We start from the raw sequence: 57,671 nt of genomic DNA, 5'->3' as shown, positions 1-57,671 counted from the left end.
TTGTGCGCCTGCTGCAATCTCTATTTCACGGACATTTATAGTAAAACCTTCTGGCCTTCCTATCAATTTATCGTCGTCAGAAAAAGATTTTTGTGTTTTTGCCATACAAACGGCAAAATCATTAAACCCTAATCTATCAATCCTTCTTAAATTCAATGCTGCTTTTTTCTCATAAGTAACAGCATCGGCGCCATAAATTTCTTTTGCAATCTTTTCTATTTTATCTTTTACAGGACTTTTCCAATCATACAAAGGTTTGAATTGTGTTGCTTTATTTTCAACTACATTAACCACTGCTTTCGCTAAATTTTTTGTTCCTTCTCCACCTTTTGCCCAACCTTCTGAAACAACTGCTTCAACACCTAGTTTTTTACAAGCATCAATTACAAAACTTACTTCTTCGTCAGAGTCAGAAATAAATGAGTTGATTGCAACTACTGGTTCTATATTAAATTTTCGAATATTCTCGATGTGCTTTTCTAGATTTCTGAATCCGTCTTTAACTTTTTCTAAACTAGGCGTATTGTATTCTTGTTTCTCTGCTCCACCATGGTGACGCAAAGCTCTAATAGTTGCAACCAACACTACACACTTGGGATTTAATCCTGCGTATGCAGATTTAATATTTAAAAACTTCTCTGCTCCTAAATCTGCTCCAAAACCTGCTTCTGTAACCACATAATTAGATAATGACAAGCCCATTTTAGTAGCAATAATCGTATTGGTTCCTTGTGCGATGTTTGCAAAAGGACCTCCATGAATAATTGCAGGGTTTTCTTCTAGCGTTTGTACTAAATTTGGCTTAATGGCATCTTTTAGTAAAATTGCCATCGCATCTTGCGCATTTAAATCAGCCGCAAAAACAGGCTTTTTATCAAAAGTGAATCCGATAAATATGCTTCCTAATCGTTTTTTTAAATCATCAAAATTCATTGCCATACAAAGTATTGCCATTACTTCGGATGCTGGCGTAATATTAAAACCATCTTCACGAGGAATACCGTTTCCTGTACCACCTAAACCTATCGTAATTTGACGCAATGCACGATCGTTCATATCGATAACACGTTTCCATAAAATAGTACGCGGATCTATATTTAGGTTGTTCGTTTGACTTTGTAAGTTATTATCTATCAAAGCTGCTAATAAATTATTTGCTTTTTCAATAGCGTTGAAATCACCTGTAAAATGCAAATTGATATCCTCCATTGGTACTACCTGAGAATATCCCCCTCCGGCAGCACCTCCTTTAATTCCGAATACCGGCCCCAAAGAAGGCTCCCTTAAAACCACGGTAGCTTGCTTACCTACTTTATTTAAACCTTCGGTTAAACCAATAGAAACGGTTGTTTTACCTTCTCCGGCAGGAGTTGGAGTTAAGGCGGTTACTAAAACTAAATTATTTTCTTTTACTTTATCTTCATCAATTAAGTGCAAAGGTAATTTAGCTTTGTATTTTCCATACATTTCCAAGTCGTCTTCTTGTACATTTAGTTTATTTGCTATATGCTTAATATGTTGTAAATCTTTTGCTTGTGCTATCTCTATATCTGTTAAATGCGCCATCGCGAATTGTATAATTTTAAGTGAATAGTTGTATTAAAAAAACAAGTAAATATACATAATATAATTCCTATTAAAACTGATAATTGTTAGCATAATTTAACTAAACATAGCGTAAACAGATAAATATGGTAAAAGAATTGGCAAATCTTTTTTGAAATACTATATTTGCACGTTTTAAAAAAGAACTCGAATTAAACTATTATAGATGCAGAACAAAGGTCTTATTAAATTATTTGCTGTCCTTTTCGGATTAGTAAGCTTATACCAACTGTCGTTTACATTTTTTGCTAATAAAGTAGAAGATAGCGCTAAGGTATATGCAAAAGAAAACGTTAAAGATAACAACGGTAGAGAGTTAGCTAGATTTGAAAGAAAATATCTTGATAGTGTTGCTAATGATAAAGTAGTAAATTTAGGCGTTGCTGAATACACTTATAACGACATCAAGGAGCGTGAAATGAACCTTGGATTAGACTTAAAAGGTGGTATAAATGCAATTTTACAAGTATCTGTAAAAGATATTTTAGTTGCTTTAGCTAATAACTCAAACAATACTGTTTTTAGAGAAGCTTTAGCAAAAGCTAGCGAAGCTCAAAAAGCAAGTCAAGATAATTACTTAGATTTATTTTTTAGCGAATTCGAAACTTTAAGTAACGGAACCGTTAAATTAAGTGATCCTGCAATATTCGGAACAAAATCTTTACGTGAAAAAATAGACTTTAATAAAACGAATACTGAAGTAAAAGAAGTTCTTCAAGAAGAAATCAATACTTCTATTAATACTTCTTTTGAAGTATTACGTAGCCGTATTGATAAATTTGGTGTAACTCAACCAAGTATTCAACGTATTGGTAACTCTGGTAGAATTCAAATTGAATTAGCAGGAGCTAAAGATATTGAGCGTGTTACTAAATTAATTACAAGTACTGCTGAATTACAGTTTTGGGAAGTATATACAAATGCTGAAATTCAAAACTTTTTCTTTGCTGCAAATGCAAAGGTTGCTGAATTGTTAAAAGACGACTCAACTACTGAGAAAGTTAAAGATTCTACAAAAACTGATGACATCGATGATTTATTAGGTGCATCTGCTGATTCAACTAAGGTTGAAAATCAAAAAAACTTATTTACTTACTTGTTTCCTAATGTAGCTCAAAACCAGCAACAAATGAGCTCTTTAGTAGCACAAGCTAGAGTACAAGACACAGCTAAAGTAAACAGTTTACTTGCTGATAAAAGCGTAAGAGCTTTATTACCTACTAATTTAAAGTACGTTAAATTCTTATGGGATTACAAAGCACAACCTAGTGCTGATGGAGCTGCAGAAATTATTGGTTTATATGCGATAAAATCTAACAGAAATGACCAAGCTACTATTGATGGTGATGTAATTGCTGATGCAAATCAGGATTTCGATCAATTAAGCAAGCCAGTTGTTTCAATGTTAATGAATGGTACAGGAACTAAGAAATGGGCGAAAATGACTAGCGAAAACGTTGGTAAATTTGTTGCTGTTGTTTTAGATGATTATGTATATACTGCTCCTGTTGTAAACGGAGCAATTACTGGAGGAAGCACTCAGATTTCTGGAGGAACGATGACAGTTGAAGAGGCGCAAGATATATCTACAGTATTAAAAGCTGGTAAATTACCTGCTCCTGCAAGAATTATTCAAATGGAAGTTGTAGGGCCGTCATTAGGTCAAGAATCTATTGATGCAAGTATCTGGTCATTCGGATTAGCTATCTTATTAATCTTAATATGGATGGTTTTATATTACGGTAAAGCTGGTTTATATGCAAATATTGCTTTATTAGTAAACATCTTATTTATCTTCGGATGGTTAGTATCGTTTAATGCAGTATTAACATTACCTGGTATTGCTGGTATTATCTTAACCATAGGTATGTCGGTAGATGCGAACGTAATTATTTTCGAAAGAATTAAAGAAGCCTTAAGTGGTGGTAAAGATTTAAATACAGCCGTTAGTGAAGGATTTAGTTTTAAAGGAGCTTTATCTGCAATTATTGATGCAAACATTACAACGTTCTTAACAGGTCTTATCTTATTTGTTTTTGGTACTGGACCAATTAAAGGTTTTGCTTATACCTTAATGCTAGGTATTGCAACTTCTTTATTTACTGCGATCTTTATTACTCGTTTATTTATAGACGGATCGGTTAATAAAGGTGCAAACTTAACTTTTAACACAAATATTTCTAAAAACTGGTTTAACAGTATTAGCATCGAATTTTTAAAGAAACGTAAGTTAGCTTACATCATTTCTGGATTCATTATTCTTACTGGTTTAGTTTCTATCTTTACTTTAGGATTAAAACAAGGAGTTGACTTTAAAGGAGGTCGTTCTTATGTTGTTCGTTTCGATCAACCAATGAACGCTACTGAAGTTGCTTCCTCTTTACAAGGTGCTTTTGAAGCTGCTCCTGAGGTTAAAACTTACGGTTCAGATAATCAATTAAAAATAACTACCGCTTTTAAAATTGATGAAGAAGGTACTGAAGTTGATGAACAAGTTCAGAATGCTTTATATACCGGATTAAAATCTCATTTAGGTACAACTTCTTACGAAGACTTTAAACCTGGATTTGAAAAAGCTGGTAGCGGAATTATGAGCTACATGAAAGTAGAGCCAACCATTGCTGATGATATTAAAAAATCTGCATTATGGGCGGTAATCGGTTCATTACTTGTAGTATTCTTATACATCTTATTACGTTTTAGAAAAATGTCTTATTCTATTGGTGCAGTAGCAGCAGTATTCCACGATGTATTAGTGGTATTAGGAGTATTTTCTATCTGTTACAAATTTATGCCTTTTGATATGGAAATCGGACAATCATTTATCGCAGCTATCTTAACAGTAGTTGGATACTCATTAAATGATACCGTGGTAATTTTCGATAGAATTAGAGAATATGCAGGAGAAAGCAAAACATTTACTGCTGGTTTAGTAGACAAAGCATTAAGTAGCACTTTAGGAAGAACAATAAATACCTCTTTAACTACATTATTAGTAATGTTAGCTATCTTCTTCTTTGGAGGGGATTCTATTAAAGGATTTATGTTCGCATTAATCGTAGGTGTAGTTGTAGGTACGTATTCATCATTATTCGTAGCAACACCAATTATGTTTGATGCTTCTAAAAAAGAAGACAAAGAATAATATTCTTATATAGATTACAAAAACCGTTTTGAATAATATTCAAAACGGTTTTTTCATTTACAATCAAGCAACTATCTTTGCAGTCTGATGAAAATTACAAAACTCCACGATTTATACTTTAAAGAATTCATTTCTTCAAATGAAATAGCTACTGTTGTTAAAAAATTAGCACAGCAAGTAAAAGCCGATTTACCTAAAAATGAAGTTCCTTTATTTATCGGTATTTTAAACGGATGCTTTGTTTTTACAGCCGATTTTTTACGCGCGTATAAAAGCGATTGTGAAATTAGTTTTGTAAAATTAGCATCTTATGAAGGTACAGCTTCAACAGAAAATGTAAAGAAATTAATTGGTATCAACGAAGATCTAACCAACCGAACGGTAATTATCTTAGAAGACGTTATTGACACAGGTACCACTTTACAGGAAATTTACGAAATTTTCGAAACCAAAAAAATAAAAGAACTAAAAATAGTCACTCTTTTTTACAAGCCTGATGTATATCGAAAAGAACTGCCAATAAACTATATCGGAAAGAATATTGAAGATAAATTTATTGTAGGATACGGTTTAGATTACAAAGGCTATGGTAGAAATTTACCTGCTATTTATCAATTAACAACACAACCTAAAATGAAAAACATCGTATTATTTGGCCCTCCAGGTGCCGGAAAAGGAACACAAGCCGATTTATTAAAAGAGAAGTATAATTTAGTTCATATTTCTACCGGAGATGTTTTCCGTTTCAATATCAAAAATAAAACGGAATTAGGCTTACTTGCTAAAACGTATATGGATGACGGAAATTTAGTTCCGGATGAAGTAACCATTAATATGTTAAAAGCAGAAGTAGAAAGGAATGCAGATGCAAACGGATTTATTTTTGATGGTTTTCCAAGAACAGAATCGCAAGCAAAAGCTTTAGATGCTTTTTTAGGTGAAAAAAACGAACGTATTAACGGAATGGTTGCTTTAGAAGTTTCTGAAGACTTATTAGTTGATCGTTTGTTGGAAAGAGGAAAAACGAGTGGAAGAACTGATGATACTGACGAAAGTAAAATCAGAAATCGTTTTAACGAATACAATACCAAAACAGCAATTTTAAAAGACTTTTACCAAGAACAAGGTAATTATTACGGCGTAAACGGTGTAGGATCTATAGCAGATATTACAAAACGTTTATCAGACGTATTTGATACATTATAATTTACATAAAGAAAAAGAAACTTCTTTTTCTTTAAATATTTGAAACAATGACTGAAGGAAATTTTGTTGACTATATAAAAATCTACGCATCTTCTGGTAAAGGAGGTCGAGGATCAGTACACTTACATCGTGAAAAATTTATTACCAAAGGAGGTCCTGATGGAGGAGATGGTGGTCGAGGTGGTCATATTATTTTACGTGGTGATAAAAGTATGTGGACACTTTTTCATTTAAAATTTAAACGTCATTTTAGAGCAGAACCAGGTGGTGATGGTAGTGCAAGTCGTAGTACTGGCCACGATGCTAAAGATATTATTGTTCCTGTACCATTAGGAACAATTATCCGTAATGCCGATACTGACGAAATTTTACACGAAGTTACCCACCACGAACAAGACATTGTTTTATTACCAGGTGGTAAAGGTGGCCTTGGAAACTGGCACTTTAAATCGTCAACAAATCAAGCGCCACGTTATGCACAACCAGGTATTGATGGTACTGATGGCTGGTTTCGTATTGAACTTAAATTGTTAGCCGATGTTGGTTTAGTTGGTTTCCCTAATGCAGGTAAATCTACTTTACTCTCTGTATTAACAGCTGCAAAACCAAAGATTGCTGATTATGCATTTACTACTCTAAAACCAAATTTAGGTATTGTAGAACACCGTAATCACAAGAGTTTTGTAATGGCAGATATTCCTGGTATTATAGAAGGTGCTGCTGAAGGAAAAGGATTAGGGCATTATTTTTTACGTCATATTGAGCGTAACTCAACCCTATTATTTTTAATTCCTGCGGATAGTGATGATATTAAAAAAGAGTACGAAATTTTATTAAACGAATTACGTAAGCACAATCCTGAATTGTTAGATAAAGATCGTTTATTAGCTATTTCTAAATCAGATATGCTAGACGATGAATTAAAAGAAGAAATTAAACAAGACTTACCAGAAGGTATCGATGCCTTATTTATCTCGTCTGTAGCCCAATTAGGTTTACAAGAATTGAAAGATAAATTATGGGATGTATTAAATTAATATTCTTTCTACAATAAACTTTATGAAAAGCAACCTCAAATGAGGTTGCTTTTTATTCTTATTTTTTTATTATTAAATAATAAACGTATATCTTTAAGTACTTTACACGAAAGTAGGTTATTTTACTAATTTAAACACTCAAGTAAATGATCGAAAAAATCAGAAAGAATTCGGATTATATTTTGCTTTGTCTATCTCTAATAATTATTACATCAGTAATATTTTACTTATTTTTTAATTGTAAAATTATTGACGGAACAGATAAAATACTTGCTGCTCTGATTCCATTACTTCCCTTAATAGTAGGTATTTTTCAAATCTTATTAAATCAAATTAATTAAAAAAGAAATAAACTTTTTGAGCTTAGATACCAAGAACTTCAAAACCAAATAACATTATTACAAAAAATCACTAATTTGATTAGCGAGAATATAATAAATTATTCAATTACCAATATTCATGAGTTAGTAAGTCAACTAATGAATCTTCTTAATGAGTTTATAAATTTCAATCGATTTCAAAAGGAGTTCTTATTCAAAGGGATTACTGAGAAAGAATCCGCAAAAAAACTAAAAGACATTTTACAGAAAATTCTAGAAAGAACTGATGAATTCAGAAAACAAATTGACGATAATAACAAAAATGAGTCTCCAAATATTAAATTACATAAAATTAAATGGCACAATGATATTAAAGGCTATTTAAAAGAACTAGATGAAAAGAACATCACTTATGACTATCTCAATGAATTAAAAGGTTTTCTAGAAGTACCATAATAATCTCTTATAAAAAACAAAAGCGCCCTCTGGGACGCTTTTGTTTTAATCCATATTCCATATCTTTTCAAAAATTTCTTCAAAAGCTATGTTTGGATCTTCATTAAAGCTTTTTTCAATATACAAATTCATTAGCTCTACTCTATCTACAGCACTTGGATGTGTAAATATTTCTGGTCCTAATAAAGATTGAACTACTTCTAAATTCTGTTTTAATTCTTCTCCTAAAGTTTTCTCTTTGGTTAGCATTAAATGTATCGCAATTAAATCTGCTAAATACTCTGCTTTTTTATAATCATTTGTTTTAATTCCAGAAGGTATTTGCGAACCTAATTCAAACTTTTGTGCTTGATTAAGTGTTACGATATGACCTATTTCATGAGATAACACATAAACTTTTATATACTCTTTATCATAGTCTACTAATCCTTGACTTACTTCAATATAACCGTCTGCTGCTCCAGCATTAATAGAACTATCTTCTTTATCTATTCTAAAATCATTAGGTATCATTATATCTTTATATGCACTAAATAGAGGTTTTATTCTTTCTTGATACAATTTATTTAGTTGCTCTTCATTTGTCAACTCTATAGTTATATCTTCGTTTTTTGTAGCACTTGTTTTACAGCCGGTTAGTAAAATAGTTATTAATAATATGGTTAATCTTTTCATAATAATAAATTTGCATAAAAAAAACACCCCTAAAATAAATTTTAAGAGTGCTTAACTAGGGGAAACATCAATTAATTCAAATATGTATATGTTACATTAGTATTAATGAACCCAAATACTACATATGAAGCAGTTAAAGGATACCCGTCTGTATTATATGTATAAACTACAGGTGTATCAGTTGAAAAACTACCTTGTACAGGGTTATTTACATTAACCTCTGATAGGCCAACTCCTACATTAATTTTAGCATAAGATGAAGGATATAAACCTTTAAATGGGTTATTTTTGTTGTCGTAGTTATTCTCTAATGTTTCTGCTCCAATTGTTGTTGTTTTAACATTTCCTGAAGCATCATAAGTATAACTTGTATTTGTTACTCTATCATTCTCTTTGTTTATTCTTTCTTTTTTTTCTAATCTTTTATCATCATTATAAGTGTAAGAAAATGTGTAAGACTCAGTACCTTCATCGGTCTGTTTAGCACTTATTATTAAACCTTCATCATTATATGTATATATAACACTTTGTGTATCTGATTCTCTTTTTATTATTTGATTTTTATCATTGTAAACATAGGTATAAGTTGTGGTAGATCCTCCTGCTTCTTCTGAATAAGATTTCATAAAATTAGAAACATCATCATAAGTATAAGTCGTTTTGCTTTCGCTAAAATCGTCTTTAAAATGATAAGTTGCTATCTGTGAACCACTACCCACTTCTCCACGAATATTTATGGTTACGTTATATACTTTATCTGTACCATTTTCGGCAGTAACAACAAAAGGCATTTCTTGTCCATCTACAAAACTTACAGCTTGCCCTGACGCAGGAACAATTGTAGCATTTTCAGATATCGTTATATTCGTAACCAAATCTGAAATGTTCGTTTTATAAGGAACACTAATAGTAATATTATTTCCTAAGTTATAAATAACATCATCTTCATTTAAGCCTTCAAAATTAATTTTGAAACTTGTAATACTATTTAACGATGATTGAGATACGCTATCTTTATCATCACTAGAACAACCTATTATTATAAGTGCTATAATTAAAGATAAAAAAGGGAAAACTTTTTTCATAATGTATATATTTAATTTGTTAATTTTTGAGTGTCAATTATTTTAATCCGTTTGACACTTACCGGAGTTATATTTTAAAAATTGGGATTATTTATTTTAGCATCATTAGGAAATTGTATTACGTACCGATCATCATTTTGTTGTAATGTATAATTTGTACCTTCATACCATTTAATTATTTTTGGCTGCAAGGTTCTTTTTAAATCATTCCAACGATGTCCTTCAATTGCCAACTCACGCGCTCTTTCTTCTAATAATTCTTTGTAAAAATCTTCTTTATTTAAAGAGTTTATGAATGTTATATATGTAGCCACCTTAGACGGGGTATATCTATTTTCAGCTACTTTTAACAACTCTAATTTTGCTAAAGCTAATTCATTGTTTTGTAGATAAGCTTCTGATAAATTAAAATATAATTCAGCAACTCTAAAAGTTGACTTATACTTTAAATTTGCTGTTTTGGCTGGTCTATAAACGCTTCCGTCTTTCTTAAAGTACAAATTAAACCTTAAGTCATTTGTTCGATCATATTTATTTAATAGTTGATCTGAAACTGCAGCATTACTTGCTATATCAAACGATGATACTTGATCTAATGCTAAAATAGATTCTACAGAACTAAACTCTGATGGCATGATTGAATCATCTATATTTAAATCTTGTATTGTATTTTTTATAGCAAGTGCCTCTTTACTTGCGATGATAGCTTTTTGCCATTCTTTTTTATATAAATACACTTTCGATTCTAAACTTTTTAATGCAATCTTTGAAAATCTATAGTTTAAACCAGTAGCTTGTTGTTCAATATTTAAACGTGCTTCAGCATTAGAAAGATCATTTAAAATCTGTACATAAACTTCCTCAATTGATTGAATATCATATTTTTGATCTAAGTTATATTCAGTCACTATAGGAATACCGTTATCACTGTTAGCTGAAGTAGTGCTATATGCTTTTGCATATAAATTAACTAACTGAAAATATTGTAGTGCTCGTAATGCATAAGCCTCTCCTACCAGCTGGTTAACAGCTGTTACGTCACCAGTAATTTCAGTTTCTTTTTCAATTACATGATTTGCATGAAAAATTATTTTATAGAAACTAGCGTATGAAAAAGGAGTTGTTAATGGTGAGGTGTTTGTATCATTCCATAAGTAAATATCTTCATATTGCGATGATCCTGGAGAGCTTTTACTCAACTGTAATTCATCAGCTCTATATGTTGTTAAAATATGATTATTTTTTTTGGTTCCGTAAGCTGTAGTTAAAAAACTTCTATAATCTTCTACTGATTTAGGTATTACTTGACCAACTGGCTCAATATCTAAATAATCATTGCATGAAACTAGCGTAATTATTGTTACAAATAATATGTATATGTATTTTTTCATCTTTATATGTATTTTTTAAAAAGAAAGATTAAATCCGAAAGAAATAATTTTTGGTATTGGTTGTGAATATGAACTACCAAAAGTTTCTGGGTCAAAATATCCGTCATAATCTGTTCCAAAAACAAATAGATTTCTCCCTTCAAGGTTAAAACTTAACCTTGAAACATTCATACTTTCTAAATATTTACTTGGCACACTATATCCAAACTTTATACTATTAACTCTTATGTATGAAATTTTATCTATCCATATATCTAAGTCTCTGAATGTATTACCTGTATCATATGTGTGATACCAATTATACACTAAGTCTGTTTCAAACCCAGGAGTTGTACTACCAATCAATGCAGGGTAATTTCCTGTACCTGCTTTTAAAATTTCTTTATTATAATTATAAGTAGGACTTACTTGTGTAGGATGGTATGTTGGTGTTCTTTTTACAGTTTGATTTATATTAAAATTAGTTGCTATGCTTAGACTAAAATCTTTGTATTGAAACTTATTAATAAAACCTCCACTAAATTCAGGATCTGCATTACCTACATAAGTATATAAATTTCTATGCTCTTCTCTTGTTAATTGATTTCCATCAACCCCTTCTGATAAGTTATAAAAATCTACCGCTGTTACTTTATTACCATCTTTCCAAAACAATGGCAACCCATTGCTATCTAAACCTGCTGTTTTTATAGCGAAAACTCCGTTAACTCCATATCCTAATAAAGAAGGTTTAAAATCGTTCTCTTTTATTTGAATTTTCTCTACTCTATTCTTATTGTGTGATATATTAAAACTTGTACTCCACTTAAAATCATCATTTACTATATTTTTAGTATTAATAGCCAACTCAACACCTTTATTACTTAATGTTGCCCAATTTGTGTTAATAAAATTGAAACCAGATTCTAGAGGTATTGCTTGTAATCCAATTAAATCAGAACTTTTACGATAATAATAATCTGCTGATACGTATACTCTATTATTAAACAAACCTAAGTCAAACCCTACATTTGATGAGATTGTTTTTTCCCAACGTAAATCTTTGTTAGGAGCAGATATTACATTAATTCCTTGTTCAGAATTTCCTGGTAAAATAGTAACATCTTTATACTCTCCAACCACAAAAGGAGATGTTGATTTATCTATATTTCCTTGCACTCCATATGAACCTCTTATTTTAAACTCTCTTATTGCCTCTATATCAAAAAAGCTTTCTTTAGCGACATTCCAAGAACCTGCAACTGACCATAAAGGTAAGTATCTAAACTCTGGGTTTACTCCAAATAAGTTTGAACCATCATATCGTAAGCTTCCAAATATTGTATATTTTCTATCGTAAGTATACGAAGCTGTTCCAAAGAAAGATGCATATGCATTTTCGTTAATTGTTTTTTTGTAAGGATTAAACAATTCATTTTCTAAAGCTCTTTCATCTGTTATTGGTATGGTTCTTAAAGTATTGCTGTTAAAACCAAACCCTTTTGTATGAATTTCTGTACGCTTGTCTTCTCTAAACTCGGTACCTAGCATCACATCAACTTCATGAATATTATTTATAGAAGTGTTGTAATTTAAAGTAGTTTTCCAATTGTATTGAAAAGCATCACTATTCCAATTTTGATTTATACCTCCTTGTGGCATAAAAAAAGCGTCGTTCCCATCTTCATCTTGATATCTAGACCCAAATCTGTATTTTCTAGTATAGTAACTGTTTTTACCTCCAAACTTTTCAGTTTGATCAAAATCGAACTGCATACCTAACTGCGTGTACAATCTTAAAGTCTTATCAAATTTATATGTAAGGTCAATTATTGGTTTAATAGAATACGATGTAAGCTCTTGATTTGTATTCTGTCTTTCTTCTAAAGGATTATAATTTAAATTTAAATCTGACCTTTCAATTAAATCTGGATCATAATTATAACTACCATCAGTATTATATGGTGTAAAATAAGGGTTTACTCTTCTTGAATAATTTGCTGGGTTTGTGTATGCATCAATCCCTGTAATATATGATGTGCTTTTATTTCTACTTGCAAAAACTGATACTCCAATATTTAGCTTATCATTTACATCATAGTCATTTTTAAAAGTAAGGTTATACCTATTTAATCCAGTTCCTTTTGTTGTTCCTTCTTCATCAAAATACCCTAAAGAAAAATAATACCTTGATTTTTCACTTCCTCCTGAAAGTGTTAACCCATACTGTTGATTTATTGCTGCTTGATACAATTCATTACCCCAATTAGTATTTTTATTTCTTAAATTATTAATAGCATTTTGGGCTAATGGGTTTATACTTGAAAAACCATTGTTTTGAAAGTTATCATATTCTCCGAAAGCTTGTAAAATACGAGATACTCCACCTCTTTCGCTTTGATATACTAAATCTGACCTACTTGCTAAACCTAATTCAAAATCTACTTTTTCAGAAGCATTCATTAGATTTAATTTATCAAAATTAGGTCTTAAAGTTAAAAAAGAACTTGCGTTAAAATTAATTCTCATTTCGCCTTTTTTACCTTTTTTTGTAGTAATTACAATTACTCCATTAGCTGCTCTAGCTCCATAAATGGATGTTGCTGAAGCATCTTTTAAAACTGTAATTTCTTCTATATCATCAGGATTTATACCTGCTATAGGGTACGATCTTAAATTATCAATATTATCTTTATCTGTAAAATCTTTAGGTATATCATTTCCTTGTAAAGGAATTCCATCTAAAACCCACAAAGGATCTGAAGAGCCATTTAAGGTTGAAGTACCTCTAATTTGAATTTTTGCTGGAGCTCCAGGTGCGCCACTAGTTGGTTGAACAAGTACTCCTGAAATTTCTCCAGAAAGCATTTGATCAATATTAGCCGTACCAGCACGTTTAACATCATCTGTTTTTATTTTAACATAAGAGGAAGTCACTTTTCTTTCTTCAATCTTTTGATATCCTGTTACAATTACTTCTCCTAAAATTTCTTCCTTTTCTTCTAAAGAAATTATGAGGTTTTTACTCTTATTCTCAACATTAATTTTTTGAGTTTCAAAACCCATATATGATATTATAATGTATTTTATATCTTTTGATCCCTTAAAAGAAAAGTTTCCATCAAAATCAGTTGTCGAACCTATCATTGAAGCTCGAATAATACCATCTATATTGGTTTTACTACCAATCATTTTTGTTGATGCATAAACCGAAACACCCGGTAAAGGATCCATTCTTGACGCATCTATAATTGTACCACTAATTGTTTTCGTTTTTTGTGCAAAAACAGAAAGTGAGATAAAAAATAGTATGTAAAATATTTTTTTGTTCATAATTATTAGTTATTCAGGTTATATTCAATTCTAGCTATCATATCATTATAATGGTTTTTTGTAGCTACATTTCCTTTCTTTCTTTTCTTTTTTAATAATTTTAAGATTCTTTCTAATTCTGCTCTTTTATTTGAACCCGCATCTGACACTCTGGGTATGTAAGTAAAGTGTACATTTTTAAAGTTCTTATGTTCGTTTGTTAATGTTGTTTGTTTTGTTTTCTTTAATAATATGTTTCTATCAACAGTTAATACGTCTACATAATTTTTTTGAGTCATACGATCAAACATGTCTAAAATTTCATTCTTAATTGTTTTTTTAAAAACAGCTTTAAAAAGTTTATTAAATAAATATTCTTCTGTAAAAACTTTTTTATTGTCAGGCGTTAACACTTTGTTTTCAGCAATTCTCATTAATCTATCTGTTTCAATAAGACGATAAATCATGTTTGTTTGATAGGCTCGATGCATTGAGACCGGAGAGTAAAATCGTTCACCATCTGGTGCATCTCTAACAGGGTATACTTTATGAATTAAATCTGGGGTAAACAGCCATTTTTGTGGTAAAATCGCTTTATTTATTATATACTCTAATGATTTTTTTTGAACCTGTACAGGAACTGGCACAAAGGTGTTTTTATTATCACCATAAATAGTATTGTTGATATAAATTCCTCCGATATTTGCCATAACGTGATTATTGTATAATACCCACTGATCTATTACTGCTTTATATAACTTAGATGCTCTATAATAATCTTCTCCTTCCTCCTTTGTCCATGTTAAAATATTAGGAACAATTCTTTGTAAGTTTTTTAATCCGTACTCACTTGCTTTTACTGCATCATCACCTAAATCTTCACTTTGCGACCTTGGGTCTATAACCTTTCTTTGTTGTGGGCCATAAAAATATAATGGATCATTTTCATGTTTTCTTATCCATTGGTTTAGTATTGGTAATTCTTCATGAGCTGTTTTTCCTTCTAACCAACGGTACCCCCAATTAATAGCATACTTATCATACACTCCAATTTTCGGACTAATTTCGGTTACATTATCACCTGGTTGAGCTACATAATTATAACGAGCATAATCCATTATAGATGGTGCAGTCCCTCCCATTTTCTTAGTAAAACTAGCTGATCTTAATGAATCTACGGGGTAACTAAATGATGCTCCCATGTTATGTTTTAATCCAAAAGTGTGCCCTACTTCATGAGACGATACAAATTTAATAGACTCCCCCATTATTTCATCTGAAAAAACATTAGCTCTTGCTTCTGGGTTTATAGGCCCTGTTTGAACACGAATCCATTGGTGTAGACCTTTCATTAAATTATGCCACCAAATGATATCTGACTCTAAAATTTCTCCACTTCTAGGATCTACTATTGAAGGTCCCATTGCATTTTGTCTTTCTGATGCCACGTAAGTAATTACAGAATAACGAACATCGTCAATGTCAAAATCTTTATCCTGTTTCGTAACTTGTTTAACAACTACTGCGTTTTTAAAACCAGCCTGTTCAAAAGCTTTATTCCAATCATAAACTCCATTTTCAATATATGATATCCATTTTTTTGGCGTTGCAGGATCTATATAATATACTATTTGTTTTTTAGGAATTACTAATTCTCCTTTTTTATATCTTTCGATATCTTCTTTTTTGGGTTCAAGCCTCCAGCGTGTAATTAATTCACGATGTTCTACTTCATGCTGATTATCAGAATAATAATCCATTGGTTTACTAAAGTAACCTATTCGTTTATCACCAAAACGCGGCTTCATTATATTAGTTGGCAACAAAACTATATTGGTAGTCACACCGTAAACGTATAACATTAGTAAAGGATTAATTAAAACAAAAGTTAAATGAAAAGAGTAATATTAGAAAGCCCATACGCTGGGGATATACAGCGAAACATAAAATACGCTCGTGAATGCTTAAAAGACAGCCTAAAACGTGGGGAAGCACCAATAGCAAGCCATTTACTTTATACACAAAAAGACGTTTTAGATGATAACATACCAGAAGACCGAAAACTTGGCATTGATGCTGGGCTTGCGTGGAAGAAAGTAGCTGACCTTCATGTATTTTATGTTGACTTTGGAATGAGTGACGGAATGAAGTATGCAAGCGAATACGCAAAAGAACAAAACATTGATATAGAGTACAGAACCCTTTATTAATGTTATACATTGTTGTGTGCCGAAAGGCTTGTAGTAGGTGGTGCAAAGATAGAGAGGCTCTTTGCTAAGTGAGGCGTGCGTTAAATATGCTGGTAGTAAAAATGAGGAACTAACAGCCACCTATTACACACAACTACTGATAAAGATAACGCTGCACTTTTCCCTTCAGATACAGAAGTTGTTAAAAGAGATTTTACTACTATATTTTTAGAAAAAGTTTTTACGCCCTCAATCTTTGATAGTTTTGTTTTAACACTACCACCTAAACCTATATTTGACAATAAATCATTAAAACTTTTGTCGTTCCCGTCAAAAACTCTGTTTACTTTAATTAAAGCCGATGTTTTCTTTTCGTTTTCTGACTCAATTTTAAACCCCTCTATAATAGATTCTCCAAAATTATCATGTACTGAAAGTGTAATTGTATTATTTTTTGGAGAAGTTACTCTTGGGTTAATTGTTTTTACCCAAACCTTATTTAATACTGTATCTTTATAAAACCTAATTAATTTAGTTTCATAAGCCATCCCTTTATTTAATCCGTGTCCGTTTAGTGCATAAGGAACTTGAGAAACTTTATTGACAATTAAAAAGTCTTTTGATAATAACGAATCTGGAATCTCAAAATAGATATCTTCTTTTAATCTATAAACGTTAAACAATCCTTCTTTCTTACTTCCTTCTTTTTGTAATTTCTTGTACGAAACCTTGCTAGTACTTTTAATAGTATCTTTTTTCTCTTCTTTATTTTGTGCTGTTACTACTGTAGTAAAAAACACAAAGAATAAACCAAGTACTTTTAAATTATTAATGTTCTTCATTTGAGAATACCTCTTCATAAATTATTTTGATTAACCAGAAACCAAATGTAGAACTGAAGATGCTTTTTAAAAACTAAATGAGAGTGAAATAACTTTTTTAAGGAGTGAGTTTTATTATTTTGACAATAAAGGAAGATAACATTTAAATTTACCCCAAACAATCTCTGTTTTAAATGAATTTACATTATAAAATGCATAAAAATTATTCAAATAACTTAAACCGACACTGTAGCTTGCTTCTTTCTCGCCTTTTCTTGGATTATAATTGTTACTCACTATAATTATATCGTTTTCTATTAAAACTTCAACAAAAAGAGGGTTCTTTTTTGTTATCTCATTATGTTTAATAGCATTTTCTACTAATGTTTCTAATGCTAGAAATGGAATTTTATTGAATAATGCTTTATCTTCTTCGCTATTATCTACAATACTTAAGTTTATACTATTATTAAATCTGATTTTTTGCAAAAAGAAATACTGTTTTAAAAAATCTAGCTCTTCTTTAACAGTAGTAAAATTAGCCTCTCTTTCTTTTAATAAGTACCTATAAACTTCAGATAATTTTAGTACAAACTGCTGAGAGGTTGTTTTATCTAAACCTATTAGAGCATGTAAAGAATTTAACGTGTTGAATAAAAAATGGGGATTTAACTTTTTTCGCAACTGACTTAACTGTAATCGAGCATTTTTTTGTTGATACTGTTCATTACTGATAGCCAATCGTTTTCTTTCTTGCTCGTACTGAAGCGTTTTTAAATACTGACTTCTTAGTTGACTTCGGGAAAAAGCGAGTATTAACAAAAAGGTTAGTAATGCTAATAAACTCATCCATAGTAAATATTGCTTTATATTGTTTACAGACTCTTTAATAAAAATATTTAAAGGAAAACTTGTTATTAAAATCAATTCCGAGTTACCCACCTGTATAACATCATAATAACGCATTACTTCTAAATTCAAATATTCAGAAGTTACAGCTACTTTAACTTGATTTTTCTTTTTAAAATCCTGCTGTTCAAAATTTTCAACAATCTCATTCAACGAAACTTTATCAAAAAAAGAAGCTTCATACTTTCCTATATATCCTATTTCAGGATGCAGCATACAAACCCCCTCTTTATTCGTTAAAGTAACATACCCTCCTTTACCACTATATTTTTGTGAAAAATAATCCCAATACTTCAACAGGTTAATATCATAACCAAAAACAACGAAAGTGCCATCTTGCAATTTATGTTTGATAACCTTTCGGTAGTATATTTTACCTCTTAAATTTAAAATTGTATCAAAAACTTGGTTTTTATCTTCAAGAGATTTCGCCTTTTCTAATACACTTTTATTAGCATCCATACTACCAAAAAAGTAAGAATCTAAAACTTCATTATCGTCTAGAAAGTAAACAAAACTAATATCTATATTTTCTTCAGAGAAAGCTAATTCACTATTAAAAAGTAATCTATTTTTTAGCTCACTTCTACCTAAGTCATCACTACTTTCTATAATTTTTTGAGTATCGATAATGAATTTATTAAATTCATTAAAGTCAAATTGCAAAATACTTTCCTTTTCTTTTGCATATTGTTTTATAACAACCTCTATCAAGCTCTCAGCTTCTAAAGCTATTTTATTAGTTATTAATCTATATCCAATAAAAAACAATACGATTAACGATACACTTACTAAGAGATAATATTGATGCTTTCTTTTTTTTAACGGAAACTTCATAAAAACTAGTTATCCAACCACTTTTTAAATTCTTTTATTCTTTGAGCGCTCACTAAAAGCATTTCCTCTACATTTAAGTTTGGTTGTAATTCTATTTTTATACGATTGTTACTGTATTTTGATATGTTATTAATCGCTGAATGCTGTAAAATATATTTCCTATTAATTTTAAAAAAGTATTTTTCAGATAGTTCTTCTTCTAAGCTAGAAATTGTCCCGTCATAAAGATAACTTTCATTATCAAAAGTAAATAAGAATAAATACTTTCCTTGTGCCATAAAATAAGCAACGTCTTCTCTTTTTATAGAAATAGATAAACTTCCTTTGGATACTAAAAAACGTTCTTTTTCTTTTTGATGCTGTATTTTGCTATTCATTTGCAATAGTAATTGCTCTAGCTTATCAGTATACCCTTTATTTTCATTAAGGTTTATGTATTTTTCTATCGCTTTGTTAAGTAATTCTTCACTATATGGTTTTAATAAATAATCTATAGCAAAAAACTGAAAAGACTTGATTGCATACTCGTCAAAAGCTGTTGTAAAAATAATAGGTGTTGAGATTTTTAAATTCTCAAAAATTTCAAAACTATAACCATCACCAAGGTGAATGTCGCTTAAAATTAAATCACAAGTGTTTTCTTTAAGCCAAAGAATTGAATCTTCAACACTTTCCAATCGCTTTTTTACAGAAATTGAATGTGAACTTTTAAGCAATAAACTTTCTAAAGAAGAGGCAGCTAAATCTTCATCTTCAATAATAACTACATTCAATGTGTTCATTTTTAAATAAGGTTTTAAGGGATATGTTCAAAAGTATTAAATTATTTTAATACTATTAACGTCACTAATTATTTTATGAATAGATTAAAATATTCGCTTCGCTAGTACAAACTCCTTTTCCCAATACGACTCATTCATTGAAGATATAATAACCCCTTTTAAAGTTGTTGAATGGATAAAAAATATTTCACCACTCTCTATTGAAGTTATTAATCCAACATGATTTATTCGGCCTTTTAAACGAGCAATATCAAAAAAAAGCAAATCTCCTAATCTCACATCAACTAGCGAAATTTCTTTTCCTTTAGTACTTATTGCTTTTGATGAACGCGGTAATTTAATACCTATTTGTCTAAACGATGTGTTTACAAGCCCAGAACAATCCATTCCGTTTTTTGTTGTTCCTCCAGCCTTATAAGAAACATCTTTATATGAATTTGCTATCGCTAACAACTTCTTAATCTTTGTTTTTTTTGTAGCTACCTGCCCCTCTTTTTTACCTAATTCTTGATCATCTTGACTGATAAATTGAAAAGCGATAAACCCAATAATAATTAACAGTAAAATTTTGTTTTTATACATCTATCACAAAACTCTTTTCGCTTTTATAAACGCCCTACTCCAATAATTTTCATGTAGTGACGTAACAATAACTCCACGAGAACTTGTAGAGTGAATAAAACGAATATCTCCATTTTTAATAGAAGTAACCAAACCTACATGATTAACGCCTCGGCCTTTTCTAGATGTTTTAAAAAATAATAAATCACCACGTTGTACCTGTCGTAAAGAAATTACATAGCCTTTAGTGTACATATCACGTGATGTTCTAGGCAATTGAACTTTACGCTGCTTAAAAGAAGTATGAATTAAGCCAGAACAATCCATTCCTCTGTTTGTTATCCCTCCATATTTATAAGGCACACCTTTATATGTTACCGCCGTCCAAACAATTTTATCTGCTATGGTTGGTTTTCCTTTTGAAGGGGTTCTTTTTACTATAACTTTTTTTGGTTTTTTATATACTGTTACATTTTTTGATGCTCCACACGAAACCATTAAAAAAGAAAGAAGTACAATGAAAAGTGATTTTTTTATCATGTTATTGTTAAATCGAACGTAGTCGATATTTAATTCTACTCATTTTTGATGTCTCCCAACTACGCACGAGAAGACATACATTATTGCAATCCACTTACAATTAATTTTGCTGTTTTTTCAGAGGCTCCTTTACCTCCTAATTTTTGTTCTAAATCGAAATAAGATAAAAACAATTCTTCTCGATGTTTAGTGTCTAGAATATGCTTTAGTTCTTTTGCTAGATTCTTTTTTGTAAAATCATTCTGAATCAATTCAGTCACCACCTCTTTATCCATAATTAAATTCACCAACGAAATATACTTTAAAGTAATAATTCGTTTTGCTATTTGATATGAAATATTACTTCCTTTATAACAAACCACTTGCGGCACTTTAAACAGTGCTGTTTCTAAAGTTGCCGTTCCTGATGCTACTAATGCGGCATGAGAAATACTTAATAAGTCGTATGTTTTATTGTTAATAAACTTAACGTTAGAATCTCCAATAAATTCTTTATAAAACTCATAAGGCTGACTCGGAGCTCCGGCAACAACAAATTGGTAACTAGAAAAATCGTTAACTAAAGAAAGCATTACTGATAACATTTTTGTAATTTCTTGTTTTCTACTCCCAGGTAACAAAACAATAATTTCTTTACCTCCTAAATCATGCTGTTTCCTAAACGCTATTTCATCTACTTGTTTCCTACCCGCAATTCCGTCTATCAACGGATGCCCTACAAAATGCACATCGTAGTTATATTTTTGATAAAAATCTTTTTCAAACGGAAGGATTACAAACATTGCATCAACATCACGTTTTATATCTTTTACCCTACCTGCTCTACTTGCCCAAACCTGTGGCGATATATAATAATTGGTTTTAAAATTATGTTCTTTAGCCCATTTAGCTATCCGAAGATTAAAACCAGAATTATCAATTAAAATTAACACGTCTGGCTTAAAACTGGCGATGTCTTTTTTACAAAAAGATAGCATTCCAACTATCTTTCGCAAATTCATTAACACCTCTATAAAGCCCATAAAAGCACGTTCTTTATAATGCTTTACAAGCCTACCTCCTACTTCTTGCATTAAATCACCACCCCAAAAACGAATTTCTGCGGATGGATCTTCTTTTAATAAAGCTTTCATCAAATTAGCACCATGCAAATCACCTGAAGCCTCTCCTACAAGAATATAATATTTCATTATAATTTACTTAAATAAATTTTAAAATTAGTGTTACCAGCGCTACAGTTACCGTAGTTATTAAAACACCTCTTGCTCTATAATCTTGATTCTTTTTTAAAAATACCCAAAAAACAAATAAATTAGGAATCGCTGCCAATGCTAAAACCGGTCCTAAAACACCACCTTCTATTACTTTTTTAAATGTTTCTGAAATGGTATCCGCAGATATAAATTCTAAATAAATAAAAAGTCCACATGATGTTGCTACTATAGATGCTAAAATGCCTATTACAACTTCTTTATTTATATGTCCCATGAGTTTAATTTTTGAATTGCATGATGCGCTGTCATATCAAAATGAACAGGAACCATTGAAATGAATCCATTTTCTAACGCCCAAATATCGGTATCTTGTCCTTTATCTTTATTTACAAACTCACCTGATAACCAATAATATTCTTTACCGTACGGACTCTTACGTTTGTCGAAATTCTCTTTCCAATAACCATTTGCTTGACGGCAAACACGTACGCCTTTTATTTCATCTTCTTTTAACTTCGGTATATTTACATTTAACACTACGCCATCTGGTAAACCGTTTAATAAAACATTCAATACTATTTTTTCAATGTATTTTTTAGCTGCTCTAAAATCGGCATGCCAATCAAAATCTAATAAAGAAAAACCAATAGCAGGAATCCCTTCAATACCTGCTTCAACAGCTGCACTCATCGTTCCTGAATATAGAACATTTATTGATGAATTTGCACCATGATTAATTCCTGAAACACATAAATCTGGAATTCTATTTAAAATTTCATTCTTTGCCATCTTCACACAATCGGCAGGTGTACCAGAACAACTGTATTCAATTTGCGGCCCTTCATCAATTGTAATTGGATTACAACGCAACACATTGTCTACCGTAATTGCATGTCCCATTCCGCTTTGCGGACTATCAGGAGCAACAACAACAACGTCACCTATTTTATTCATTATTTCAATAAGCATACGAATACCTGGCGCGGTAATTCCGTCATCATTCGTTACCAAGATTAAGGGTCTTTCTTGCATAGTGTATTAGTTTTACAACAAATGTAACACAAAAAAAGCATTATTATTTTAACATTTTGTAAAGACATACTCCTTTATTTTATACGTAAAATTGTAGTAATCAAACACAAACAACATGTTACGATTTATTGTTTATTTATCTATTTTTATTGTGAGTACTTTTTTATCAGTAATAACTACTTAAGAAAACGTAAATACCTCCTATAACTCTTAGTGAATGTTCTTTTTTTACTTTTGAATTAAGGTTAAAAAACTCATTAAATTTAAAAAATAAATTTACGACTTGTAACTACTTACTTATTTAAACGACAAAAAAAATACTACTATTAAAAATTGGCATTATTTTAGTAGCTTAGCAATGTTAGAACACAATTAAAGACAGAAGATACATGAAGACGAAATTTATCATTCCTTTTTTAGCAATAACGCTATTATTTTCAAACACAACTTATTCGAATACTATTTCAAAAGCAGATCCTGAGAAGGATAGGGTTATTATATATGTTTTAAAAAATATTTTAAGTAGATATCATTATGTTCAGAAAGATTTAAATGATGATTTCTCTGAACATGTATACACAACATTTATTAACGACTTAGATCCTAGTAAAAGATATTTTACGCAAGAAGATTTAAAAGAATTTTCTCAATTTAAATATCAAATTGATGATCAATTAAAAAATAGTAAACTTGATTTTTATAAATTAGTTTACAATCGATTTTTAACAAAATTAGGAGTTGCCAAAAATAACTACCGTAGCCTATTAACCGAATCTTTTAATTACAAAAAAGAGGAAGTTATTGATATGGATTATGACAAAGTACCTTTTGCTAAAAACGAAAGTGAATTGGTAGATTATTGGAGAAAACAATTAAAATTATCTATTTTAAGTAGAGTTGAAGACTCGGAAGATTTACAAAAAGAAAAAGTTAAAAAGGATAAAAATTTTAAAAAGAAAACATTTTCTGAATTTGAAGCAGAAGCTAGAAAAGAAGTCTTAAAAAGTATGAACGAATTATACCAACGTATTGATGAACTTGAAAATTCTGATTGGTATTCTACTTTCTTAAATAGTGTCGTTGGTGGTTTCGACCCACATACAACTTATATGTCTCCTCGTTTAAAATCTCGTTTCGATCAAGAAATGTCAGGTAAATTAGAAGGAATTGGCGCTCGTTTACAAAAAAAAGGGATGTACACCCATATTATTGAGCTTATTTCTGGAGGTCCAGCTTGGAAACAAGGTGATTTAGAGCCAGATGATATTATTTTAAAAGTAGCACAAGGTGATGCAAAACCTTTGGATATTGTTGGAATGCGTTTAGACGATGCTATTAAATTTATCAAAGGAAAAAAAGGAACAGAAGTTCGATTAACTGTTAAGAAAAAATTTGATGGTTCAACTAAAGTTATTTCTATTATTAGAGATGTTGTTGAACTAGAGGAAACGTTTGTGAAATCGAGTATTGTTGAAAAAAATGGTGAAAAATACGGAATTATAGATTTACCAAGATTCTATATCGATTTTAATGACCTAAGCCGTAGAGATGCTGCTAAGGATATGGAAAAAGAAATTGAGCGTTTAAAAAAAGAAAACGTAAAAGGATTAATTGTTGATTTACGTGATAATGGTGGTGGTTCTTTAAAAACAGCTATTGAAATTGGTGGCTTATTTATTGAAAAAGGGCCGATTGTACAAGTAAAATACAGAGATGAAGAACCGTTAGTAAAAAATGATACTGATGCTAAAATTCAATGGAACGGACCTTTAGTAGTGATGGTAAATGAATTTTCTGCTTCGGCTTCCGAAATTTTTGCTGCCGCAATGCAAGATTATAAACGTGGGGTAATTATAGGTAGTAAACAAACCTACGGAAAAGGAACCGTGCAAAATGTGTTACCTATCAATCGTTTTTACGAAAAGTATCCGAGTGATTTAGGAGCTTTAAAAATGACTATCCAAAAATTCTACAGAATAAACGGAGGCTCTACTCAAATTGAAGGTGTATATTCTGATATATCATTACCAAGTAGGTATAGTTATATGAAATTTGGAGAACGCGATTTAGATGGTGCATTACCTTGGGATAAGGTGCAACAAGCTAAATATAATGCTACAAATTCATACAGTAACTTTGGCGATGCTGTTTACAATAGTCAGCAACGTATTTTAAACAATCAAAAATTTAAGAAGATTAATGAATACGCTAAATGGTTAAAGAAAAGCCAAGAAGAAAGAGTCTATTCTTTAAACTATACTACTTTTAAAAAAGAAAGTCATACTAAAATAGAAGAAGCCAAACAATTTAAAGACATTTATAAGTTTGACTCTAACTTAACTTTCAATTCACCAAAATACGAGCTAAACCTATTTACAAAAGATACTGTTTTAAAAGAAAAACGTGTGGTATGGCACAAGAACTTAAAAAAAGACATTTATTTAAACGAAGCGCTAAATGTACTAAGCGAGCTTAAAATGAATAAAAACTATACCATCGTAAAACAATAAAAAAAGCAGCCAGTTGGCTGCTTTTTTTATATCTCTTTAAATTATATTTTTACGCCATTCTGAACTTGATTCAGAATGACGGAAATTTCGCTTTTTAAACGACTTTTTATATAATACCACCTATCCCACTTCTATTTTCACCACCAAACCTTCATTTGCTCTAACATTAAAAACGGTTTCGTCTTCAAAAATTAAATACTGCCCTTTTACCCCAACTAAAACACCCGTATAAGTTTGTTCTTTTACAAGATTTAAACTTTTAGGTTTTAATGGATATTTTTCAACCGGAAAATTAATAACAGTCTCTTTATTATTTTCTATAATATACTCTTGCGCTTCTGCAGGTATAAATTCGCGTAATTTTTCTTGCCAAGATACTAAGCTTTCATCTACAACATCATTCTTAAGCATTTTTCGCCAATTAGTTTTATCAGCTACATGCTCTTTTAAAGCAACTTCAGTAATTCCTGCTAAATAACGATTCGGAACCTCAACAATTTCAATTGCCTCATGCGCTCCTTGATCTATCCAACGTGTTGGCACTTGCTGTTTTCTGGTAACACCAACTTTTACATTACTAGAGTTTGCTAAATACACAATATGCGGTTTTAATTGTACTTTTTTCTCATACTCTAAATCGCGATCTTCAATTCCTAAATGCGCTTTACTTAATTCAGGTCGCATAATCCAATCTCCAGCATTTGGTGTATCAAAAAAACAACTTTTACAAAATCCTTGACGGTATACCTCTTTTTCTAAATGACAGTTTAAACATTCATATTTAACGAAACTTAATGTTATATTCTTATTTAGCAACTGATTCATATTTATAAAATCGGTTTTCATATCTAAATAATATTGAACCGTCTCTAAGTTTTCAGTTATCATTTTTTTTAAAACTCCTTGGTATTGCATGTCTTAAATTTTATTACTTTTAGCTTCACAAACTTACAGTAAAAAAATTAAATTAAGAGGTAATATATGTCGTTTCCATTTATAAATTCTATCATTTCTTGGTTTTTAAAAAAGCGTAAACATCAAGTAGAATTGTTTTTAAAATATCCTGTTGATGTGCAAAATGAGCTGTTACAAAAATTACTAAATACCGCTAAGAATACCGAGTTCGGAAAACAACATTCTTTTGCATCAATACATAATTACACTGATTTCTCATCCAGTGTTCCTATTCAAAAATACGAAAGCATAGAACCTCTTATTGAGCGTTGTAGAAAAGGGGAACAAAATTTATTTTGGCCCACACCAATTCATTGGTTTGCAAAAAGTAGCGGAACCACCAATGCTAAAAGTAAGTTTATACCCGTTAGTGATGAAGCTTTAGAAGACTGTCATTTAAAAGCAGGAAAAGACATGCTGTGTTTATACATTAATAATAATGAAGACACGCAGATGTTTAAAGGTAAAGGACTAAAACTAGGTGGTAGTACGGCTATTTACGAAGATAATAATTCTTATTTTGGGGATTTATCCGCAATTATAACGGAAAACTTGCCTTTTTGGGCAGACTTTAGCTCTGCTCCTAGTCAGGAAGTTTCTTTAATGGCCGAATGGGAAACTAAAATGGAAGCTATTATTGATGAAACTATCAACGAAGACATTACAAGTTTAGTTGGTGTTCCTAGCTGGATGTTGGTTTTATTAAATCGTGTTTTAGAAAAAACAGGAAAAGATAATATTTTAGAAGTGTGGCCTAATTTAGAAGTGTATTTTCATGGTGGCGTAAACTTTAATCCATATCGTGAACAATACAAAAAACTGATTCCGAAAAAGGATTTTAAATACTACGAAACCTACAACGCTTCAGAAGGTTTTTTTGGAATTCAAGACAGAAATAATTCTGATGAAATGCTGCTAATGTTAGATTATGGTATTTTTTATGAGTTTATTCCGATGGATACTTATAACGGAGAAGATTCTGTTACAATTCCTTTATCCGAAGTTAAAAAAGGCGTGAATTATGCCATTGTAATTACTACAAATGGTGGTTTATGGCGTTATTTAATTGGCGACACTGTTAAATTTACTTCAACAGATCCGTATCGTATTAAAATTACCGGTCGAACCAAACATCATATTAACGTTTTTGGCGAGGAACTAATTATAGAAAATGCTGAAAAAGCATTAAAAGCAGCAAGCGAAAAAACCGATGCAAATATTAAAGATTACACTGTTGGACCTATTTTTATGGATGGTAAAAAAAGTGGCGGACATGAGTGGATTATCGAGTTTAGTAAAGCGCCTAAAAATATTAAATACTTTACCGAATTGTTAGATAATTCTTTAAAAACTATCAATTCAGATTACGAGGCTAAACGCTACAACAATTTAACATTGGCAATGCCGATTATACATGAAGCTCGTGAAAATTTATTTTATGATTGGCTACGAGAAAAAGGAAAACTGGGTGGCCAACATAAAGTACCTCGTTTATCGAACAAACGTGATTTTGTTGACGAATTATTAAAACTGTAAATTATGAATTCGTTCTTAGAGCAAAATGCTTCTTTATTATTAGAAAATCCTGAGTTAGCAGAAGCTTTCCAAAATATAATGGAGTTTGAAAAATACCCGAAGCATCATATTTTACATGAAGCAGGAAGAATTTGTAACCATATGTATATAATTACATCTGGTGCAGCTCGTGTGTTTTATTACAAGGAAGAAAAAGATATTACGGTTCATATTTCTGTAGAACAAGAAAGTATTACCACCATTGATAGTTTTATTCAACGTAAAAAAAGTAAATATAATATTGAAGCCTTAGAAGATTTAGAGGTTTTGAAAATATCACATTCAGATTTAGAAAACTTATTTGAATCGGATCCTAAATTTGAACGTTTTGGACGCTTATTTTTGCAACAAATTTATATAGATCTCGTTGAACGCATTGATGACTTGCAACTACATACTGCACAAGAACGTTATGAAATCTTATTAAACAAAAAACCATACCTTTTTAACAGAATTTCAGCAAAACATATTGCTTCTTTTTTAGGAATGACTCCTGAAACGTTTTGTAGAATAAGAGCAAAGTAATTTTATTGATAATTGTCAAGAATAATTAAGAAAGCATAAAATATCTTTGTCTTATCAATCTACAAACTATGACAATAGCAGATGCTTTACAGCAATTTTATAAAGAAAACAACTTCGCTAAAGATGGTGGTGAAAGTGAAGATACTTTTGAATTAAAATTCAGGTTTTTCTCATTAAAATTTCCCAATTCTCAGTTAAGAAAAGATGTTATTCACATTCATGACATTCAACATGTTTTGTATAGTTGCGATACAACATGGAAAGGTGAAGCTTTTATTGCTGGTTGGGAAATATCAACAGGGTTTTGGAAACATCTTCCTATTGGCTTTATGAGCTTATGGGCAATGGGGTTTTCTCTCTTTAATTACCCCAAAGAAGTTTATAAAGGATATAAAGCAGGAATAAAAGTAAATGGAATTATAGACCTAAAACTTAACAAACAGGAATTACTTGCATTATCAATTAAAGAGTTAAAAACAGTCATTAAAAAGAAAAAGAACATTAAAATGGATATTACTCAATATCTAATTTTCTCTTTTTGGGTATTAATGAGTCTTATCATTTTTTTGTTCCCTTTTAGTCTATTACCTCTTTTGCTACTATTTTAATAGGCAATTGATATTGTGTAATTACCGGAACACCTCTTTTAAAAGCAGGCGTAATTCTTGGTAATTTTTTAATCGCATTTCTTATAGCACTATCTAATTTAGGAAATTGATTTTTAATAGCTATCGATGCTGTAATTTTTTTAAGCCTAAAATTACCTTTGTTATCAATTAATAAATCAATTAAAATAACTTCACTAATATCTTCCTCCGCTACAAAGTTATAAGTTATTAAAGTGGCTTGTATTCTTTTATTTATCTCCTCACTAAAACAAACGCTATTTTTTTTAATCGATAAATTTTTACAGTTTTTAAAAGTCGGAGAAACATCTACTTTTGTATAATCAATAACAGTATTTAAGTTGTGATTTTTATTCTCTTCTGATAAAAAACCACAACTTAAACTCGTGAAAATTACTATAAAAAAAATCACATAAAAAAACCGCATCTCACTGACTTTGAGATGAAAATACAAAAAATGATTTACTCTAGCAGTTCTCCTTTTAAGAAATAATACTTTTTTATTTCTTTAAGCCGCACTTTTACCTGACTCGTTAGTAAAGAATCCTTAGTCTCAAACCTCTTCAGGTAATTTTTATAATGCTTATATCCTATTTTCTTATCCTTATAAAAATTTTCAGAAGTATTAGCTAATTGAAATAACGCTCTGTAATTCTTATAGTTTTCTGTATAAGCATTTCGGTAAGCATTCATTTCTTCTTTTGGCTTGCCTAATTCTTTATAAGTTCTTGCTAACTGATAATATTCGTTATCTCGTCTTTCTTTTCCTACAATCGTTCCGTACCAATAATTAAAACGAGCACTTTTATAGTCTTTTTCAGCAAAATCAATATCCCCTAAATACGTGTATGATTTAAAATCAGCTCTATCTATTTTTAGTGCTTTCTTAAAATTATTTCTTGCTTTTTCGTAGTCTTTCAACTTAAAAAAACTGCGTCCTAACATCTTTTTCGTATAATGTTCGTTCGGTTCTAATGAATCAATCTTAACCAACAAGGCAATTGCATCTTCATACTTTTTGCTTATATATAATTTATTAATCTTTAATTTATTTAAGGCAATATGTTTCGTGTTAACTTTTAAACCTCTATCTATAAAAATATTTGCCGAATCTTTATCTCTTAAAAGCGTGTAAGCAACCGCTAATTGATGAATTGCTTTTATATGTTCGTTGTCGTTTTTATAAGTTGCTAAAAAACTATTAATTTTTAAATCTCTCTTTTTTAATAATGCATATACAATTGCCATTTGGTAATGATAATTAGCATTACTCTCATCCTTTTTTAGAAGTTCCTCAAAAATAAGCTTTGCTTTCTTAGGTTGTTTCGTTTTTAAATACAGCTTTCCTAATTGATATTTTATTAATAAATTTTCAGAATCTGTATTTGTAATTTCTTCAAAAACTGTAATTGCTTTTTGCAACCTTTTTTCTTTCTGATAACTTTTCCCTAAAGCTACTTTAACCGAATACCCATTATTTAGTGATAATGCTTTTTCGTAATATTTCGACGCTTGTTTATAGTTATCAATCGAACTATAAATACTTGCAATTTTTTTGTTTGATTGATAACTCTCTGGCAATTTTTTAAGTTGTATTAATGCTTTTTGATAACGACCAATATGTACCAAGCTATCAATAGATTTAAAAGCCGAGGTTTGCGCCCCGACTTTTAAAAATGAAATAATAAGAACAATACTTAAAATTTTATTTTTCATATAATTTTACTCAACTATAAATGATATTGGTAACACATATCCGACCTTTACTTTTTTACCTTCATGCTCACCAGGTTTCATTTGGGGTAACTTTTTAATCATTTCCATTGCCGCTTCTTTTAGTTTCGGGTGTGGTGCTCTTGCTTTTACATCTGTAATGCTACCATCTTTATCTATTTTAAACTGTACATAAATTTTCTTTTTTCCTGATTTCAACCCTAAAGCATTTGCTAATTTGACATCAAAATTTTCTTTTACAAAATCCTGTAAACTTCTATTTAAACAACTTTTATTTCCTTCTTCACAACCTGGAAACGTTGGTGCTTTTTCTATGATTGAAAATGGAATATCCTCGCCTTTTATGTGTTTTTTTCTTTCACTTTTTGAGAAATCAAATAAATGAGCAATAATTTTTCGTCCATTAAATCCTGAGAAAATTTTCACATTCATCGTTGAACCAATTTTACTCGAATTAACTTTATCCCTTATATTAAAAAACTCTTGTTTTTCTTCTTCAGATAATTCCTTTATAGATAATTCTTTTCCTAAATCTACCTTATTATCTCCATAATAAGAATCTAGTAAGCTAGTTTTCTCTCCTTTTATTGATGTTAATTTACCTTCTTTACTATTATAAATTGTCATCAGTTCCTCTTCGGATTCTTTTTTTTCATTATCACTACACGCTGTGTAGAGCACCATACTAGCCAGCAACGGAATTAATAATAAATACTTTAATTGCTTTACTTGTTTTGATTTTCCTTTTGTCATCATAATAATTCTTTTTTTAATTAATGAATGTTTATAAAATTGATTTACGAATGAGATGTTTTCTACCTGAAAAATATCAGCTAATAAATTATTAATGTAATTTTCTTTTTCGGTTGATTTCGTTACCACATCGTCTGAAATATATTCGTGTACCAACGATATGCGGTTTTGATACACATACACCATCGGATTAAACCACATGAATATTCTTAAAAACTCGAAAAATAATAAATCGAAGGTGTGTTTTTGTCTACTATGTACTAACTCGTGTTCAATTATTTTTTCTTGTTTCTCTGCCGGAATTCCTTTTCCTAAAAATATATAGTTGAAAAACGAAAATGCTTTGGCATTTTTAGGTAACAACACTAATTTATATGCTTGTTTATTTTCACTTCCGTATTTAAAAACCAAACGGACAATTCGCTGTAGTTTTATAATAAAAATAGTAAGAAAGAATAAGCTTCCTACTGTAAAAAATACATCTAAATAATTTATAGATTGATACCAAGCTGCTTTTTCCAATACACTTTGTGGAGACAAAACTACTTCGGGTAATAAAATGGTGTATTCTAACGGAACTACTTTTTGTATGGTTGGTATTTTAAAAAGCGGTAATAAGAATGAAATAACCGACGTACTTAATAAATACCACCTGTTTTTAGTGAAAAAAGTTTCTTTACTTAAAAAAAAATCATAAACAGCAACAAACAATGCCTGAAATAGGATGACTTGAATTATATAGTTTATCATGACTTTTTATTTTTATTAGCTTCTTTTAAAATACTCTCAAGCTCGTTAATATTCATCTCATTTTCTTTCATAAAAAACGACACCATACTTTTAAATGAACCTCCAAAATAACCATCCATTAACTTATGTAAACTTTGGTTGCTGTATGACGATTTTTCTATTAACGGATAATACACATAACCTCGTCCTTTTGTTTTATGCCCCACAAATTCTTTGGTTTCTAAAATTCTGATAATTGTTGAAACTGTATTGTATGCTGGTTTCGGAATGGGTAATTCTTCAATTACATTTTTTACAGATGCCTCTTTTAACTCCCATAAAACTTGCATTATTTGCTCTTCGGCTTTTGTTAATTGTTTATTCATACTGTATGTTTTAATAACTTTGATTCAAATATAACTAAAAAATTAGTTATAACTAATTTTTTAGTTATAAATATGTAACAAACAATTCTTATTTTCGTCTTATGGTTAGATAATTAATAGTTTTTATATGGATATATTTTTAATTTTAGTAGGCTTTTGTTTTGTTTGTTTAGGAATCATTGGTGCTTTTTTACCAGTTTTACCTGGCCCAATTACAAGTTGGATTGGCTTATTAATACTGCACTTAACAAAAGTAATTCCGCAAGATTGGTGGTTTTTAGGAATCACCTTAGCTATTGCTATTATTATATTTATTCTAGATTATTTTATTCCTGCTATGGGAACAAAACGTTTTGGTGGCACTAAATATGGAGTGTACGGTACTACAATTGGGCTTATTATAGGTTTACTCTCTCCTATTCCGTTTGGAATATTAATTGGTGCTTTTTTGGGTGCGCTTATTGGTGAATTAATCTATGATAGTAAAGATACCAACAGAGCTATTAAAGCTTCCTTTGGTGCTTTATTGGGTTTTCTTACCTCTGCCACCATTAAATTTTCGATAGCTATTGTTTATTTTGTATTGTTTTTTACGACACTTTGGGAATACAAAAGTTCATTTATATAATGCGGTATCCTTAATAAATAAGTTTAGCCCCGATTGTAGCAATTGTTTGAGCTCCTCGCAGAGAGCGAGTGCGGAAAGCGGGAAATAGCTTCAAAAAAAAAGTAAAAACTTAAATTTAAGGCAAAAAAAAAGCAACCCATCTCAGGGAAGCTTTCCATTGGTTAACAAAACCATGACACTATTTAAAGTGCCTAACAACACAACTAAATGCTACCTTTAAAAAAAAGCAGCCTGCAAATATACAACCTTTTTTAACTCCACCAAGATTTTATTGTTTTTTTTTTGAAATTTCCAATTTCTTAAGCATTGTTTAATTCTGCAATTGATTGTATCTTTGCGGCTTCATTAAAAATTATAAAAAACAACCCATGCAATTATCAGAACAAGAAGTTGTACGTAGAGAAAAGTTAGGAAAACTACGTGAATTAGGTATTAATCCGTACCCTGCTGATTTATTTCCACTAGATTCAAATTCGAAAGTTATTAAACAGGAATTTGAAGAAGGGAAAAAGGTGGTAATTGCTGGTAGATTAATGAGTCGTCGTATTCAAGGAAAAGCATCGTTTGCTGAATTACAAGATAGCGAAGGTCGTATTCAGGTTTACTTTAATCGAGACGAAATTTGTGCTGGAGAAGACAAAACTTTATACAACGAAGTATATAAAAAATTATTAGATATTGGTGATTTCATTGGTATTGAGGGTGAATTATTTACAACTCAAGTTGGTGAAAAAACAGTAATGGTAAAAGGGTTTAAATTATTAAGTAAATCTTTAAAACCATTGCCTTTACCAAAGGTTGATGCCGAAGGAAATACGTTTGACGGATTTACAGATCCTGAGATGCGTTACCGTCAGCGTTATGCCGATTTAGTGGTAAACCCACACGTAAAAGAAGTTTTCGTTAAGCGTACAAAATTATTTACTGCGATGCGTAACTTTTTTAACGACTCAGGTTATTTTGAAGTTGAAACTCCGGTTTTACAACCTATTGCAGGTGGTGCTTCTGCAAGACCTTTTGTAACACATCACAATGCTTTAGATGTACCCTTATACATGCGTATTGCGAACGAATTATATCTTAAAAGATTAATTGTTGGTGGTTTTGATGGTGTGTATGAGTTTTCTAAAAACTTTAGAAATGAAGGAATGGACAGAACTCACAATCCTGAATTTACAGCAATGGAAATTTATGTAGCCTACAAAGACTACAACTGGATGATGGATTTTACTGAAAAATTATTAGAACATTGTGCTATTGCCGTTAACGGAACAACTGAAACAACTTTTGGAGAACATAAAGTTGATTTTAAAGCGCCGTATGCAAGAGTTACCATGGCAGATTCTATAAAACATTTTACTGGTTTTGATATTATCGGAAAGTCTGAAAGCGAGCTTTTTGAAGCTGCTAAAGGAATGGGAATTGAGGTGGATGCAACCATGGGTAAAGGAAAGTTAATTGATGAAATGTTTGGTGAAAAATGTGAAGGAAATTACATTCAGCCTACTTTTATTACTGATTATCCGAAGGAAATGTCGCCTTTATGTAAAGAACACAGAGACAACCCTGAATTAACAGAGCGTTTTGAATTAATGGTTTGTGGTAAAGAAATTGCCAATGCATATTCTGAGTTAAACGACCCAATTGATCAGCGTGAGCGTTTTGAAGCGCAACTTAAATTAGCTGAACGTGGTGATGATGAAGCGAGTGAGTTTATTGATCATGATTTTTTACGTGCTTTAGAATACGGAATGCCTCCAACGTCTGGTTTAGGAATTGGTATGGATCGTTTAATTATGTATTTAACCAACAATGCATCGATACAAGAAGTGTTATTTTTCCCTCAAATGAGACCTGAGAAAAAAGCGCCTGCTGTTGAATTAAACGACGATGAAAAAGCAGTGTTAGCTTTGATTGAAAAAGCTGAAAAGATTGCTTTAAATGATTTAAAAACACAATCTGGTTTATCTAATAAAAAATGGGACAAAACGATTAAAGGTTTAACCAAAAATAAATTAGCTAAAGTTGAAAAAACTGACGAAGGTTTATTTGTTGAAATAGCATAATATCCTTTTAAATATATTAAAAAAAGCAACCTTATTTAGGTTGCTTTTTTAGTTTTTGATATTCCTAAATAAGTTAAAATTATATCTTATGATACTATATCTTAATTAACAACCTGTATCGCCAACTGTTAATTCAATTTTTTGCTTTACGGGTTTTCCTGCGCTATTTTTTGCTGGTATCCATTTAGGCATTTGCTCTAGTAATTGTTCTATTGATTTATCAATTGATATGATACCTGAAGATTCTACAATATTTATATTAATTGCTGCTCCTTTTTCATCAATCATAAAACTAGCAGTAGCACTTTGTGTTGGATTAAATTTCCAATTCTTAATTTCTGTAGAACTATTGTTTTTTAAATAAGATTCTAGAGCGTTTTCTGCTCCTTCAAAACGAGCCGAAACATCTGGAACAACAGTTAGAATCTTTTTTATTTCACTTGTATTTAAAGAGTTTTGAGCTGCATTTTTAGTTTTATAAACAATTTTAACTCGTAAATCATCTCCAACTTTAGCATTTCTAAAAAGTGCTTGTTGCTTTGCATTTAAAGCAATACTCTTACATATTTCTTTAATCTCTTTGTTGTTTGTTACTCGAATAATTTCTATGGATACGTATTCTTCAATCCAACTCGTTGGGTAATATTCAAATACTTCTTTTAAATTTTTTACGTTACTTAATTCACCTTCTGTAATTGTTTTGTTATTCGCTCCTCTTACATAGTAAGTCAGTTTTCTTACAGGTGTTGATTTTAAAATAGAATTCTCAAAATCTGTAGAAACAACATTAACAGATGTTACTGATGTAATTTCTTTTTTTGTTTCCTTTTTATTTACAAAGCCAAAAACAACAAAACTTACTATCATTACTAAAATTGCGGCAACAGTTATTCTTCCTTTCATTTTTTGTTTTTTTATATTCTGTACTACAAATATACTCTTCAACTGCTAAGTAATTGAAAATGAAATGTAAAAAAAGTGTCAAAAATCTAACTAATTATTTTTTATTAACTTTAATGGGTTATGAAAAAGTTGTTGCAATATTCTCCTTTCCATTTTTTATGCTGTTTAATAATCGGAATTATTTTACAGTTTTACACGAATATATGGCGCTATGATTTCAACTTTTTAATCGTTTTTATTTGCTTTTTTTTACTTCTCCTATTTCTATTAAAGAGAAATAACAAACGTAAATTATTTTCTCTTATAACACTTTTATTTTTTGTAGTTATTGGAGTTTCAACTTCATTTATACACAACCCTAAAAATAATGCAAACTACTATCAACATTGTATTAAAAACAACTCAGGAGTAATTGTAAAAATTCATAAAGTTCTAAAATCGGGTAATTACAATCATAAATTTGTTGTTGATGTAATTCAGGTTGATACTAAAACAACAAGCGGAACCATTTTATTAAATCTAAAAAAAGACAGCACATTAAGAGCTTTAAATGTTGATGATCGTATTTTTTTGAAATCAGAATTTAAAAACTTAAGGGACCCTTTAAATCCGCATCAATTTAATTACAAAGATTATTTAGCAAAACAGTACATCTATCAACAAGTTTTTATCCAAAAAAAAGAATACAAAAGTTTAGAAAAAGGAACTGTGTCTATTTATGGATTATCAGCTCAATTCAGAAATAAGGTTCAAACTTCTTTAAAAAAATACTCTTTTAATAAAGATGAACTTTCGGTAATTAATGCTTTGTTATTAGGGCAACGGCAAGATATTTCTAAAAATCTTTTGGAAAGCTATATCAATGCTGGTGCCGTTCATATTTTGGCAATTTCAGGTTTGCATATCGGTATTATCTTACTCGTATTATCATCGTTATTTAAACCTTTAGAACGATTAAAACATGGCTTAACTATAAAAACTGTTCTAATCGTTGTTTTACTATGGATGTTTGCTTTTATCGCGGGATTATCAGCTTCTGTTGTAAGAGCGGTTACTATGTTTACTTTTATTGCTGTTGGCGAATCATTTAAAAAGAAACGAATCGTGGAATACTCGTTAATCAGTTCGATGTTTTTCTTATTATTAATCAAACCTTTATTTTTGTTTGATGTAGGATTTCAGTTGAGTTACCTCGCTGTTTTCGGAATTATTTGGGTACAACCCTTACTCTACAAATTATACAAACCCAAACTTTGGTTACTCGATAAAACATGGAGTTTACTTACAGTTTCTGTTGCTGCTCAAGTAGGAATATTACCTATTAGCTTGTATTATTTTCATCAGTTTCCAGGGCTTTTTATCATATCAAACATATTGATTATTCCGTTTTTAGGTGGAATCTTAACCGGCGGAATCTTAGTAATACTACTTGCGTTGTTAAACTTACTACCACAGTTTTTTGTTGATATTTACGGATTCGTTATTTCTTTAATGAATAAAATAGTCGATTGGGTTTCGAATCAAGAAGGGTTTCTATGGCAAGAAATATCGATGTCTTTTTACGAAATGATTGGTTGGTATTTTATAATCGTATTTGCTTATCAGTTCATCATTATCAAAAAAACAACACAATTATTATTTTTACTTGCGCCCATAGTGATACTGCAAACTGTTTTCATTTTCGAAAAAAGGAATCGACATCAGAAACAAGAAATTATAGTTTTTAATAAAAGCAGGAAAAATCTAGTAGGCATAAGAAACGGAAAACAATTGCATGTTTTTCACAACATGGATAGTCTTAAAATAATTACTGATAAGGCAATTAAAGATTATCGAATAAATGAAAGTGTAAAAAGTTATTCTACAAATAAAATACCTAATTACTTTAAGTTTAATACTGATAAAATTTTAATAGTTGATAGCTTAGGTATTTACAATATTGCTGTTAAAAACCCGATTGTAATACTACAACATTCTCCTAAAATTAATTTAACTCGATTGATAAAAACCTTAAAACCAAAGAGAATAATTGCTGATGGAAGTAATTACAGAAGTTATATAAACAGATGGGAATTGACTTGTAAAAAACAAAAAACTCAGTTTCACCATACTAGGCAAAACGGAGCTTATATTATTAATAAAAAAATTAGATAGACCCTTTAAAGTTTTTTGAAAACTTTGACCATTTGGTGTTCTTATAATTTTCTTTTGTAAAATAGGCTAAAACCATTTCGAATTTCTTTTCATCTAAATACCCAGGAACTGTTAGAATTAATTGTTCTTTAGGATCAAAAAAGGCTGTAGAAGGATAACTCATTTTCCCTTTCATAATAGCAACTGCTAATTCATGATACTTACTTCTTCCTTCTTGTACAAACTTATATGTTTTTCCTTTAAAACTAATATCTTCTTTTCCTTCTCCATCCATTTTTACGGCATAATAATGCTCATTAATATACTTAACAATAATGTCATTTGCATAAGTAGTCTTATCCATTTTTTTACACCATCCACACCAATCCGTATATAAATCGACTAAAATAGGTTTTGGGTTTTCTTTGTTTTTTTCTATCGCTTCTTCAAAAGTTAACCAATTAACTTTTTCTTGTGCTTTTACTCCAACTGAAATAAATACAAATACGGCTACTAAAATTAATTTTTTCATATCTCTTAGGTCTCAATAAGTATTCCAAATTTACAAAAAAACCTGTCAATTATTAATAATTGACAGGCTGTAAAGTTTTTTTAACCTTTTTATAAGATTTTAATGCTACTTAACTCCGTGCATTAATTTTTTAACCACAGGTGTTAATGCCATTAAAATTAAACCTGCAAGCATTGGTACAATAGTAAAAATTAAAAAGAATGTACTCATATCATAAGCGGCAGTAATTTTATCAATCATACCTCCCATAGAACCTGCAGCTTTATTACCCATACCAACTGCAATATACCAAAGACCAAACATTACACCTATAGTAGATGCCGGTACAAGTTTTGACACGTATGATAAACCAACTGGAGATAAACATAATTCACCTAAAGTATGTAACAAATATGCTAATATTAACCAAATCATACTTACAGATGCTGTTTGCGCTCCTTGTGGAATTTCAGATGAACCATAAGCTAACACTCCAAAACCTAATCCTAAAAGAACTAATCCCATACCAAATTTAACAGTTGCTGGAGGATTAAATTTACTTTCCCAAATTTTAGAAATTAACGGTGCAAAAGCAATAATATAAAATGAATTTAAAATAGAAAACCATGAAGCCGGAACTTCAGTTTTTACATCGCTAAATTGATTTTTTAACATCCAAATAACAATACACCAAATAATAGCAAAACTTGTACCTAAGAAAATATTAGATAAAGCATATTTTTTAAAAGTTATTTTAAATAATTGAAATAAAACGTATGTTATTATTAATAATGGCACTACTGTTAATAAAGTATTTGCTATTCTAAATATATTAGCAGAACTCCCTTCTAACACTCTATTTGTATAATCTCCTGCAAAAATAGTCATAGAACCACCCGCTTGCTCAAAAGCAGCCCAAAAGAATACTGTAAAAAAAGCTAAAATACCAACAACAATATAACGATCTCTTTGAACATTAGCTGGAACTTCTTCTTCAACAATAGATGATTTCTCTTCTACATTTTCAATTGCATCATTGTACTCAATTGTTTTTGATGGTGACAACCCGATACTTCCAAAAATACCTTGAGAAAACCAAAACTGTAACATTCCTAAAAACATAAATATCCCTGCCAATCCAAAACCATAATGCCATCCTGAAGTTTCTCCAACATATCCACACAATAGAATACCTACAAAAGCACCTGCATTTACTCCCATGTAAAAAATTGTAAATGCTCCATCTTTTTTCTCTTGTGCATTTTTATAGACACCATTAATAATAGAAGTAATATTTGGCTTAAACAAACCATTCCCTGCTACTAAAAACCCGATACCTAAATACAAACTCCAAGGTGTATCTAAAGCCATTGCCGCATGACCTAAAGTCATAATTAACGCACCTATAGCAACCGCATATCTGTACCCTAAAAATTTATCAGCTAAATATCCTCCAATAATTGGCGAAAAATATACCAACATTGTATAAGTACCATACAAACTCAATGCATCTTCTCTAGACCATCCCCAACCTGGATTATCTCCTGTAATTGCTGATGTTAAAAATAATACTAAAATTGCACGCATTCCGTAATACGAAAAACGTTCCCACATTTCTGTAAAGAAAAGAACAAATAAACCTGATGGGTGCCCCATCAATAATTTACGATTCATTTCAGAACCCTCAAATCTAATAGTGTTTGTACTCATATTTTTGTTATATAATTTATGAATGAAAAAAACCTTGTAATAGTAAATATTACAAGGTTTTGTTTTTATTTTTAGTTGTTATCCGCTAATTCAAATCCTTCAGCTTCTTCATTTTTTAAATCTCTTTCTTTCTCTTCTGCTCCGTGAGTTAAACGCTTTAATGGTTTTAACATTAAAATGAATACTCCACCAATTAATACCGTAAAGATTAAAATTCCAGAGAAAATAGTTAATTCTCCAAAATCAGATGCAGATTCACCAATAATACCAGCTACTTTGTTTCCTAAACCTGTAGCCGCAAAATAAACTCCCATCATTAAAGCTGCGTATTTTACTGGCGCTAATTTTGTAATGAATGATAATGCTACTGGTGAAATACATAATTCACCAATTGTATGAAATAAATAAGCTAATACTAACCAAATCATACTAGAAGTTCCTGATTCTTCAAACTGCATTGCTGCAAATACCATGAATAGAAAACCAAACCCCATTATAATAATACCTAAAGCCATTTTCAATAAAGAAGAAGCTTCTTTTCCTTTCAACTTTCTTTTTGCCCAAAAACCTGCGACACCTGTTGCAAACAAAATAATAAATCCTGCATTTAAACTTTGAAACATTACTGTTGGAATTAACCATCCAAATAAGTTTCTGTCAGTATTAGTTTCTGTGTATAAGTTCATTAAACCTCCAGCTTGCTCAAATGCTCCCCAAAAGATAATAACCATTATAAAAGATAATAGAAGCACTAAAAAACGATCTTTAAAAACTTGCGTATCTAATTCTTTGTAAATCATCATTAATAACGCTGTTATTGCAGTTAAAAATAGAAATAACAATCCAAATCCCCATCCTAATTTATACCATCCTAAAAATGATGCAGCTAATAATAATCCTGTAAAAAGTAATTGTTTAGGTGAACTAAATAATTTAGAATATAATTGTCCGTACGAAATTGAGTTTTCATCATTTTCACTTGGTACGAAATTACCAACTTCTGTTAAGTATTTTTGCCCGTATATATAGTTTATTAATCCTAAAACCATCACGATACCTGCTAAACCAAAACCAGCATGCCATCCCCATTTAGCTACTACTAAACCGATTACCATAGTTGCTAAAAGCGACCCTAAATTTATCCCTATGTAAAAGATAGAAAACCCTTTATCTCTTCTAATATCTCCTTCTTTGTATAATCCTCCTACCATTGTAGAAATATTCGGTTTTAATAAACCTACCCCTAAAATAACTAAACCTAAACCTGTATAAAAAGCCCAAGTATCAGTTAATATCAACACTCCATGTCCTAAACATAGAATAATGGCTCCAAGCAGCACAGATTTTTTTTGCCCTAATAATTTATCTGCTATCATTCCTCCAGGAATAGACATTACATAAACAAGCATTGTATACCATCCATAAAGAGCAAGAGCTTCCTTACTAGTCCATCCTAAACCAGCACCTCTTGGATCGTCTCCCATAGCTGATGTTGTCATATACAAAACTAATAAAGCTCGCATACCGTAATATGAAAATCGCTCCCACATCTCTGTTAAAAATAAAATATACAAACCTACTGGTTGTCCAAAAAGTTCTTTTTGATGTGCTTGTTTAACTGCTGTGTTCATATTTATTATTTTATAAGTTGTTTTTAATAAAATTCGTCATTTTTGTATACAAATGCATACGCGTATTACCACCGTAAATTCCATGATTTCTGTCAGGATACATTCCCCACTCAAATTGCTTATTTGCCTGAATTAAAGCCTCTGCCATTCTGTAAGCATTCTGTACATGTACATTATCATCACCTGTTCCGTGAATTAATAAATACTTACCTTTTAACAATTCTGGATAGTTTAATGGAGAATTATCGTCATATCCTGTCGGATTTTCTTCTGGAGTCCTTAAAAAACGTTCGGTATAAATACTGTCGTAAAAACGCCAAGTGGTAACTGGTGCTACAGCAATTGCTGCAGAAAAAATATCGTTTCCTTTTAACAAACAATTGGTACTCATATGACCACCAAATGACCATCCCCAAATACCGATTCTTTTTGCATCTACATATGGTAATTCTGCTAATTTCTTAGCTACAGAAATCTGATCCTCAGTTTCGTGCTTTACCAAATTCATGTAAGTAACTTTCTTAAAGTCTCTTCCTTTAAAACCAGTTCCTCTTCCATCAACACAAACAACCATATATCCGTTTTGTGCTAACATTTGATGCCAATAATCGTTAGAACCGTTCCAGCTATTCTTAACATTTTGTGATCCTGGTCCAGAATATTGATACATTAATACCGGGTATTTTTTATTTACATCAAAATTAGCCGGTTTAATTGTGTACATGTTTAAGTCGTTTCCGTTTACATTAATTGTAGAAAACTCTTTTTTACTTAAATTATATCCTGCAATAACCTCTTTTAAAGCAGCATTGTCTTTTACTGTTTTTAACACATTACCAGCAGCATCTCTTAAAGAGTATACATTTGGAGTATTAGCATCAGAAAAAGTATTGATAAAATAATGCCTGTTTTTACTAAAAGACGCACTATTTGTTCCTGAAGGATTACTAATTATTTTTTTATTTTCGCCTGTTAAAGAGATACTATAAACACCTCTATTAATTGATCCATTTTCTACCGATTGATAATACACCGTGTTTTTATCAGCATCAAAACCATAATAAGAAGTTACCTCCCAGTTACCTTTTGTTACTTGATTAATTAACTCACCTTTATTGTTGTAGTGATAAATATGATTAAAGCCATCTTTTTCACTCGTCCAGATAAAACTATTATCATTTAAAAATGTTAAGTCATCCGTTACATCAACATAAGCAGCATCAGTTTCATTTAAAATTAAGGTAGTATCGTATGTTTTTGCATTAATAAAATACATTTTCAAATCATTTTGATGACGATTTAAAGTACGCACAGCTAAAACATTATCATCTTTTGTCCAATTAATTCTTGGAATGTACTCATAATCTCCAAAAATTATTTTAGCAGTTCCGTTAGTTGCTAAAGAGTACACATGCAAAGTAACTTTTGCATTATCCTCTCCTGCTTTCGGATATTTAAACACTTCTTGTGTTGGGTATTTTCCTTTCCCATATACATCCATCGAAAAAGTTTTTACAGCACTTTCATCAAAACGTAAAAAAGCAAGATTACCTCCATTTGCACTCCACTCAAAAGCGCGTACAAATCCAAATTCTTCTTCGTAAACCCAATCGGTAATACCATTTATTATTTTATTTTTTTCTCCGTCACTTGTAACCTGAACAATCGTATTACTAGAAAAATCTCTTATAAATAAGTTATTATCTTTTGCATAAGCTACTCTTTTGCTATCTGGTGAAAAAGTTGGTCGTTGAATATCTTCTCCAATCAATTTTAATGTTTTTGAAGCAATATCATATACATAAAATGTACCTAAGAAAGAACGACGAAATATAGGCTTAAAATTTGTTCCTAAAATTAACTTTGTTTCATCGCTATTAAAACTATATGAGCTAAAGGTTTTTAATCCGTTTAAATCTTTACTATCTACAATTGTAGCTACTTTTTCTAAAGTTTTATAGTCGTATTTATCTACTGATGAACTTCCGTTTTTATAATTTAATAATGAATAAAAATCACCATTCATTGAGTTTAATGAATTCATGTAATCGGCTCTAAACGTGCCTTTTTTCCAAATATCTTCTAAAGAAATATCTTTTTTTTGTGCCTGTAACAGTGAAGATATTCCAATAAAAAGTAATAGTATTTTTTTCATCTTAAGTTGTTGTTTATCTAAAAAGTTTGCCAAGTTTACGGAAAAATCATCAAAAAACACATCTAAAAAGTTAGAAATCCTAAATAAGAAGGCTATTTTAACAGGATTCATTTATCTTTGAGCCACCTAAATTTTATAGAGAATGTCTAAAATTATTGCTGGATTTTCTAAACTTACCAAAGAAGAAAAAATAGATTGGTTATCTAAAGCATATTTTAATGACCAACCTGAAATTATACAAACACTAAAACAATATTGGAATGTAGATGATAAATTACAACAACTACATGACGATTTTATAGAAAATACGATTTCTAATTTTTACATGCCATATGGTATTGCTCCTAATTTTATTATAAACGGATGCGATTATGTAATACCAATGGTTGTTGAAGAAAGCTCTGTTGTAGCAGCTGCATCTTTAGTAGCAAAATACTGGAGTACTCGTGGTGGTTTTAAAACCAAAGTTATTGCTACCACCAAAATTGGTCAGGTACATTTTATGTACGAAGGTGATAAAAAGGAATTAGAAAACTATTTTGATAAACAAAAATCTAAATTATACGACGCAACAGCTTCCATTACTAAAAACATGGAAAAACGCGGTGGTGGTATTTTAGATATTCAACTAGTTGATAAAACAGACAAACTTGCCAATTATTACCAACTACATGTTACTTTCGAAACGAAGGATAGTATGGGCGCGAATTTTATTAATTCGTGTTTAGAAGCAATGGCAAATCAGTTTAGACGTGATGATATTGAAATTGTAATGAGCATCCTTTCTAACTACGTTACAGATTGTGTGGTTAAAGCAGAAGTGAGTTGTAAAATTGAAGATTTAGGAGGTAAAGACCCTCATAAATTTGCTCAAAAATTCGAGCAAGCGGTAAAAATAGCCGAAATAGAACCTTACCGAGCCGTTACTCACAATAAAGGAATTATGAATGGTATAGACGCTGTTGTTTTGGCTACAGGTAACGATTTTAGAGCTATTGAAGCTGGTGCACATGCTTACGCATCTAAAGACGGACAATACAAAAGTTTAACACATTGTGAGATTAAAGAAGGTGTTTTTAAATTTTGGATTGAAATTCCTTTAGCACTCGGAACCGTTGGTGGCTTAACAGCCTTACATCCGATGGCAAAATTATCGTTAGATATGATGCAAAAACCATCTGCAAGAGAGCTAATGCAAATTATTGCTGCTGCTGGTTTAGCACAAAACTTTGCCGCATTACGTGCTTTAACAACTAAAGGAATTCAGCATGGGCACATGAAAATGCACTTGCAAAATATTTTAAATCAATTAGAGGCAACCGCAGAAGAAAGAAATGCTATAACGGCTTATTTTAATGAAAGAACCGTTTCTCATAGCGCTGTAATTGATAAATTTAAAGAGTTAAGAAAATAATATTAATTATCTCCTCGAGCGCAGTCGAGAGGTTAAATTACAAACATTAAAAGAGGTTTCGACTGCGCTCGACCTGACAATTGTATTGGAAAAATATTATTCTAACGGAAAATTATTATTAACAGGTGAATATGTTGTTCTTGATGGAGCAACCTCATTAGCTGTACCTACTAAGTTTGGACAGGATTTAATTATCGAACCGATAAAAGAATCACAACTTATTTGGGCTAGTTTTACCAATACTGGCGAATGCTGGTTTGAAGCTACTTTCGATTTACCAAAATTGCGTTTAACCTCAGCTACTTTTAATGCTGATAAAGAAGGAAATGCAGAAACTATTGCTGAAACTTTATCTGATATTTTACACGAAGCTAAAAAGTTAAACCCTAATTTTTTAAATTCTGATGATGGTTTTATCGTAAAAACAAACTTAACTTTTCCTCAAAATTGGGGATTAGGAAGCTCATCTACCTTAATAAACAACATTGCTAATTGGGCAAATATAAATCCGTTTACTTTATTATGGAATGCCTTTTCTGGTAGTGGTTATGATATTGCTTGTGCTAGTCACAATTCCCCAATTTTATATCAATTAAAAGAACAACAACCTATTGTTAGCGAGGTAAAATTTAACCCTAGTTTTAAAGATGATTTGTTTTTTGTGTATTTAAATCAAAAACAAAATAGTAGAGAGGGAATCGCACAGTATAAAGAACATCGAGAAGAAGCTAAAAAGCTAATTCCGGAGATAAATGAGCTAACTCAGGAGTTTTTAAAGGCTAATTCCTCTATGAATTTAGCGAACATAATAATTGAGCATGAGCAAATAATTAGCTCGATTATCAAACAAATTCCAGTTAAAAAACGCCTTTTTCCTGATTATTTTGGTGAAATAAAAAGCTTAGGTGCTTGGGGTGGCGATTTTGTTTTAGCAACAGGTAATGAAAATACCTCAACATATTTTAAAGAAAAAGGCTACACTACAATCGTTCCTTATAAAGAAATGATTTTATAAATCAAAACAGGTCTCGACTGCGCTCGACCTGACAAGTTAATTTTAAAATGTCTCCTCGAGCGCAGTCGAGAGGTTTTTCTACAAAATGAAAAAAGTAATTATAATTGGTGGTGGTGCAGCAGGTTTTTTTACAGCGATAAACGCTAAAGAAAATAATCCTGAATTAGACATTACCATTCTCGAAAAAGGAAAGGAAGTTTTACAAAAAGTAAAAATTTCTGGTGGTGGTCGTTGTAACGTTACTCATGCTTGTTTTGAACCGAAAGAATTGGTGAAGTTTTATCCGAGAGGAGAGAAAGAACTTTTAGGACCTTTTCATCAGTTTATGACTGGTGATACTTTTGAATGGTTTGATGACCGAGGAATTCCTTTAAAAATTGAAAGTGATAATCGTGTGTTTCCTGAAGCAAATACCTCACAAGCCATTATAGATTGTTTTCAAAACGCTGTTGATAACCTTGGCATTAAAGTGTTAAAAAACCACGGTGTAAATTCAGTTTATCAACAAGAAAACAAATGGGTTATCAACACAAAAGAACAACAATTTGAAGCGGATTCTTTAGTTATCGCTGCTGGTAGTTCTAAGAAAGTTTGGGATTTATGTAAAACCCTAGATCATGCTATTATCGAACCTGTGCCTTCTTTGTTTACTTTTAATATAAAAGATAAACGAATTATAGATTTAGGCGGAATATCAGTACCAAATGCCGCAGTAAAATTAGTTGGAACAAATTTAGAAAACTCTGGTCCTTTATTAATTACACATTGGGGATTAAGTGGGCCCGCAATTTTAAAACTCTCTGCTTTTGGAGCACGAATATTAGCTGATAAAAACTATCAATACAATGTTGAAGTAAATTGGTTAGGACAAGATTTTGATAGTGTTTTAGATGAATTGTCTGATCTTAAAAACGCACAAGCTAGAAAACAGGTAAATTTAAAATCTCCTTTTACAGATATCCCTCGTCGTTTATGGGAACGTTTTGTTGCCGCTGCAGAAATTAAAACCACTCAGAATTGGGGTGATTTAAGTAATAAACAGTTACATAATTTAGCTACTCAATTAACAAAAGGCTTATTTAACGCAAACGGTCGTACAACTTTTAAAGATGAATTTGTAACAGCTGGCGGTGTAGATTTAAAAGGAATAAACTTTAAACGTTTTGAAAGTAGACTACATAAGAACCTCTTTTTTGTAGGTGAAGTTTTAAATATTGATGCAGTTACCGGCGGATTTAATTTTCAAAACGCTTGGACAGGCGGATTTATTTGTGCGAAAAGCATTGCTGAATAATATTATTTTACACATAAAAAAGACCATTTACTATCTTTAGCAAATGGTCTTTTTTAATAATATCGTTTAATTTTATATTAAACTGTAGCTGACGCTTTCATTGATTTTCTATAGGTAAAAGAATTAAAAATGTTTCTTTTCCCGAAGTTATTTATCGACTTGGCGTTTAAAAATTTTAAGAACATTTTTTTAGTAACTCCAAAATACTCGTAGGTATTTCCGTCAGTAAAAGTAACTTCTAACAACATGCTTTTATGATGATAATCAGCTACTTTAAATTCTGTAATCGTTGTATGATATGCTGCTGCATGTGCCTCTTTAGTTTCAGGAGCAATACTTACTAAAAAATGATAACCATCAATAATTTTAGTACTTACATCTTCTGCCTCTAACCTCTTTTCTTCTTCCTGAAATTTATCTGGGTGCCATTCTTTTACCAATCCTCGGTACGTTTTTTTCAAGTCCTTTAAATCGATAGCTCCTTCAACACTAAAAAGCTTTTTATATTCTTTAATACGTTTCATTTGTATGAAATAATTTAGCCCGCGAAATTACTTAAAATATCTGAATATGAGATAGAAAGCTATTTAAATTTTAAAAAAACATTTAATAACTCATAACTGTACCAAAATACAATAACTGAAATGTTTTTACATCTAAAAGCAAACAGTTCATTGCCATCATAATTCCGTAATTAGATCTATCATAAAAACGATATGCAAAATAATCTAATTCATTTTCATCAAAATCATAAAAAACATCACTCGTTTTAAAATGTTCGTCCGAAAAATTAGATATTTGAGACAGTTTATGTACATTTATTTTAATAACATAATTATACAAACTATCTATTTTAATTTTTAATTTCTCTCCTTTAAAACTTAAACCGCCACTTTTTTCAAAAAGGATATTTTTATAAAAATCATCGGTTAACATTTCATATAAAACCTGTTCGGTATTTGCTTCATTTTGGAGTGTTTCAATATATTTTGATAAGTTATTTGACAACCTATTAAATTCCGCTATTTTAATTTTAGTTTTTTGAAACATTAATGGTTTTTTCGACGCTTGTTTTTCAAAAAAAGAAGTACGCCCTGCTATCAACTCGTTATTTATCCGAATAGCCTCAGTAATTGATTTATGCGCTGTGTAAGTAGAAAATTTATGCTGTGCAATTGCGGTAAAGCACATTAAAAACACTGTAAAAAAAAGAAACCTATCTTTCATTAAAATAATTTTAGTGAAAGATAGGTTATTTTTATGAATCTTATTCACAAAGATTATTCCTCTTCGTAACAATTAAAAACAATGGTGTAACCGTATTCTATTGCTTCATTGTAAAACTCTTTTTGATCTTCATCAACATCATCTGCAGAATCTAACGTAAAATATTCTTCTTCAATTTCAGATACTTTCCAACCTTCATCTTTTATATAATGTTTGGCAAGTTTAAGCGCTCCTTCGATATCTTTATAATCAATATACAAACTTACATAAGCTCCTACAACTTCATCATAATGTTCTGATGATTTTTTTGGTTTTGCTAAGGCATTTATTAAAAACATAATTCTATTTTTTTAAGTTTAATTAAGCTAATTCTCCTCTGTGAGGTTTTAAAGCATCTCTAAAAATTTTCATAATACTTTCATCAACTATTATAAAAGCAATGGTATGCATTGGATTTAACTCTGTATGATTTACCTCATCATAAGCCAAACCATCTATTTGGGCAAACTCTTTTAAATGAATGCAATGATGCTTTGCCGTTGCTAATCCATCAGGGCCTTTAAAATCCCATATTAGTTTTATTTTTCTATCCACAATTTATGTGTTTTATAAAAACAAAAATACTCATTTCTATGATTGAAATGAGTATTTAAATAAACTAACTGATTTTAAGAATTTTGCTATTTACTTTTTCTTAATTGCTAAACCTATAAGTCCTAATCTTCCTATTAAAAAAATTACCAAACCAAAAGTTGGCTCTAATAAACTATACTTCATACCTCCAGCCAAAACTTGTGGAGCTATTTCATTTGCTCTTTCCATAACCCCAAGTGCTTCTATCCAACCAATAACAAAACATAAAACTCCAAAAAACAAAGCAAACAAACTAATCTCTTTTATTAAGTTTGAGTTTTTATCTGTGTTGTTTTTAATTCCTTTAAAAATAAAAAACACTACCAGTATTAGTAAAATTAACAATGGTATTCTAAATTCTAAAGCGCCATCTGTAATAAATCTCATAATATTATATTTTAAGTTATTTTATGGTAAAAGTATATTCAACTTATAATTCTTTTTATTTAAATAGATAGATCGACAATTTAAGTACATAGATAACAAGAATAGCGCTTAAACATTAAATTATGTAAAACAACTCACTAAAGATGCAATTAATCGCATATTATTTTTTTATTAGTAAAAAAAATGTTCATTTGTAAAATGAAAAAAAAAATTCAGTGTCTTTTAAAAAAAACGATATTGCACCTATTTTTTTGGCTTATTGTATATTTTTTCTTTTATTCTTTTTTTAGTATTGGCTCCGCAAATATTAATTTTTTACTTTACTTTTCAATAACACTCTCTGCAATCGCAATAAGTGGCTCATATGTTATAGGTTATAAATTAGTTCCAGAACTTTTGATATTAGAAAAATATTGGAAATTCTCTCTTTATGTAGCCTATCTAATAATTTTTATACTTTTTAGTGTTTTAGTAACTGTTCTTTTTGGATTTATGTTCTTTTTTAATCTAGAATATAAACAAATGCCCGATTTAACAAAAAACACCTACGTAATATTTGTTTGCGTTATTTTAATAATAGTATTGTTTACAAGCTTTAAAATATTAAAACACAATTACAAATCTAATGAAGAGAAAAAAAATATAGAGAACAAATTCTTAGCAACGCAATTGCAACTAAAGGAACAAGAAGTAAAGTTTTTAAAAATGCAAATCCACCCGCATTTTTTATTCAATACTTTAAACACCTTGTATGGTTTTGCTTTAAAAAAAGCAGATGATGCTCCTGAAATGATTTTAAAACTATCAAACTTATTAGATTATATTTTGTATCAAGTAGACAAACCTTTTGTTTTTTTAGAAGATGAAATTAGTCATATTGAAAACTACATTTCGCTAGAAAAGATGCGCTTTCAGGATAGCCTACACGTAAATTTCAATAAAGAAATACATCAAGATAACATTCTAATTGCGCCAATGTTATTATTGCCTTTTGTAGAGAATTCTTTTAAACACGGAACCCAAATTAACGGAATTTTAAGAGTTGACATCAATTTAAAAACAACCGATAACTCGCTATTTTTTGATATCAAAAATTCAACAAAAGATAGTTTAGATTCAAAAAAAGGCATCGGTTTAGAAAACATTAAAAAACGATTAGAAATGCTGTACGGAAAATCGTGTCAACTAAATATTTCACAAACAAAAAACAGCTATAAAGTTGAATTAAAAACACCTTTAAAAAATGATTAATAAATTACGCTGTGTTATTGTTGATGATGAACCTATGGCTAGAGAAATAATAGCTTCATTTATTGAAAAAACACCAAACTTAGAGCTAATTAAAATGTGTAAAAATGCTGCTGAGTCAATTATTTTTATGCAAAATGAATCTGTAGATTTATACTTTCTAGACATTAATATGCCAGAAATTACTGGTTTAAGTTTAGCTAAAATTATCAATAAAAAATCTAAAATAATTTTCACAACCGCCTATAGAGATTATGCTATTGACGGATTTAATTTAAACGTGGTAGATTATTTATTAAAACCAATTGCTTTTGATCGTTTCTTACAAGCTACTCAAAAAGCATTAGATATAAACACACCTATAACCAACGATAAAACTAAAGAAATCGAACCCGATTATATATTCGTAAGAGCAGATAGAAAGATGGTTAAAATAAACTTTAGCAATGTTTTATACATAGAAAGTTTAGGCGATTATGTAAAAATATTTACAGATACAAACACTATTGTAACAAGAGAAACTATTAGTAATTTAGAATTGAAATTACCCCTAAATAAATTTATTCGAATTCATAGATCATACATCGTTTCTACTAAACAAATAACCTCTTATACAAACGAATTTATTGAGATTAATAAAAAGGCAATACCTATAAGCAGAAGCTACAAAGAATCCGTTTTACAAAAATTAGCAAAAGTGTAGTCTAAATTTTTATCTTTACTGCAAAATTTAAACCTTTGAATACAGCACTTTTTATTTCAAAAGAATCAAAAAAAACAATTGAAAAAGCTTCTTATACTTGGCAAACGCCAAGTAATATTGCTTTAGTAAAATACTGGGGGAAAAGCAATCCGCAAATTCCCAAAAACGCATCGATAAGTTTTACACTTAACAACTGCCATACAATTACTACGATTGAGTTTTTAAAAATTGAAAAATCAAGCGAAGCAAAATTCGAGTTGTTTTTTGAAGGAAAAAAGAAAGATGATTTTAAACCAAAGATCACTAACTTCTTTGAAAGAATTAAACAATACTGTCCTTATATTTTAGAATATAAAATGGTAATTTCTTCTAAAAATTCTTTTCCTCATAGTAGTGGAATTGCTTCTTCAGCAAGTGGAATGAGCGCAATAGCAATGTGTTTATTAAATTTAGAAAAAGAATTAAACCCTGATTTAACAGATGAATTTATTAATAAAAAAGCCTCTTTTTTAGCTCGTTTAGGTTCTGGTAGTGCTAGTAGAAGTGTAGAAGGCCCGTTGGTAGTTTGGGGAGAACACCCTGAAATAAAAGGTAGTTCAGACTTATTTGGAGTGAAATTCCCTAATGAAATTCACCCTATTTTCGAAAACTATTGCGATACTATTCTTTTAGTTGACAAGGGAGAAAAGCAAGTTTCATCAACCGTAGGGCATAATTTAATGCACAATCATCCGTATGCCGAACAACGTTTTAAACAAGCAAATGAAAACTTAGCAAAGCTATCTAAGGTTCTTCAAAATGGAGAAATTAAAGAATTCATCAATTTAGTTGAAAGTGAAGCGTTAACACTACATGCAATGATGCTTACAAGCAATCCGTATTTTATTTTAATGAAACCAAATACGCTAGAAGTTATCAATAAAATTTGGGAATATCGTGCTAAAAACAATAGTAATATTTGTTTTACTCTTGATGCTGGAGCAAACGTACATGTACTTTACCCAAACGCTGAAAAGACTGAAATTGAGCTATTTATTAAGAATACGTTAGCAACTTACTGCCAAAAAAATCAGTATATTTGTGATAGTGTGGGTTTTGGAGCAAAATTCTTACAATCTTAAATTTCTAATCTTATGAAAACTTCAACATTATTAATAGTTATGTTTATTGGGTTTTTATCAACTACAATAAACGCTCAAGATACTATTTGGTTCGACAAAAATTGGCAAGAGACTTCTAAAGAGAATCATGAATACTACAGGCCATCGCCTAAAAAAATAAAAACAGGTTTTTGGATTGTAGATTACTATAAAAACGGCCAAATTCAAATGGAAGGATACAGCACTAATAAAGTTCCCAACAAAGAAGTATTTGATGGTTTAGTAATGTATTATCATGCAAACGGAAAGAACTTTCATAAAGCAAACTACATCAACGGAAAACTAGATGGTGTACGCAAAGTATTTTATGAAACAGGAGAACTTAAAGAACAAGGAAAATACACAGAAGGTGAAAGAAATGGTGTTTGGAAAACCTTTTATAAAAACGGAAAAATAGAAACAAAAGGAAAGTACCGAGACAATGTAAAAGTTGGTGTTTGGAAGACTTTCTACAAAAATGTATACTAGTTTGTAAACTAGCACTTTTACTTGTACTTTTGCTAAGTAATTAAAAAAACTATGAAAGGACCTTTATTTTACGCTAAAATTTTACTTTTTGGAGAATATGGAATCATAAAAGACTCCAAAGGATTAGCGATTCCTTTTAACTCATATAAAGGAGTGTTAAAATCTGCTAGTAATTTAACTGGCGAAGCTAAAAAATCAAACGATAATTTACTTAAGTTTTATCAATACTTAAGTATTTTAGATACTGATTTAGTTTCTTTTGATTTACTTTCATTTAAAAATGATATTAATAACGGCATGTACTTCGATTCATCTATACCACAAGGGTATGGTGTAGGTAGTTCAGGAGCTTTAGTTGCTGCTATCTATGATCAATATGCAAACAATAAAATTACTGTTTTAGAAAACTTAACACGTGATAAACTGTTAATTTTAAAACAAGTTTTTTCTTTAATGGAATCTTTTTTTCATGGAAAAAGCTCTGGACTAGACCCTTTAAATTCTTATTTAAGCTTACCTATTTTAATCAACTCGAAAGAACATATTGAGCCTGCAGGTATTCCATCTCAAAAAGAAGGAAAAGGTGCTGTTTTCTTATTAGATTCTGAACAAGTTGGTAAAACTGAACCAATGGTAAACATCTTTATGAATAAGATGAAAAACGAAGGATTCCGAAAAATGTTAAGTGAAGAATTTTCTTTACATACCGATGCTTGTATTGATGATTTCTTACAAGGCGATATAAAATCATTATTTGGTAACGTAAAAAAATTATCGAAAGTAGTTTTAACGAATTTTAAACCAATGATTCCTTCTGCTTTTCATAAAGTTTGGGAAAAAGGAATTCAAACCAACGAATACTACTTAAAACTTTGTGGTTCTGGTGGTGGTGGTTATATTTTAGGTTTCACTGAAGATTATGAAAAAGCACAAACAAGCTTAAAAGATTATAAATTAGAATTAGTGTATCGATTTTAAAGTGCGATCATGAATGCATTAAAAATAAATACATTTTTTAAAAAAATATTTAGCCTACTATCAGTCGTTAGGGGTTATAACATTTTAGTACTAATAGCAGCCCAATACTTGGCTGCTATTTTTATTTTCTCTGATCAAAAATCTGTAAAACCAGTACTTTTCGATTGGCATTTGCTTTACTTAGTGATTGCTACGGTAACTACTGTAGCCGCAGGATATATCATTAATAATTTTTACGACAAAAAATCTGATCAAATAAATAGGCCCATAAAGTCAAACTTAGACTCTTACATAAAACAAGAAACTAAATTATCTTTATACTTTGCCTTAAACTTTATAGGTTTTGGTTTTGGCTGGCTAGTATCTTGGAGAGCTGCTTTCTTTTTTGCTATATATATATTCGGAATTTGGTTTTATTCACACAAACTAAAAAAACATCCTTTTATAGGCTTACTAAGTGTTACTGTTTTAACAATACTTCCTTTTTTTGTAGTTTTTGTACATTTTAAAAATTTTTCGAAAGTAATTTTTGTGCATGCAATCTTTCTTTTTCTAATTATAATGATTCGTGAATTAATCAAAAATTTAGAAAACATTAAAGGTGCCATAATAAATAACTACACTACTTTCCCTGTTAAATACGGAGAAAAAAACACCAAAAAGTTAATCATCTTATTAATGATTTTAACCTTAATTCCGATAGGTGTTTTATTTTACTACCCTGCAATCGAGTACATGAAATATTATTTTTACTTAGCAGCTTTTGTTTTGTTATTTATAGGTTTTTACACATGGAAAGCAACAAAAACGAATCAATATCGCCTATTACACAACATTTTAAAGATATTATTGTTAATAGGAGTATTTAGTTTACTTTTTATTGATAAGTCTTTAATTCTAGACAAAGTAGTTATCGTTTTAGATTAGAAATCAAATAATTACCGTACATTTGCACCCTTTTTAAAATTTAATTATGAATTCAAAAAACTCGTCGAGAGGACGACAGGCTGACAAGAACAGCAATCCTCGTGAAAAAAAATCATTTAAATCGGATAATAGATCTGATAAAAGCGACAAACCAGCTAGAAAATCATCAGAAAAACCAAGATTTGCAACTAGCGCTTCTAACAACAAAAAACAATTTAACAAAGACCTTAAAAAATCAGTATCTAGTAAACAAACTAGTACTGATGAAAGCACAGGTATTCGTTTAAATAAATACATTTCTAATTCAGGAATTTGTTCTCGTAGAGAAGCTGACACCTATATAGAGCATGGTAGTGTATCTGTTAATGGAAAATTAATGACTCAAATGGGGTACAAAGTACAACCTACCGATGAAGTTCGTTTCGACGGAACATTAATTTCTATCGAGCAAAAACGTTACATCTTATTAAACAAACCAAAAAACTATATTACCACCATGGAAGATGACCGTGGGCGTAAAACAGTAATGGAAATTGTTGCAGACGCTACTAAAGAACGTATTTACCCTGTTGGAAGATTAGATAGAAACACTACTGGTTTATTATTATTTACTAATGATGGTGAATTAGCTAAAAAATTAACACACCCAAAACATAACGTCCGTAAACTTTATCATGCTTCATTAGATAAGAAATTATCAATATCTGATTTAGACAAATTACGTGGCGAGGTTATTATTGAAGGTAAAAAAGTTTTTATTGATGCCGTTTCTTATGTAGAAGGTGAAAGAAAAACAGAAGTTGGTATTGAAATACACTCTGGAAGAAACAGAATTGTACGTAAAATTTTCGAAAACTTCGGATATACAGTTACCAAACTAGATCGTGTTGTTTTTGCTGGTATGACTAAGCGTAATTTACCTCGCGGTAGATGGCGTGAATTAACCGCCCAAGAAGTAAATACATTACAAATGTTATAAAAAAAACCTCACTTTATAGAGGGCACTGAAAAAGCAACTCTTTTTGAAATTTAACTTTAAAAGCGATTAAGAAATGTTACATTTCTCTTAATCGCTTTTTGTTTGCTGTACTTTTTTTGATAAAGTCTTATGTTATATAAAAATTGGGTAAAACAAACCGTTTTTTAACTGCTATTTTAGGCAACTCTGACTTTCTTACTAGCTTAATTTGATTATTCTTTTAAGGTTAACCGCAAAAATTGTCATCGCTCCCTGGATTTCCATATTTGTGATACCATATGATGTAGCTCTTGCAAAACCATGCGCATTTTTTAACTCTCCGTTTTTTGCTTCAATCTTGTAACGGTGCTTCGCTTTTTCTTTAAAATAGTCGGTTTCTTGAAAAGCCATTTGTTCTTTATGAATAGTTGATTTTATGCTTACCGAATAAGTTTTTGATTTAGCACCATCTTTATAACAACCTTTCTTTAAAGGACATCTTTTACATTTTTCTACATCGAAATAATAGGTGTTTACTTGGTTTTTCCCAACATCTTTTTTCCCTTGTTGTGCTTTTCTAATGGCTAAGTGCCCTGCTGGACAAACAAACATATCAGCATCTTTATTGTAATCA

The 57,671-nt window shown here is 30.3% G+C and carries 51 protein-coding genes and 1 pseudogene (1 of these 52 running past the window's edge); 22 read left to right on the top strand and 30 right to left on the bottom strand.

Going from position 1 to position 57,671, the window contains the following annotated elements:
- Positions 1–1,566, bottom strand: partial view of a formate--tetrahydrofolate ligase gene (locus tag N2251_RS01730; protein WP_260584962.1) — the 5' portion only. 111 nt of this gene lie to the left of the window's left edge; only the first 1,566 of its 1,677 coding nucleotides appear in the window; its start codon is at positions 1,564–1,566; its stop codon lies beyond the left edge, outside the window.
- Positions 1,567–1,771: 205 nt separating this feature from the next.
- Between N2251_RS01730 and secDF the strand changes: the two genes are divergently transcribed.
- The 4 genes from secDF to N2251_RS01710 all read left to right on the top strand — a co-directional run bounded on the left by secDF (position 1,772) and on the right by N2251_RS01710 (position 7,769).
- Entirely contained in the window at positions 1,772–4,750 is a 2,979-nt protein-coding gene (gene secDF / locus N2251_RS01725; protein WP_260584961.1) for a protein translocase subunit SecDF, read from the top strand.
- 87 nt (positions 4,751–4,837) lie between these two features.
- Positions 4,838–5,956 carry an adenylate kinase gene (locus tag N2251_RS01720; protein ID WP_260584960.1) on the top strand — a complete coding sequence of 373 codons (1,119 nt, stop codon included), beginning with the start codon at positions 4,838–4,840 and terminating at the stop codon, positions 5,954–5,956.
- A 47-nt stretch (positions 5,957–6,003) separates the two neighbouring features.
- The gene (gene obgE, locus N2251_RS01715; protein ID WP_260584959.1) at positions 6,004–6,993 is read left to right on the top strand and encodes a GTPase ObgE; all 990 of its coding nucleotides are present in this window, start codon (positions 6,004–6,006) and stop codon (positions 6,991–6,993) included.
- A 416-nt stretch (positions 6,994–7,409) separates the two neighbouring features.
- Entirely contained in the window at positions 7,410–7,769 is a 360-nt protein-coding gene (locus tag N2251_RS01710) for a hypothetical protein (protein WP_260584958.1), read from the top strand.
- A 45-nt stretch (positions 7,770–7,814) separates the two neighbouring features.
- On the opposite strand, the gene N2251_RS01705 is transcribed toward N2251_RS01710, so the two are convergent.
- From N2251_RS01705 to N2251_RS01685, 5 genes and pseudogenes are all read right to left on the bottom strand, one after another.
- The gene (locus N2251_RS01705) at positions 7,815–8,444 is read right to left on the bottom strand and encodes a M48 family metalloprotease (RefSeq protein ID WP_260584957.1); all 630 of its coding nucleotides are present in this window, start codon (positions 8,442–8,444) and stop codon (positions 7,815–7,817) included.
- 71 nt (positions 8,445–8,515) lie between these two features.
- Positions 8,516–9,529, bottom strand: a complete 1,014-nt coding sequence (locus tag N2251_RS01700) for an SGBP N-terminal domain-containing protein (protein WP_260584956.1) — start codon at positions 9,527–9,529, stop codon at positions 8,516–8,518.
- Between the two features lie 74 nt (positions 9,530–9,603).
- Positions 9,604–10,920 (bottom strand): RagB/SusD family nutrient uptake outer membrane protein, encoded by a 1,317-nt coding sequence (locus N2251_RS01695; protein ID WP_260584955.1) that lies wholly within the window; start codon positions 10,918–10,920, stop codon positions 9,604–9,606.
- Positions 10,921–10,935: 15 nt separating this feature from the next.
- Positions 10,936–14,232 (bottom strand): SusC/RagA family TonB-linked outer membrane protein, encoded by a 3,297-nt coding sequence (locus tag N2251_RS01690; RefSeq protein WP_260584954.1) that lies wholly within the window; start codon positions 14,230–14,232, stop codon positions 10,936–10,938.
- Between the two features lie 5 nt (positions 14,233–14,237).
- Positions 14,238–16,058, bottom strand: a pseudogene (locus N2251_RS01685) (zinc-dependent metalloprotease); the annotation flags it as partial.
- A 45-nt stretch (positions 16,059–16,103) separates the two neighbouring features.
- Between N2251_RS01685 and N2251_RS01680 the strand changes: the two are divergent.
- The gene (locus N2251_RS01680) at positions 16,104–16,421 is read left to right on the top strand and encodes a DUF7768 domain-containing protein (protein ID WP_260584952.1); all 318 of its coding nucleotides are present in this window, start codon (positions 16,104–16,106) and stop codon (positions 16,419–16,421) included.
- Positions 16,422–16,501: 80 nt separating this feature from the next.
- Here the strand turns inward: N2251_RS01680 and N2251_RS01675 are convergent, their stop codons facing one another.
- From N2251_RS01675 to surE, 8 genes are all read right to left on the bottom strand, one after another.
- Positions 16,502–17,242: a DUF5117 domain-containing protein gene (locus tag N2251_RS01675; RefSeq protein ID WP_260584951.1), complete on the bottom strand. Its 741-nt coding sequence runs from the start codon at positions 17,240–17,242 to the stop codon at positions 16,502–16,504.
- Between the two features lie 114 nt (positions 17,243–17,356).
- Complete coding sequence (locus tag N2251_RS01670) at positions 17,357–18,967, bottom strand: sensor histidine kinase (protein WP_260584950.1); 1,611 nt, start codon at positions 18,965–18,967, stop codon at positions 17,357–17,359.
- A 5-nt stretch (positions 18,968–18,972) separates the two neighbouring features.
- Entirely contained in the window at positions 18,973–19,749 is a 777-nt protein-coding gene (locus N2251_RS01665) for a LytR/AlgR family response regulator transcription factor (RefSeq protein ID WP_245662301.1), read from the bottom strand.
- 84 nt (positions 19,750–19,833) lie between these two features.
- Positions 19,834–20,331, bottom strand: a complete 498-nt coding sequence (locus N2251_RS01660; protein ID WP_260584949.1) for a C40 family peptidase — start codon at positions 20,329–20,331, stop codon at positions 19,834–19,836.
- 3 nt (positions 20,332–20,334) lie between these two features.
- A complete protein-coding gene (locus N2251_RS01655; protein ID WP_260584948.1) occupies positions 20,335–20,850 on the bottom strand; it encodes a C40 family peptidase in 516 nt (171 codons plus the stop codon).
- A gap of 80 nt (positions 20,851–20,930) precedes the next feature.
- Positions 20,931–22,040 carry a lipid-A-disaccharide synthase gene (gene lpxB / locus N2251_RS01650; RefSeq protein ID WP_260584947.1) on the bottom strand — a complete coding sequence of 370 codons (1,110 nt, stop codon included), beginning with the start codon at positions 22,038–22,040 and terminating at the stop codon, positions 20,931–20,933.
- 10 nt (positions 22,041–22,050) lie between these two features.
- Positions 22,051–22,338 carry a hypothetical protein gene (locus tag N2251_RS01645; RefSeq protein WP_260584946.1) on the bottom strand — a complete coding sequence of 96 codons (288 nt, stop codon included), beginning with the start codon at positions 22,336–22,338 and terminating at the stop codon, positions 22,051–22,053.
- Positions 22,326–23,096 (bottom strand): 5'/3'-nucleotidase SurE, encoded by a 771-nt coding sequence (surE, locus tag N2251_RS01640; RefSeq protein ID WP_260584945.1) that lies wholly within the window; start codon positions 23,094–23,096, stop codon positions 22,326–22,328. The genes N2251_RS01645 and surE overlap by 13 nt, the downstream gene beginning before the upstream one ends.
- Positions 23,097–23,485: 389 nt before the next feature.
- Between surE and N2251_RS01635 the strand changes: the two genes are divergently transcribed.
- Positions 23,486–25,606, top strand: a complete 2,121-nt coding sequence (locus tag N2251_RS01635) for a carboxy terminal-processing peptidase (RefSeq protein ID WP_260584944.1) — start codon at positions 23,486–23,488, stop codon at positions 25,604–25,606.
- A gap of 120 nt (positions 25,607–25,726) precedes the next feature.
- Here the strand turns inward: N2251_RS01635 and N2251_RS01630 are convergent, their stop codons facing one another.
- Complete coding sequence (locus N2251_RS01630; RefSeq protein WP_260584943.1) at positions 25,727–26,521, bottom strand: DUF2797 domain-containing protein; 795 nt, start codon at positions 26,519–26,521, stop codon at positions 25,727–25,729.
- Between the two features lie 66 nt (positions 26,522–26,587).
- Here N2251_RS01630 and N2251_RS01625 point away from each other — a divergent pair, with 66 nt between their 5' ends.
- From N2251_RS01625 to N2251_RS01615, 3 genes are all read left to right on the top strand, one after another.
- Complete coding sequence (locus N2251_RS01625) at positions 26,588–28,096, top strand: GH3 auxin-responsive promoter family protein (RefSeq protein WP_260584942.1); 1,509 nt, start codon at positions 26,588–26,590, stop codon at positions 28,094–28,096.
- Between the two features lie 3 nt (positions 28,097–28,099).
- The gene (locus tag N2251_RS01620) at positions 28,100–28,660 is read left to right on the top strand and encodes a Crp/Fnr family transcriptional regulator (protein ID WP_260584941.1); all 561 of its coding nucleotides are present in this window, start codon (positions 28,100–28,102) and stop codon (positions 28,658–28,660) included.
- Between the two features lie 68 nt (positions 28,661–28,728).
- Complete coding sequence (locus N2251_RS01615; protein ID WP_260584940.1) at positions 28,729–29,268, top strand: hypothetical protein; 540 nt, start codon at positions 28,729–28,731, stop codon at positions 29,266–29,268.
- On the opposite strand, the gene N2251_RS01610 is transcribed toward N2251_RS01615, so the two are convergent.
- From N2251_RS01610 to N2251_RS01595, 4 genes are read right to left on the bottom strand one after another with little or no spacing between them, the layout of a single operon-like run.
- Positions 29,237–29,713 (bottom strand): hypothetical protein, encoded by a 477-nt coding sequence (locus N2251_RS01610; protein WP_260584939.1) that lies wholly within the window; start codon positions 29,711–29,713, stop codon positions 29,237–29,239. The two genes, N2251_RS01615 and N2251_RS01610, sit on opposite strands and share 32 nt — an antisense overlap.
- Before the next feature lie 35 nt (positions 29,714–29,748).
- Entirely contained in the window at positions 29,749–31,002 is a 1,254-nt protein-coding gene (locus tag N2251_RS01605; RefSeq protein ID WP_260584938.1) for a tetratricopeptide repeat protein, read from the bottom strand.
- A 6-nt stretch (positions 31,003–31,008) separates the two neighbouring features.
- Positions 31,009–32,523 carry a M56 family metallopeptidase gene (locus N2251_RS01600; protein ID WP_260584937.1) on the bottom strand — a complete coding sequence of 505 codons (1,515 nt, stop codon included), beginning with the start codon at positions 32,521–32,523 and terminating at the stop codon, positions 31,009–31,011.
- A complete protein-coding gene (locus N2251_RS01595; protein ID WP_260584936.1) occupies positions 32,520–32,888 on the bottom strand; it encodes a BlaI/MecI/CopY family transcriptional regulator in 369 nt (122 codons plus the stop codon). Before N2251_RS01595 ends, N2251_RS01600 begins: the two co-directional genes overlap by 4 nt.
- A gap of 127 nt (positions 32,889–33,015) precedes the next feature.
- Here N2251_RS01595 and N2251_RS01590 point away from each other — a divergent pair, with 127 nt between their 5' ends.
- Together N2251_RS01590 and lysS are read left to right on the top strand one after the other, a co-directional pair.
- Entirely contained in the window at positions 33,016–33,516 is a 501-nt protein-coding gene (locus N2251_RS01590; RefSeq protein WP_260584935.1) for a DUF456 domain-containing protein, read from the top strand.
- A gap of 368 nt (positions 33,517–33,884) precedes the next feature.
- The gene (lysS, locus tag N2251_RS01585; RefSeq protein WP_260584934.1) at positions 33,885–35,582 is read left to right on the top strand and encodes a lysine--tRNA ligase; all 1,698 of its coding nucleotides are present in this window, start codon (positions 33,885–33,887) and stop codon (positions 35,580–35,582) included.
- 105 nt (positions 35,583–35,687) lie between these two features.
- Here the strand turns inward: lysS and N2251_RS01580 are convergent, their stop codons facing one another.
- Complete coding sequence (locus N2251_RS01580; protein WP_260584933.1) at positions 35,688–36,485, bottom strand: energy transducer TonB; 798 nt, start codon at positions 36,483–36,485, stop codon at positions 35,688–35,690.
- 120 nt (positions 36,486–36,605) lie between these two features.
- Between N2251_RS01580 and N2251_RS01575 the strand changes: the two genes are divergently transcribed.
- Positions 36,606–38,639, top strand: a complete 2,034-nt coding sequence (locus N2251_RS01575) for a ComEC/Rec2 family competence protein (RefSeq protein ID WP_260584932.1) — start codon at positions 36,606–36,608, stop codon at positions 38,637–38,639.
- Here the strand turns inward: N2251_RS01575 and N2251_RS01570 are convergent.
- The 4 genes from N2251_RS01570 to N2251_RS01555 all read right to left on the bottom strand — a co-directional run bounded on the left by N2251_RS01570 (position 38,632) and on the right by N2251_RS01555 (position 44,625).
- On the bottom strand, positions 38,632–39,150 hold the full coding sequence (locus tag N2251_RS01570; RefSeq protein WP_260584931.1) for a thioredoxin family protein: 519 nt from the start codon (positions 39,148–39,150) through the stop codon (positions 38,632–38,634). The two genes, N2251_RS01575 and N2251_RS01570, sit on opposite strands and share 8 nt — an antisense overlap.
- A 105-nt stretch (positions 39,151–39,255) precedes the next feature.
- Positions 39,256–40,839 (bottom strand): peptide MFS transporter, encoded by a 1,584-nt coding sequence (locus N2251_RS01565; RefSeq protein WP_260584930.1) that lies wholly within the window; start codon positions 40,837–40,839, stop codon positions 39,256–39,258.
- 71 nt (positions 40,840–40,910) lie between these two features.
- The gene (locus N2251_RS01560; protein WP_260584929.1) at positions 40,911–42,470 is read right to left on the bottom strand and encodes a peptide MFS transporter; all 1,560 of its coding nucleotides are present in this window, start codon (positions 42,468–42,470) and stop codon (positions 40,911–40,913) included.
- 10 nt (positions 42,471–42,480) lie between these two features.
- Positions 42,481–44,625, bottom strand: coding sequence for a S9 family peptidase (locus N2251_RS01555; RefSeq protein WP_260584928.1), 2,145 nt, complete (start codon positions 44,623–44,625; stop codon positions 42,481–42,483).
- 142 nt (positions 44,626–44,767) lie between these two features.
- Between N2251_RS01555 and N2251_RS01550 the strand changes: the two genes are divergently transcribed.
- The 3 genes from N2251_RS01550 to N2251_RS01540 all read left to right on the top strand — a co-directional run bounded on the left by N2251_RS01550 (position 44,768) and on the right by N2251_RS01540 (position 48,348).
- Positions 44,768–46,039 (top strand): hydroxymethylglutaryl-CoA reductase, degradative, encoded by a 1,272-nt coding sequence (locus N2251_RS01550; protein WP_260584927.1) that lies wholly within the window; start codon positions 44,768–44,770, stop codon positions 46,037–46,039.
- Between the two features lie 85 nt (positions 46,040–46,124).
- Complete coding sequence (locus N2251_RS01545; protein ID WP_260584926.1) at positions 46,125–47,054, top strand: GYDIA family GHMP kinase; 930 nt, start codon at positions 46,125–46,127, stop codon at positions 47,052–47,054.
- Positions 47,055–47,139: 85 nt separating this feature from the next.
- Positions 47,140–48,348 carry a BaiN/RdsA family NAD(P)/FAD-dependent oxidoreductase gene (locus tag N2251_RS01540; RefSeq protein ID WP_260584925.1) on the top strand — a complete coding sequence of 403 codons (1,209 nt, stop codon included), beginning with the start codon at positions 47,140–47,142 and terminating at the stop codon, positions 48,346–48,348.
- A gap of 77 nt (positions 48,349–48,425) precedes the next feature.
- On the opposite strand, the gene N2251_RS01535 is transcribed toward N2251_RS01540, so the two are convergent.
- The 5 genes from N2251_RS01535 to N2251_RS01515 form a co-directional block, all read right to left on the bottom strand.
- The gene (locus N2251_RS01535) at positions 48,426–48,872 is read right to left on the bottom strand and encodes a KTSC domain-containing protein (protein ID WP_260584924.1); all 447 of its coding nucleotides are present in this window, start codon (positions 48,870–48,872) and stop codon (positions 48,426–48,428) included.
- A gap of 82 nt (positions 48,873–48,954) precedes the next feature.
- Positions 48,955–49,539, bottom strand: a complete 585-nt coding sequence (locus N2251_RS01530) for a hypothetical protein (RefSeq protein ID WP_260584923.1) — start codon at positions 49,537–49,539, stop codon at positions 48,955–48,957.
- Positions 49,540–49,628: 89 nt separating this feature from the next.
- The gene (locus N2251_RS01525; protein WP_260584922.1) at positions 49,629–49,913 is read right to left on the bottom strand and encodes a hypothetical protein; all 285 of its coding nucleotides are present in this window, start codon (positions 49,911–49,913) and stop codon (positions 49,629–49,631) included.
- A 22-nt stretch (positions 49,914–49,935) separates the two neighbouring features.
- Positions 49,936–50,169, bottom strand: a complete 234-nt coding sequence (locus N2251_RS01520; protein WP_260584921.1) for a hypothetical protein — start codon at positions 50,167–50,169, stop codon at positions 49,936–49,938.
- Between the two features lie 90 nt (positions 50,170–50,259).
- The gene (locus tag N2251_RS01515; RefSeq protein ID WP_260584920.1) at positions 50,260–50,595 is read right to left on the bottom strand and encodes a hypothetical protein; all 336 of its coding nucleotides are present in this window, start codon (positions 50,593–50,595) and stop codon (positions 50,260–50,262) included.
- Between the two features lie 522 nt (positions 50,596–51,117).
- On the opposite strand from N2251_RS01515, the gene N2251_RS01510 reads away from it, so the two are divergent.
- Genes N2251_RS01510 through N2251_RS01480 form a run of 7 tightly spaced genes read left to right on the top strand, consistent with a single transcriptional unit; the run spans position 51,118 to position 57,058 of the window.
- A complete protein-coding gene (locus tag N2251_RS01510; protein ID WP_260584919.1) occupies positions 51,118–51,846 on the top strand; it encodes a sensor histidine kinase in 729 nt (242 codons plus the stop codon).
- On the top strand, positions 51,839–52,546 hold the full coding sequence (locus N2251_RS01505; RefSeq protein WP_260584918.1) for a LytR/AlgR family response regulator transcription factor: 708 nt from the start codon (positions 51,839–51,841) through the stop codon (positions 52,544–52,546). Before N2251_RS01510 ends, N2251_RS01505 begins: the two co-directional genes overlap by 8 nt.
- Positions 52,547–52,581: 35 nt before the next feature.
- The gene (locus N2251_RS01500; RefSeq protein ID WP_260584917.1) at positions 52,582–53,667 is read left to right on the top strand and encodes a diphosphomevalonate decarboxylase; all 1,086 of its coding nucleotides are present in this window, start codon (positions 52,582–52,584) and stop codon (positions 53,665–53,667) included.
- A gap of 12 nt (positions 53,668–53,679) precedes the next feature.
- The gene (locus N2251_RS01495) at positions 53,680–54,174 is read left to right on the top strand and encodes a toxin-antitoxin system YwqK family antitoxin (protein WP_260584916.1); all 495 of its coding nucleotides are present in this window, start codon (positions 53,680–53,682) and stop codon (positions 54,172–54,174) included.
- Positions 54,175–54,225: 51 nt separating this feature from the next.
- Positions 54,226–55,152 (top strand): mevalonate kinase family protein, encoded by a 927-nt coding sequence (locus N2251_RS01490; protein WP_260584915.1) that lies wholly within the window; start codon positions 54,226–54,228, stop codon positions 55,150–55,152.
- A 9-nt stretch (positions 55,153–55,161) separates the two neighbouring features.
- Complete coding sequence (locus tag N2251_RS01485; RefSeq protein ID WP_260584914.1) at positions 55,162–56,079, top strand: geranylgeranylglycerol-phosphate geranylgeranyltransferase; 918 nt, start codon at positions 55,162–55,164, stop codon at positions 56,077–56,079.
- Positions 56,080–56,125: 46 nt separating this feature from the next.
- On the top strand, positions 56,126–57,058 hold the full coding sequence (locus N2251_RS01480) for a pseudouridine synthase (protein WP_260584913.1): 933 nt from the start codon (positions 56,126–56,128) through the stop codon (positions 57,056–57,058).
- Positions 57,059–57,256: 198 nt separating this feature from the next.
- Here the strand turns inward: N2251_RS01480 and N2251_RS01475 are convergent.
- Positions 57,257–57,671, bottom strand: a 415-nt coding sequence (locus N2251_RS01475) for a transposase (RefSeq protein ID WP_260584912.1), incomplete at its 5' end; no start/stop codon positions are given.

This window comes from Tenacibaculum haliotis, assembly GCF_025215075.1.
GTDB lineage: Bacteria > Bacteroidota > Bacteroidia > Flavobacteriales > Flavobacteriaceae > Polaribacter > Polaribacter haliotis_B.
This window is presented reverse-complemented; position numbering and strand designations above follow the sequence as displayed.

Bases quoted from the DNA above. Each gene is read 5' to 3' on its own strand.
- secDF (WP_260584961.1), top strand. From the start codon at position 1,772: ATGCAGAACAAAGGTCTTATTAAATTATTTGCTGTCCTTTTCGGATTA.
- N2251_RS01720 (WP_260584960.1), top strand. From the start codon at position 4,838: ATGAAAATTACAAAACTCCACGATTTATACTTTAAAGAATTCATTTCT.
- obgE (WP_260584959.1), top strand. From the start codon at position 6,004: ATGACTGAAGGAAATTTTGTTGACTATATAAAAATCTACGCATCTTCT.
- N2251_RS01705 (WP_260584957.1), bottom strand. From the start codon at position 8,444: ATGAAAAGATTAACCATATTATTAATAACTATTTTACTAACCGGCTGT.
- N2251_RS01700 (WP_260584956.1), bottom strand. From the start codon at position 9,529: ATGAAAAAAGTTTTCCCTTTTTTATCTTTAATTATAGCACTTATAATA.
- N2251_RS01695 (WP_260584955.1), bottom strand. From the start codon at position 10,920: ATGAAAAAATACATATACATATTATTTGTAACAATAATTACGCTAGTT.
- N2251_RS01690 (WP_260584954.1), bottom strand. From the start codon at position 14,232: ATGAACAAAAAAATATTTTACATACTATTTTTTATCTCACTTTCTGTT.
- N2251_RS01680 (WP_260584952.1), top strand. From the start codon at position 16,104: ATGAAAAGAGTAATATTAGAAAGCCCATACGCTGGGGATATACAGCGA.
- N2251_RS01675 (WP_260584951.1), bottom strand. From the start codon at position 17,242: ATGAAGAACATTAATAATTTAAAAGTACTTGGTTTATTCTTTGTGTTT.
- N2251_RS01670 (WP_260584950.1), bottom strand. From the start codon at position 18,967: ATGAAGTTTCCGTTAAAAAAAAGAAAGCATCAATATTATCTCTTAGTA.
- N2251_RS01665 (WP_245662301.1), bottom strand. From the start codon at position 19,749: ATGAACACATTGAATGTAGTTATTATTGAAGATGAAGATTTAGCTGCC.
- N2251_RS01660 (WP_260584949.1), bottom strand. From the start codon at position 20,331: ATGTATAAAAACAAAATTTTACTGTTAATTATTATTGGGTTTATCGCT.
- N2251_RS01655 (WP_260584948.1), bottom strand. From the start codon at position 20,850: ATGATAAAAAAATCACTTTTCATTGTACTTCTTTCTTTTTTAATGGTT.
- lpxB (WP_260584947.1), bottom strand. From the start codon at position 22,040: ATGAAATATTATATTCTTGTAGGAGAGGCTTCAGGTGATTTGCATGGT.
- N2251_RS01645 (WP_260584946.1), bottom strand. From the start codon at position 22,338: ATGGGACATATAAATAAAGAAGTTGTAATAGGCATTTTAGCATCTATA.
- surE (WP_260584945.1), bottom strand. From the start codon at position 23,096: ATGCAAGAAAGACCCTTAATCTTGGTAACGAATGATGACGGAATTACC.
- N2251_RS01635 (WP_260584944.1), top strand. From the start codon at position 23,486: ATGAAGACGAAATTTATCATTCCTTTTTTAGCAATAACGCTATTATTT.
- N2251_RS01630 (WP_260584943.1), bottom strand. From the start codon at position 26,521: ATGCAATACCAAGGAGTTTTAAAAAAAATGATAACTGAAAACTTAGAG.
- N2251_RS01625 (WP_260584942.1), top strand. From the start codon at position 26,588: ATGTCGTTTCCATTTATAAATTCTATCATTTCTTGGTTTTTAAAAAAG.
- N2251_RS01620 (WP_260584941.1), top strand. From the start codon at position 28,100: ATGAATTCGTTCTTAGAGCAAAATGCTTCTTTATTATTAGAAAATCCT.
- N2251_RS01615 (WP_260584940.1), top strand. From the start codon at position 28,729: ATGACAATAGCAGATGCTTTACAGCAATTTTATAAAGAAAACAACTTC.
- N2251_RS01610 (WP_260584939.1), bottom strand. From the start codon at position 29,713: ATGCGGTTTTTTTATGTGATTTTTTTTATAGTAATTTTCACGAGTTTA.
- N2251_RS01605 (WP_260584938.1), bottom strand. From the start codon at position 31,002: ATGAAAAATAAAATTTTAAGTATTGTTCTTATTATTTCATTTTTAAAA.
- N2251_RS01600 (WP_260584937.1), bottom strand. From the start codon at position 32,523: ATGATAAACTATATAATTCAAGTCATCCTATTTCAGGCATTGTTTGTT.
- N2251_RS01595 (WP_260584936.1), bottom strand. From the start codon at position 32,888: ATGAATAAACAATTAACAAAAGCCGAAGAGCAAATAATGCAAGTTTTA.
- N2251_RS01590 (WP_260584935.1), top strand. From the start codon at position 33,016: ATGGATATATTTTTAATTTTAGTAGGCTTTTGTTTTGTTTGTTTAGGA.
- lysS (WP_260584934.1), top strand. From the start codon at position 33,885: ATGCAATTATCAGAACAAGAAGTTGTACGTAGAGAAAAGTTAGGAAAA.
- N2251_RS01580 (WP_260584933.1), bottom strand. From the start codon at position 36,485: ATGAAAGGAAGAATAACTGTTGCCGCAATTTTAGTAATGATAGTAAGT.
- N2251_RS01575 (WP_260584932.1), top strand. From the start codon at position 36,606: ATGAAAAAGTTGTTGCAATATTCTCCTTTCCATTTTTTATGCTGTTTA.
- N2251_RS01570 (WP_260584931.1), bottom strand. From the start codon at position 39,150: ATGAAAAAATTAATTTTAGTAGCCGTATTTGTATTTATTTCAGTTGGA.
- N2251_RS01565 (WP_260584930.1), bottom strand. From the start codon at position 40,839: ATGAGTACAAACACTATTAGATTTGAGGGTTCTGAAATGAATCGTAAA.
- N2251_RS01560 (WP_260584929.1), bottom strand. From the start codon at position 42,470: ATGAACACAGCAGTTAAACAAGCACATCAAAAAGAACTTTTTGGACAA.
- N2251_RS01555 (WP_260584928.1), bottom strand. From the start codon at position 44,625: ATGAAAAAAATACTATTACTTTTTATTGGAATATCTTCACTGTTACAG.
- N2251_RS01550 (WP_260584927.1), top strand. From the start codon at position 44,768: ATGTCTAAAATTATTGCTGGATTTTCTAAACTTACCAAAGAAGAAAAA.
- N2251_RS01540 (WP_260584925.1), top strand. From the start codon at position 47,140: ATGAAAAAAGTAATTATAATTGGTGGTGGTGCAGCAGGTTTTTTTACA.
- N2251_RS01535 (WP_260584924.1), bottom strand. From the start codon at position 48,872: ATGAAACGTATTAAAGAATATAAAAAGCTTTTTAGTGTTGAAGGAGCT.
- N2251_RS01530 (WP_260584923.1), bottom strand. From the start codon at position 49,539: ATGTGCTTTACCGCAATTGCACAGCATAAATTTTCTACTTACACAGCG.
- N2251_RS01525 (WP_260584922.1), bottom strand. From the start codon at position 49,913: ATGTTTTTAATAAATGCCTTAGCAAAACCAAAAAAATCATCAGAACAT.
- N2251_RS01515 (WP_260584920.1), bottom strand. From the start codon at position 50,595: ATGAGATTTATTACAGATGGCGCTTTAGAATTTAGAATACCATTGTTA.
- N2251_RS01510 (WP_260584919.1), top strand. From the start codon at position 51,118: ATGCCCGATTTAACAAAAAACACCTACGTAATATTTGTTTGCGTTATT.
- N2251_RS01505 (WP_260584918.1), top strand. From the start codon at position 51,839: ATGATTAATAAATTACGCTGTGTTATTGTTGATGATGAACCTATGGCT.
- N2251_RS01495 (WP_260584916.1), top strand. From the start codon at position 53,680: ATGAAAACTTCAACATTATTAATAGTTATGTTTATTGGGTTTTTATCA.
- N2251_RS01490 (WP_260584915.1), top strand. From the start codon at position 54,226: ATGAAAGGACCTTTATTTTACGCTAAAATTTTACTTTTTGGAGAATAT.
- N2251_RS01485 (WP_260584914.1), top strand. From the start codon at position 55,162: ATGAATGCATTAAAAATAAATACATTTTTTAAAAAAATATTTAGCCTA.
- N2251_RS01480 (WP_260584913.1), top strand. From the start codon at position 56,126: ATGAATTCAAAAAACTCGTCGAGAGGACGACAGGCTGACAAGAACAGC.